A 51086-nucleotide genomic window follows, 5' to 3' on the forward strand; every position below is an offset into this window, starting at 1 on the left:
TTACTCATCTTTGCACTCACTACTTTTATCGTAAGCGATTATCCGGACATGATATAAAGGGTTGTCCCTGTCTGATGGATAGAGCAAACCCATTCCCATCGCTGTAGGTGTAATGAAGGAGTTAGTCAACAGCAGACTCTCGTGAAGAACCTTTTTAGGACCTTTTTTCCAACTAAACAAATCGCCTAACACCGGCACATCACCAAAAATCCCCTTCCACACCGTGCCGATAATAGGTACGTAAGCACGTCCCCCATTTAATGTACTTTGGTTAGAGAATGTTGAAAGAGCGAAAAAATCCACGGGCTTGGTGTAAACATTAGTTGTCACCTCCTGTTTACCGATACGTGATAGTGGCTCTTGTGATCTGTTCTGTTCTGTACCAGTAGCCAATGGATCAACGATAATCAAATCAATGTTGAGTTCAGCAGAATTCATATTTCGTAACACATTAGGAGTTACCGTCAATGAAACCCCAGTTTTCAGCTCACGAAATACAGCGTTTTGCTGTTGGAGGGCAGCAACTAGGCCAATAACCTGCGCCACAGGCAGAGAGCCAACCGATGGCTTAAAATTATTGACCTGCCCTGTGAGCTGTTGAGCATTTGTGAGCAAATCTGAAAGCTTCAACGGTGGAGTCACATCGAAGGCACTAATCGAATCCGAACTCACCTTTGTTTCTATCCCACTCAGACTAGATACATTGGTTCTTCCCACCTGTGCATATTCCACGTCCTTGAATTCACTCACAATATCTTGGATTTTCCTCAAAGTAGGGATAACAAAAAAATCTTCTATATCTTGGTTTAACGCATCAACAGTATCTTGTAAGCGATTATTAAAGACATCGGCTGATTGTTGCAGATCGTAAGGGCTAAACTGATCTGGTTCATCAATAAAATGGGCATACTGTAGCGCAAAATCAAGTAGTGTAGCGCGACTTACCTGGGCGTAGTAGTCTTCAAAATCTGTGTTCCAATAGTCATGATAGGCATTTTTTGTCTCCTTTTCATCTCTGCACATTGGCTTCAGACCACGAGTAGAAAAAAACCTTTCGAGTGGCTGTCTTCTTTGCTTTCTTAAAACTTTTAAATAGTCTTCATAGCGGGGATCATCTTGAACAAACTGCGTAAGTTCATTAGCTATTTCTTTGGTTTTATCGTTATGTTTGGTTTCCGCAGCCACCAAGCGTAGGACTATATCCGTCAGAGATAGAGGGCGATTTTTACTCAGGGCTGATTTATACCCTAGATTATCAATAAGTTTTTTGAACTGAGGATCAAAGTCCTTTTCATCTATTTTCTCTTTTGCGTATTGCTCAACTAGAGCATACGTTTCTCGCACTAACTGTTGAGTTTGATTAATTTCCTGGCGTACTTTCGACATTACTTCAGCTAATTTCTCGGGATTATTGCTGGAAATCTGGATTCCCCACATCTCCATCTTGATACCGGGACGGGGAAGATCAATTCCAGCAATCAATCGGTACGCAGAGTTTCTTGCTTCTTTTGAACCATAGAGAATGATCTCATTATCAGTATTAGCTTCAGTAGATGTACCTATTGTAAGACCCCATTTTTCGTTTTTGTTTACATTATTTAGTAGTTCCTTTAAAGCGTCTACATTATGAACGTAATATAACTTTATACTTTGACTTCCTTTACCTTTTCTATTTTCTGCCATTGGCATTGTTTGATTAGGAAAAGTAGTAGGTTTTTGAGCTTGAGCAGACAAATCACCTCCAAGTACAGCAATAGCACCCAGACTCAGCAAAAAAGAAAGTTGGCGGTTATACATATTTACCCCTTTTCGTCAATACTCTCAATAGATACATCTAATTGTACAGTGCGTAAGTCCTAAGCTTTTGACGTTCTCATCTGACGACAAGACGGCGGTATTTACGTTGATACCAAGCAAAACCAGGTATAGAAAAATAGAGAAGCGAAGCATTTTTGCTCAATTCAGACTCCTGCTCATTTTTTTTAACAGATATTTGTGCAAACAAAGTTAATTACATCTGCAAGTCCAGACTGAGTTTTCAAATTAGTAAAAATAAAAGGTTTCTCGCCGCGCATTTTTTTAGCATCTCGTTCCATCACACTTAAATCTGCACCAACGTAGGGTGCAAGGTCAGTTTTGTTAATTACCAACAAATCAGACTTAGTAATGCCGGGGCCACCTTTGCGGGGAATTTTATCACCAGCCGCAACATCGATGACGTAAATCGTTAAATCCACCAATTCTGGACTAAAAGTAGCAGCTAAATTATCACCGCCACTTTCCAAAAAAACTAAATCCAAATCGAGAAAACGTTCCTCTAACTGTTCAATTGCCGCCAAATTCATCGAAGCATCTTCGCGGATGGCAGTGTGAGGACAACCACCAGTTTCTACACCCAAAATGCGATCGCTTGCCAACGCTTGAGAACGCACTAAAAACTGAGCATCCTCCTGAGTATAAATATCATTTGTCACCACCGCAATCTGATACTGCTCACGTAACCCCTTACACAAAGCATCCACCAAAGCCGTCTTCCCTGAACCCACTGGCCCAGCAACCCCCACTCTAAATGCATTCATAACTTCTCACTCCTGTACAGACGCGATTAATCGCGTCTGTCCTAACTCCTAAACAACCTTGTATACTGCGTTTCATGCTGCATACTCGCTAGCGACAAACCCCAACTACAACAGGCGAGTTGATCGTCCTCTAATGCGAGAATTTCTAATGCCGCAGCACTGAGTAATGGTTGCAAATCTAGCAATAACTGCTGTCCTGCTGTTTGTCCAAGGGGGATAAGTTTCACGCCAGCAGTAATCAAATTACTTGCCCAACTGTGCAGATATCCAAGTAATGCGGCTTTGATACTGATTTGCCAATGGGCAATGGCAATGCCAAAAGCGATCGCATAATTGCAAGGATTACCTACAGTATTGGCAATAGGTATAATCTGCGGTTCTAATTTAGCAAGTAATTGGATGAGCGATCGCCCCATCTGCCAACTAGAGGCGCGTAATTCTTCTGTTTCTCTAGCAGCCGATAACCACAGATTCCAACGGCATAGCGACTCAATATCACCCATTTTTGCAGATTGCTGCGATCGTACCATCACCCCCGCCTCTAACCGAATTGCCCCGTAGAGCAACTCTGCTTTTAGCCAATCTTTGAGATGTAGAGGGTTGACAATGGTACCATTTTCCACCAGCATTTCCAAACCTTCAGAATAACTATATGCTCCCACAGGCAAAGCGGGGCTAGCCAGTTGCAAAATACTCAAAAGATGGCTGTCAGTGAGCATGATGGTGTTGTCCATAAGCTCCTAATTCTGGCTCAAACGGTAAAATTTCCTCTTTAACTTCTAACCCCAGTTGTTCCAACATCGTGTGTAAAACCGAATCTGAAGACAAGCGTAAATAAGTCGGAGTAATTTCTACAGGTACATGGCGATTTCCCAGATGGTATGCCGCCCGTAGTAATAAAAGTGGTGTTTGGGCAAAGGCAGTCAGCACTAGTTCTGGTTTGGCAGTAATTCTGATTGAACTATTGTGGGTTTCTTCTTGCAGAATGTCGCCATCGTGTAAGACAGTTCCTCTAGGTAAATGTAAAAACACAACCTTACCATCTTCCGTTTCAAAGCGATGACGACTGCGGGTACGTTCTTCTGCTGTTAGCGCCAGAGTAAAAGTGACTGCGGTATCGCGATTAGGTGGTTTAAGTTGGTTAAATGTCAGCATAAGAGTTTCGCCTGAACTTCCGCTTTTCATTAGACATCTCCAAAAATTAATTAAATATGCATTATCCAGAACCTTTGTAGAGACGTAGCAGTGCTACGTCTCTACATTCATTTTTACCAGATGTCTATTATGATTCTAGTGTGAACACCAATTAGCAGCTTCCCATTCCCTATCACCTGTAACCCTTTGAGTGATGCTCGTACTCCTGCTCTTAACTATCCACAGGAGAAGCAAGTGGTTAATCTTCTGGTGTACGGTCTGTGGAATCTGGCATCTTCCAAGTTTCGTGCCACAGTTGTTTAATTTTTTGAATGTTCTCTTTTGTTTTTATTGCCTCCCAACCATCTTGAATAGCTTGCTTCTCTCTATCAGTTAACCTCCAGGATAAAGGCGGACGATACCGACCATCTTTATAAAATTCAGATACTGCAAATTCTGGAGGTATTTCAGATTCCGAGGGGAAGAAAATGGGAAAGTATTGTATATGTACCTTGTTCTCCCATTTTTTCACCAGTAAATCTGCTTCCTTTGCATTTCGAGACGCCAAAACCGGATCGCGTACCTTGAACATTGCCAGTAATGACCCTAAAGTCGCCATAAACCAGCCTCCATTCCCCTGCACGTTTTTGGTTGAAGCAGGTTCGGAGGGAAAAGGATTGATTTGCAATATCAGGACTCGTTTTATATTTAAATTATTTTTAGGATCTGACCATTCATTAAGGTGTTCATCCAGCCATTCGGCTACCGTTACAAAGCCAGAGTTATCAAAATAGCCCCCATCAGCAACGTGATAATTCTGCTGATTTGGGATGTCTACACTGCTGCGACAGATAGGAGAGACATAGGGAAAAGTTGCTGATAGTCTTGCAGCCGTTACAACATTCATATCATAGTCTTTAAAAAGAGTATTAAAGTCTCTATACTTTTTCTCAGGATACTTTTTCTCAGGATCCTTCTTGTAAAATGTTACCGGAGTCATCAGAAACCGCCAGCCATTTTCGACTAAAGTGGCATTGAATACAGGAATAGGAATTTCGCCATCAAAAATCTGTTTTCGCCAGGTTCCAAAGGTTTTTATTTTCTTCGTATCTTTATCCTTCATTTCTCCCTGCCAGTCTGTCTCAACTGCTGTACCACGATCACACTCTCGAGGAACAATAAATGGAAGTCCTATGAATCGCCATAAGTCCCAATAAACTAGACCCCAACCAACGGCATCTAAACTATCTTTAGTAGCAGCATAAAAACTAGCTGTTACTTTGGTTTTGGTTTTGTTAGATATTTCCTGTTCGCTCTCTTCTAAAAAGCCATCTTTATTAAAGCGATCTAGATAGTACATTGTTCCTACTGAACCGCCTGAGACAGCACTAATCAAGCCAATTGCTTTGGTAAATGACTTTCCTAATAATTCCTGGAGACCACTTAACACTTGCACTGTCCATCCTGCTGCTTGAATTCCGCCACCACTAGCACAAATAATTACTAAAGTTCGTTTTCCATCTTGATGTTTGAGACGCTTTTCTAGGATTTTTTGGAAGTTATTTGAATCGCTATCAACTTTTTTATTGTCTTCACTATCCTCAAATTTTTTGACTTGAAACGAGTGATTTACATCAAATGCAACATAACTAACTACTGAGAAACTAATAAAGATAACTAGTACAGGAATACGGAAGTAATCAAAATAGAATGTTGCACCTCCATAGAAAAGTGTCACCATCGATATGATAAGTAGCACATATAGGAGTGCAGGTGCTTCAGGTCGCTCTGTTTTTGATTCTGGCTTAAAAAGCAAACCAACCGTAATGTAGATAACTACTGCAATTATCAAATAAGCGATCGCTGTCAGATGCCCAGCACTCAATTCACCATCAGGATTAATATAGCCTAATGTATGATGTTTTGTTACGAAATAAAAGATATCAACAAGTGTCTTTTTTAAGAAAGCATTTGAGCTTAACCATTGCCTGATAAAACTAACAAAAAATAGTAGCCCAATGCCCAATCCTGCACCTACAAATTTTCCCCACTGTATTTCGTAAGGTTTCAGCTTCTCTTGGGACAGTTGAATTGCAATAATGGAAATGTATAAACTTAAGGCAATAGCTATTCCATATTGCCAAAATTCAGGAATTTCTATTGTTAGTGGTACAGAAAAGCGAGATGGTGCGTTATCCAAAATGATAGCTGCAACTGAAATTACTGACGTTCCTGCTCCAACTGCGCTCATAATTATGACTGCTAGTTGCCACTTGGTGCGAAGTACAAATAGATTCTTCAACATGGCTGGCAGCCAATCTTTGGCAAGTTTAGGAAGAAGCAGAAGAAATAAACCCATCAAAATAGGCAGGCGCAGGAAAAAAAGATATTTCCAGACAGCATCGGAACTTAGTAGCCATGTTGATAGAACTGCTAGCACTGGCAAAAACCAGATAAAGTTTTTCATATTTAAACCTCAACTTGTTATTGTCTTGTAACTAAATTCTAAACTTTGTGATTATTTTTCTGTTAAGAAAATATAAATTACTTTTTTTTAATATTCACAGGTAAAGAATTAAGCCTGTTGTTGAACTATATTAATAACCTACTTCCGATTGCCCTGTCGGTGAGAAAAAGTGAGTTTTTTCAGAAAATAATTGTAAATTTTGCGTAATGTTCTCATAAAAACTTAAAACTCATTGATATACTTTTATGCTCTACGCAATATGGGCAAAATCTCAATGATGTCCAATCTGTAGTCTTTTGGAAAAGTTGCTTAGGACACACCTACGCAGTAATTGCGGATAAGTTAAGTTTTGAACACGACTACATAAAACAAATTGGTTCCCAGTTGTAAGCCATCGACATAAACACCTTTCAATTAGATAAAATCAAACAAAGAAAGGCAACGAGCCAAACGGGGACAATCATGAACCAAGCCATTGAGGGAGTACGCTGGACAATTCACGATTTAGAGGTTCTACCCGAAAATGAGTGGACGCGCTATGAAATTATTAATGGAGAACTCTTTGTAACTCGCACTCCTCACCGCCGTCATCAACAAGTTTGTGGCAAAATATTCCGACAACTCGATGTTTGGTCAGATTCGAGTGGTTTAGGGGCAACAATTGTGGCTCCAAGAGTGATTTTTTCGCAAGCAGATAGCGTTATACCGGATGTAGTTTGGGTAAGTCGAGAACGACTGGCATAAATTGAAGATGAAGCGGGACATTTGACAGGCGCACCAGAGTTAGTAATAGAGGTTTTATCGCCTGGTAAACAAAACGAATTTCGAGACAAAGAAGCAAAACTGAAACTTTATTCAGTTCAAGGCGTGCGTGAGTATTGGATTGTTGATCGCTTTACTAAACAAGTTGAAGTTTATCGACGAGAAAAAGCACAGTTGGTTTTAGTTGCTACTTTGTTAGACGATGATGAAATAACATCGCCACTTTTACCCGGATTTTGTTGTTCTATCGGTTTATTTTTTCCTGAATAATCGCAAATTTGAAAATATTTATGGAAACCTAACTGCTAGATTTGGTAGGTCACTCAGGTGCTGCCTCCTAGTCAGCTAATAGGCAATGTAAACCAGAAAGTTGCCCCTGCATCCAATGCACTGTTTACACCGATTTCGCCGCCGTGAGCATGGATGATTTGCTTACACAGATACAATCCTAATCCCAAACTTACAGAATTGCCGATATTAGCACCCCGAAAGTAAAGGTCAAAAAGCCGCTCGCTTTGTTGTTGACTAATTCCCACACCATTATCACTAACAGTACAATAAATCATCTCATCCTTACGGGTAGCATTGATTGTTAAAAGCAATTCCGGGGGATTATGTTTGAGAGCGTTGACGATTAAGTTAGAAAAAACTCGCCATAGTTGCGTGGGATCGGCATTCACTAATGGCAAATCTGCGGATACCAAATTTGTCAGCTTGGCTTGATTTTGTGCTAGTAATGGCTCTAAATCAGCGATCGCAGCTTCGACAACTGTCAGTAATTGTACGGTTTGACGTTGTAAAACAACACCTTGCACCTCGCTGATATGAGTTTCCATTAATGAATTAATTAAGTTCAGTTGGCGATCGCTACTTTGAATCATCCGCTCTAAAATTGAGCGGGAAATCGCAATATTTTCCTCTGAACGGGCAAGCAAATTCTTCAGTACCATTAAAGTACCCAGCACTGGGTTGCGTAAGTCGTGGGAAACGGCATGGAAAAATACTCGTAGTTCTTCTTCAGTTTGCTTGCGCTGGGTAATGTCTTCAATCAAACCTTCGTAGTAAAGCAGTTTTCCCTCTTCGTCACGGACTGCGTAGGCTTTTTCTGAAATCCAGACAATACTCCCGTCTTGGCGATAAATTTGGGACTCGAACTCGGAAACACTGCCATACTTTTCCATCAAGCGCACAAATTCTGCCCGACGGTTCGGATCAACGTACAATTGTTCAATATCAGTGAAATTTGCTGTCACCTCGTCTACTAAGGAGTAGCCATAAATCCTCGCTAAAGCAGGATTTGCCGTAATGTAACGTCCATCGGGACTGCTTTGAAAAATCCCTTCAACGGCGTTTTCAAAAATGCTGCGATATTTAGCTTCAGCAACCTTGAGTTTTTGGTAGGCAGATTCCAGTTCTTGACGGGCGAAAAATTCAGAACGTTGTAGGCGATCGTACAGATAGACACCGATGTCACATATAGTACAAAACCAAAAAATGTATAAAATGAACGTTACATTATATATTCCTGGGTGATCGGGGATTGGTGTTTTTAGCCCAAGTGCTGTATTCACACCAAAATAGTAAATCAGCACACTTACTTGAGTCAGCAAGTGAAGAATCCAGCAAACAGGCATCAACACAGCTTGGCTCAAGAACAACAGCGACCAACCAATGGTATCGGGTAGTGCGAAACCTCTGATGGTTGCAAACAACTGCGACGCTAAACTAATTGACCAAGAAGACCCTAAAAATAATAAATCTGGACGATGACGACCTAATTTAGTTTTATGTAAGGCAAAGCAAATAATTAATGTTGCAAGCATTGCAACATTAATTACAATGCGTTGAGTTCTAAGTACTTCTGGCAGCTGCTGCAACTCTGCAAAAGGAAAAAACAAGCTGTAAATGTCTCGCAAAGTAAAAGACAACAGACAGATCAGCGCCAGCCATAACCATAAACGTAATCTTTGCCACAAAAAACGGTTACGCCAAGCTCTGTAAAGAGTAGTGATTCCATCTGTTGGTGCAGAAAAAGTTTTTCTCCACCAGCTTTGCACTGTTGTAAATGGAGTAGCCATTAGCATCCGAGCAACTTTGCCCATACCTTGAGGGTGTTTCCTTTACTCAACATTGCCATAAATAACACCCTCTCATTTTTTGGTGATTTATGGGCGATTTGTTGCGGATGAAGTCAAAAACTAGGGATGTAAGAGTGTAAGGGTATAGGGGTGTAGGGGAAATAATTAGTATTGGCTCTGAACCCACTACTAATTAAATACCACAAAACAAGTAAATTTGGTGTTGGCTCTGAACCCAAATAGCTCCTATTGTGGGGTGTACAACAAAGAATGATCCTCTGTTTGACCCTACACCCTTACACCCCTATACCCCTACACCCCTTTCTTGGTCAACAGAGGTAGTGTAAACCAGAAAGTTAATCCACGCTTGCGGTTACTCATAACACCGATTTCGCCACCATGCGCCTTAATAACTTTCCGACAAAGATACATTTTTAAGCCAATGCTTGTAGAGCAGCAATCTTGAGGATCGCGGACATGGAGATCGAAAAGGCGATCGCACTCTACTTTACTCATTCCCACACCGTCATCTTGAATCTGAGTGCGAATCATTCCGCCCTCAATGGTGGCACTCACAGTAAAATTTAATCCTGGTGGATTATTCTGCAAGCTATGTGTGATTAAATTTACCAAAACTTTCTGCAATCGAGTCCCATCTGCCATTACTAACGGTAAGTCTGCGGCAACCAAGTTCTTCAAAGTCGCTTGATTTTGTGTCAGCATGGGTTCCAACTGGACTAATGTTCCTCCCAGCAGGGTGCTAAATTGCACAGGTTCGATTTTGATCTCAATACCCTGTTTTTCACAGGAATTAATTTCTAGCAATGAGTTAATCATTGTTAGTTGGCGATCGTTGCCCTGAATCATTCGCTCGATGATTGAGCGAGATACTGGAATAGGAGATTGGGCATGGGGCATGGGGGATTGGGCATGGGAAAGAGGTAATTTTGTATTTTCCCCCTTGCCCCCTGCCCCCTGCTCCCCTACTTCTTCCCCAGTACAGAGGCGATTAATCGCGTCTGTACCCACTCCCTGATTTAACAAATTCTTTAACACCATCAAGTTACCCATCACGGAAGTTCGTAAATCGTGGGCAACTGTGTGCAAAACAACATCTTTGACGCGATGCAGTTTTTCAACTTCTTGCATTTTCTGCTGCAACTGTGCTGTTCGTTCTTGTACTTGGTGTTCTAAATTAGTGTTGAGTTCTGCTAGCTTTTGGCATATCTGACTTTGTTGAATCGCGATCGCTACCTGTTCTGACATTTGCTGTAACAAATCAATTTCTATTGGCTGCCAATGACGCGAACCTGAGCATTGATTGGCAATTAATGCACCAAATAATTCATTACCTAGCATAATTGGTACAGTTAAAGTCGCCCTCGTTTGGAATTTTTGAAAGTGCGCTTTTACTTTGGGAGATACTGTCATTTGCGTTACGTCTTCAACGACACGCACAAGATTATCTTTTAGTAAATTTCGTAATTCTTGTAAATAAGCTTCATCATTAGTAGACCAACCTGAAACTGATGGGTATTTGGGATCTACTGATTCAGCAAGAGTTCTGACTCCTAAATTGGCATTATTTAAACCAATAAAAACTCGATCTGCTTGGAGAAATTGCCTGACTTCCGTGACGGTGGTTTGAAGAATTTGTTCTAAATTAAGCGAAGACCGAATTCGCACTAGGGTTTCTGCCAACAAGCGATCGCGTTGGGCACAAAAGCGTAATTGTGCTTCTACCTGTTTGCGTTCTGTAATGTCGTGATGCACTGCTAAAATGGCAGGAACACCATCCAAATCAATGACTTCGGCTGAAAGCAGCGTTGTAATTATCTCACCAGATTTTTGCCGAAATTCAACTTCTAAGTTACGAGCGACTCCTGTGCTTTGCAACTCTTGCACTAAGTTTAGGCGATCGCGATCGTGTAACCAAAGATTTAACTCAAAAGAAGTTTTACCAATTGCCTCATCTCGCCCATAACCTGAAAAATTCACAAAACTGTCGTTAACTTCAATAAAGCGTCCTTCTTGCAGCGTGCTAATCGTAATTGAATCGGGGCTGCAACTAAAAGCTTTAGCAAATTTTTGAGCAAGATTTTGTAAGGCGACTTCTCCTTGTTTGCGATCTGTGATATCTCGGACAATTGCTAGTACCTCATCTGTACCACTAACTACCAACCGCGCCTCATAATCTCTGATTCCCAAAGATGTTGGTAGCTGATATTCACAAGTTTGCAAAATTCCAGAATCTAAAGTTTTAGCGATCGCTACTTGGCTAATGGCTGCAACATCACTCGGCAATAACTCTTGCAAGTTTTTTCCAACGATTTCTTCTCTCGATAGAGTGATATTTGCGCCCTCACTTTTCAAATCTAGATACTCGCCATCACGGCTAATGCGAAACATCAAATCGGGGATAGCATCTAAAATTGCTTTATACCGTGCCTCACTTTCTTGCAATTTTTCTTGGGCTTGTTTTCTGTCTGTAATATCTATAATCAAGCCATGCCAAAGAAAATCGCCTGCTGCTTGTAATTCGGGTTGTAAAGTACCTTGAATCCATTTAAGTTTGCCACTAGGTGTAACAATCCGACCTTCCCAATGCCAAGGTGTAAAACTAGTACGACAAACAGCAATAGATTCTGTAAAAGCTTTTATATCCTGTGGATGAATCAGTTTGTATAACACTTGAAAGTCTGCCTGTACAGCTTCTGGTTCTAATTCATACAAATATTTACAACCAGAACTAATATAAGGGATAAATATAGAACCATCCTGCCGTTGCAGAATTTGGAAAATCATCCCTGGTAAATTGGCAGCAATTGCTTCCAACAGAGGGATCTTCTCTGGTAGAAAATCTGGTTTATGCAGTGATTTGACAATTTCATCCACTCTTAGACCCTTTGATATATAAGCAATTGGCATAATATTCAAGGTAATCATAGCCATTGTAAAAGTTTTTAGCTGTCAGCGCGATCGCTCACAACAAAAAAAGTGGCTCTACTTTCAGAGTAGTTCTGGATGCTGCGATCGCATTCACCCAATCGGGTGAACCATTTGTCAAAGACCGAATCAGTTCAGGAGGGCTGAGTCACTTTCAGGCAAAGGTTTCATCCTTTTCTGAACACTAATACCGTTTCTCTGTAAAGCTGCGCCAAATTCTAGCTTTTTTTCAACGCAAAGGTGAGGCAGCGCAGTCAACTCCTGCGGGGAGACACCAAGGGCTATGGGGGTTTCCCCCATGAGCAACTGCCGACGCAGAGGTTAGCGCAAAGGTGAGGCAGCGCGGTCTTGGGGGTTTCCCCCATGAGCGACTGCCGACACAGAGGTTTTCTGAAGATAATTCGCTATGCCAGAACACCGCAGGCACCGCACTTCATATCGTTTAGCCTTAGTTGCAGTAAACCAAGCCGACTTTGATCGCAACAATCAGATAGAAAGTAGTTTTTCGATACAGCTAATCTATTCTCATTTAGAACATGAATAGATTTACCAACATGGAGAAATTAACGATGCGTTTTTAGGAGTGGATAGTTTCTGTATTATGGGAAGGCTCGGTCTTTTTTATCAAGAAAGGCAGGAGGACGTTTGGCGAACCCTCAATCGAGCCACAGAGGTTAGGAGGAAAACCCACCATTTTTTGCTGCACTAGCCAGTATTTCATATTCAGGTTGTAAAACGGACATAATAATCAGGGAATTATAACCATTTTCTGATTTTAGACATTCGCGTAGCTTTCCTTCTACAACAAAACCAGCAGCTTTGTAGACAGCCTGAGCACGATGATTTTGCTCTTTAACATCCAGCCACAACCGATGTGCTTTGTGTGTCTCAAACACCAATTTCTTAATCATTTCAACAGTGTCTTTACCGTAACCTTGCCCCTTTTGGGCAATCGCAATGCGACGAAACTCAATACTCTGATTTGAATTAAGTAGCCCAGCCAAAATAACGTAACCAATTTTTATTTCTGTTTGCACAATCAGATGAGCAATATCAGAATCAGCGATCGCTTGAAGATGCTGTTGATATGACCAAGGAATGATGTACTGTCGATTATCGTCATCATACTCGACTTGCAGAACATAATCGAGATCGGCTTCTTGTGTTTTGCGTAGACTTAAATTGTGCATTATCTCACTGAACAACGTATTATCATCACTAATAAAAAATATATTGAAGGAGGCATCAATGCAATTACAACAAACACCAGTCTTAGAAGAAACCTTTTGGCAAGCAGTTCTCAATCGAGATCCAACTTTTGAAGGCAAGTTTTTCTATGGTGTTCGTTCTACAGGTATTTATTGCCGACCTATTTGCCCTAGTCGCAGACCGAATCGCAATCAAGTTTGTTTCTTCCAGTCGGTACAAGATGCTGAAATTGCAGATTTTCGACCTTGTAAGCGCTGTCAGCCACAATTTGAAATAGTTCCAAATACAGCCAAAATTTTAGCAGCGTGTCGATATATTGAAGCACAAGTTGACCACATTCCAACCCTCTCGGAATTATGCTCTCAGGTGGAAATGAGTCCCAGCTACCTGCAAAGAATATTTAAGCAAATAATTGGCGTATCACCTTTTCAATATGCAGATGCGCTGCGTAGCCAGCGATTGAAACAGCGTCTCCAGTCGGGGGAAGAAATTGCTGATGCCGTTTACGACACGGGGTATGGTTCAAGTAGTCAACTTTATGAGAAAGCACCTAAACAACTGGGAATGACACCAAAAACTTACCAACAAGCTGGAAAGACAATCAGCATTGTCTATGCGATCGCTCCATGTCCGCTAGGATATTTGCTTGTGGCAACAACAGAGAAGGGTATCTGTGCCGTAAAATTAGGTGATGAAGCAGACAAGCTTGAATACATTTTGAAGCAGGAATTTCACCAAGCGCAGATCGTGCGTGACGATCGCACACACAAAGACTGGATACAAGCAATCCTCGACTTGATTGCAGGAGGCGAGGCACATCTTGATTTACCACTTGATATCCGTGGGACAGCATTTCAGAAACAAGTTTGGCAAGCATTACAAAAAATTCCCTATGGCGAAACACGCACTTATGCCGATATCGCCCGTCATCTTGCCAAACCCCAAGCAGTCCGCGCGGTGGGTAATGCTTGTGGTGCTAATCAGATCGCGCTGATTGTACCATGTCACCGGGTGCTGCGGAGTGATGGCAGTCTTGGTGGTTATCACTGGGGAATTGAGCGAAAACAAAAACTGCTTACACAAGAGTCGAAATTTTACAAACATGACTCAAACACCTGAATTAGAATCGCTGACTGAAGAAAGTTTAACCCGTGGTTTAATGGTGCTTGCCAATCTTGACAACGATTTGGCTCGAATTTTAGAGACACTGGGGCCTCCACCAATATGGTCAAGAGAACCAGGTTTTGCAACGCTTCTGTGCATCATTCTGGAACAACAAGTTTCCTTAGCGGCTGCAAAGGCTGTATTTACCCGACTATGTGGAGTTGTTGTTACTCTAACACCAGAAAATTTTCTGACATTAGATGATGCTCAATTAAGAGCAATTGGATTCAGTCGGCAAAAGATTCTATACTGTCGTGGATTGGCTCAGGCAGTTGCAACTGGTCAGCTTGACCTAACTAAGCTGGAAACAATGGACGAAACTACTATCAGAACTGAGTTAAAGCGTCTCAAAGGTATCGGAGACTGGACAGTTGATATTTATTTGCTAATGGCGCTGCAACGTCCTGATGTCTTTCCCAAAGGCGATTTAGCGATCGCGATCGCTTTCCAAAAACTCCAAAACTTGGCAACGCGCCCAACACCCGCACAACTAGAAGAAATGACACAGCACTGGCGTCCGTGGCGAGCCGTTGCTGCCAGACTTCTATGGCACTACTACTTGAGTAATGCCACTGTTAAGTCAGTTACAGTTTCCCAGTGAATACCTTTTCAGCCGGGCCTGTCATGTAAACCCGTTGGTCGATTTCTGACCATTCAATTTGCAAGGGGCCACCAGGTAATTCTACAGTCGCGGTGCGATCGCATTTCCCAGTTAACACACCAGCTACTAAAGAAGCACAAGCACCAGTCCCACAAGCTAATGTAATCCCAGCACCCCGTTCCCATACCCGCATTTTCAAATAGTCACGGCGTACCACTTGAATAAATTCGGTATTTATGCGTTGAGGAAAAACTGGGTGATGCTCAAATTTCGGGCCGATGGTTTCTAACTCAATTGCTGCGACATCTTCCACAAAAGTAATGCAGTGGGGATTTCCCATATTTACACAGGTAACATCCCAGGTTTGCCCCGCTACCTCTAACGGCTGAGAAATTACTTTTTCTTGGGCGGGTGCAAGGGTAGTAGGAATTTCACTAGCGAGTAACCTGGGTAAACCCATGTCTACTTTTACTTGACCATCAGATAAGAGTTGGGGAGTCATTACACCACCCAAAGTATGAATGCGATATGAGTCTTGATTGCGGGATTCGCCTTCTAAGTCTGCTAAAAAGCCAGCTAAACAGCGAATGCCATTGCCACACATTTCTGGTTCTGAACCATCGGAATTAAAAATTCGCATGGTATAGTCAGTGCCATTTTCTCCAGGTAGGGCAAAAATTACACCATCAGCACCGATGCCAAAGTGGCGATCGCACAACTTGATGGCTTGCTCTGGAGTCACTACAGGCAAAGATGATGAGCGATTGTCAATCAAAATAAAGTCGTTGCCTAGACCGTGATACTTAGTAAATTCGATTGCCATTTCTTCAAGGATGAATTATCAAGGATTAGTTACTCTTTATTTTGCCTTGTAGGTTCATCTTTACTAAAAATGCTTACCGAATTTGACACCACTTTACCCAGTATTAGACAAGTCCAAAACCTGATTAAACAAACAACGCCAGTAGAGTTAAAGCTGCTGACTGGCAATGTACTCACAGGAAAGGTTTTATGGCAAGATCCACAGTGTATCTGTATTGCGGATGAAAACAGTCAGCACACCGTTTGGAAACAAGCGATCGCCTACATTAAGCCGAAAGTGAGTTAAAAGTGAGGAGCAGGGGGAATACTCCTTCTGTTCTGCCGCAAAACGAAGTGGAGCAAGGGTTTCCATCCCCATCTGAACCTCCCCCTGCTCCCCTGCCTCTTTTTGAACCCCTATTCCTCGTCACTGGACTGAGGTTTTTGCAGCACAAACCCACCTATTGCGTCCTTGTTCTTTAGCTTTATACAAAGCTTTGTCTGCTGCATTAATTAAGTCTTGAGCTGAACTTTTATCTGTTGGTCTTTGAATTGCAACACCTAAACTGACAGTCACAAAATATTGTAAGTTATTCTTTTTTTTATGGGGAATCTTTAATTCTTGAATAGATTTTTGAATCAACTTAGTTACTTTAATCGCACCTGATTCGTTCATATTTGGCAAAATGACAATAAATTCTTCACCACCATAACGAGCTAGTAGATCGGTAGGACGCTTTAATACAGATTGTGCTGCACGAGCAACTTGTATTAAGCATTCATCCCCAGCTAGATGTCCATAAGAATCGTTATAATCCTTGAAATAGTCAATATCAAACATAATTAAAGATAAATAATTTCCATTTAGTCTTAGTTGATTCCATTCCTCCTCTAAAAACTGATCGAAACAATGACGGTTGGCGACTTGGGTTAGAGCATCTAGCTTACTAAGTTTTTCTAGCTGAGAATTTGCTAGTTCTAAAGCATGGTTTGCTTGAGCAAGTTGATTAGCTTGAGAGCGAAATTGCTCTAATAATTCAGAATGTTCTAAAGCTACATTAAACTGAGCGGCTAACTGTTGGATAAATTGAATTTCCGACTTTTTCCACTCGCGTGAACAATGGCACTGATGAACACATAGTAATCCCCATAAAGCTTTTCCTTTCATTAAAGGTGCAACAATTTGTGCCTTGATTTGAAATTGCTCTAACAGGTGAATGTGGCAATCCTTTAGCCCAGCTTGATAAATATCTGATACTACCTGTATACGCCCTTGGTGATAAGCAACTGCATATTGTTCAGCAAAACAATCATCCTTTACCTTGATGGCGATCGTAGAATCGTAGTCAGGCAATACATTCTCAGAGACAAATTTACCAGAGGTATAGTTCAATTCCGGGTCAAATTGAAAAATACTGACGCGATCGCTACGGAGAGCCTTACGAATTTCTCGTACAGTAGTCTTAAACAAGGTGTCTAGATTCAGAGATTCACGAATTTCAGCAACTAAATTAAATAGAATATCCTGCTGTTGATTCGCTTTATACAGTTCTGCTGCTTTTTGTTCTGCTTGAGCTAAAAATTCTGCTTGTTTAACTGCAAATCCTAACTGTATTGCAATCTGAGACAGAAACTGAATTTCTAATTTTTTCCATTCATGTGGCTGTGAGTGCTGATAAGCAGCAAGCACTCCCCATAGTTTTTTTCCAACAAAAATTGATGCAGTTGCATAAGCTCTAATATGGAACTGTTCTAAAATTTCTAAATGGCATTGAGACAAGCCTGCTGCGTAGACATCTGAAACAACTAAAGTTTCATTATTACGATACCGCCCACCTTGATGTTCTTGTAGATAAGAGTCATTCCAAACTGTATTTTTTCCTAATGTCTCTACATCATCCCATCCAGTCTCTGCAAACTCAAAGTCGCTGACAAATTCTCCACCCCAGTTTTCATAGAAACGATAAACAGCAATCCTCTCGACGCGGAGTAACTTGCAAGTTTCTTTAGTGGTTGTACGAAAAATTGTTTCTAACTCAAGAGAAGCTCGGATTTTGCTAATTACTCGGTAAAGCGCCCTTTCTTGCTTTTCGAGCTGCTGAATTTGAACTTGTTGATCGTGGAGTTGAGTTTCTAAATTACTAACACTAGGCTGTCCTAAAAGCTTACAGAGTAGATTAGCAGATACTTTCGTAATAATACGTAAACTTGTGTACAACATTATAAGTATAGTTTCAGTAATACGTTAAGTCTTAAAAAGCTTGCTCACATCACAAAGGATTTTGGATAAAGCACAATATTATACAGTACAGTAATTATCATTATCGCCAAAGTATCTGATAACTGAAAATATGAGATGAAAAAGTATTGTAAAGACAAAATAAATTTGTAAAAAGTAAAGCTAAATTCTTAGATAAATTCAATTATCAAACAAGATAATCAAATTCAGTAGACCGAAAACTTCTGCGATTGACAAAAATCAAGTAGATGACCCCATTAAGTACTTTTCTGCAAAAGAGAATCAAAATTTAGAGTAGTCAAAGCCAAAAGATCGTCAGTTCTCAAGCTTGATTTGTCGCCTTACCCCACAACCACTTTTCAAACATCCTCTTAAGCTCTCACGGATGGACTGTTACCGAAACCGATCTGCATTATCAAAAGCGATATTATCCTAGAAGAATATGAAAAAGCACCTCAAATAGCCAAGTCACTACCACCTCAAAGGCGCGATCGCTATATTGAGCCGCTTACCTTGCAGAGTCTTAAAGCTTAATCAGTCACACTATCCGTAGGTAAAAACTCTTTGAGCGCTTCTGCCTTACCAGCTTTCGCCATTGGGATCGAAAGAGGTACTGAACTAGCGATCGCAAATAACTGTTCTAGTTGACTCAAACCTGTCAAGCCACCACATAATAATACTTGGTCGCTGATTCGCAAGTCCATGCCGCCATCAGGATAGCGAATAAATTTACCATCGCGCCGGATCGCCTGTACCTGTACTCCATACTGCTTACCGATCTCTAAATCTTTAAGGGTTTTACCTAGTGTTGGCGCATCTGCATTAACTGTAACCCACTGGCAAGCACTATTTTCTCCAGGAACAACAGCTTGTCCTTTAGCTAATTCTGCTAAAGCCGCTAGTTCTTCATCTGCTCCCACCACCAGCAAGCGATCGCCTTCTGCCAATTTGGTTTGATTATTGGGATAATCAATTTCATCGCCGTTAACGCGGCGAATTGCCATTAAACTCACTCCTGTTAAATAGCGCATATCCGCCTCTTCTATACTCATGCCAATTAAGGGCGAATTAGATGGTAAAGGATACCAGCGCTGATTTAAATCGCGGGTTTCTTGGCGCAAATCACGAGCAACTTCAATTGCAGAACGCTCTGGGCGCAAATCTAAGTAATGATCGTTGCGGATTTGCTGCATTTCTCGTTGTACCACAGGTGGCGACAACAAGCCTAAGCCAGTTAATAAATAGGTTGCCATTTCTAAGCTGGCTTCAAACTCTGGTTGCACAACTTCTCTGGCTCCCAATTGATACAGCACCTCAATATTTTTATCTTGGGTAGCACGGACAACCAAATCTAATTCTGGGCGCAATTCCAAAGCGCGTTTCAAGCAAAGACGGGTACTCATGGGGTCTGGGAGTGCGATCGCCATTCCTTTGGCGTGATTCACCCCAGCGGTTTCCAGAACATGTAAACTCACGCAATTGCCATAGACATAAGACACCCCAGCCTCACGCAACTGCTGAATTCTACTCTCCGATTGGTCGATTACCACTACAGGTAGATCGTGTTGCTGCAACAACTTCACCAAATTCTTGCCGACTCGCCCATAGCCACAAACTACTACATGGTCTTTAAAGGGCAAATCTTTCGACACATCCCGCACCTCATCTTCTTCTAAGTATGGTTTCAACCAAGGCATTGATTCGGCAAAGTTAAATAAAAATGGCACTAACCGCAGGACAAAGGGAGTCAGCATGAGAGTGACTGCGGTAGTTCCCAAAATTAATAAGTATATTTGTCGGGACACTAGCCCCAAAGATTGCCCTTCGCTAGCGAGAACAAAAGAAAATTCTCCAATTTGCGCCAATCCCAAACCGGCGATTATGGCTGTTTTCAAAGGATAGCGGAACAGTTTCACTAGGGGGGTGATAATCAAAAATTTACCTACGAAAACTATTGCTACCAATTCCAAAATCAATTCCAGGTTGTTCCACAAAAACACTGGGTCAATTAACATCCCAATGGCGGCAAAAAATAAACTGGCAAAGATATCTCGCAGTGGTTCTACATAAGTCAGGGTTTGATCGGCGTACTCCACCTCAGAAATCATCAAACCCGCGACAAATGCGCCCATCTCAATGGACAGCCCCAAATGCTCTGTCAATAGGGCAATACCCAAACACAGGGCTACAACTCCTAATAAAAATAGTTCTTTACTTTCGGTACGGGCTAGCAGTTGCAACAAAGGCGGTATCAGCCAAATCCCCGCAGCTACTGCCCCAGCCGCAAATAAACCAATCGAAGCTAGCGCTGTTAAAACGGCGATACCAATAGTTTCTGCTGGTTGGTTGAGGGCTGGTAAGACTGCTAACATTAGTCCCAGCGCCAAGTCTTGGACTACCAAAATCCCTAGCATTACTTGCCCGTGGGGCGTTTCTGTTTCGTTGCGCTCCATCAAGCACTTAAGGACAACCGCTGTGGAAGACAAGGAGAGAATACACCCCAAAAACATCCCCTTTGCAGGTAAGGCTCCCCAGGCTCCGCTTAACCCGCATATTAAAACCGTGACCAAAATCGTCAAAGCAATCTGGAGTCCACCTCCACCAAGAGCGATCGCTTTTACCTTCTTGAGTTCCGTAAAAGAAAATTCCACACCCAAGGCGAATAACAAAAAGGCGACCCCGAACTGTGCCAGAGTCTCTACTTGAATAAGTTCTTTAATCAATCCCAGTCCCGTTGGCCCAACGACTATCCCGCCAATGAGATACCCCAGCAGCACGGGTTGTTGCAAAAGTGCCGCGAATAGTCCGCCACAAGCTGCAACGCCTAGAACTAAAACTAAATCAACAATTAACCGAAAATCTTCTTGCACCAGTTTTAAAAGAACTATTAAGACCTATTAATTCAGGATACAAAGTTTTATATATCCCAGGATAGTTTGTTTAGATATTGGGCATGGGGCATTGGGCATTAAATTTTAGGCGAACCAAGGGCATTCAATAATAGCAGTGACCACGGCATTTTTATATCGGGTATGAGCCATGAGTACTTTCTCAGTACAGGCAATGCAGCCGGGAGTACAAAACGCAGAGAGCGTAGCGATGCGGGCCGATCGCCATTTTCATCTACAAGATTATGTTTCTTAGCCAGTTCGGCAACAATCTGTACACGTCCTGTACGGCGGATAACATTTGGTTCACTAGCAAGTGCAGCGATCGCTCGTCCAGTTAATAAGGGAGTTTCCCAATTGTAGCGATCGCTCAAGAATGAGTTTTTCCGGTCAGTAGCATTGGTTTGATTCATTTCAGAAGCAAAACGGGAAAAAAGCTCAGTACCAACAATACCTGGCCAAATTGAAACAGAAGCGACGTTATGGGGTTTTAACTCAACAGCCATATTAGCAGCTAGGCGATCGCAAGCTGCTTTGCCAACACCATAAGCTATATCAAAGAGATAAAACATACTACCCCACGAGGAAATGGTGCAAATGAGTCCAGAGTTACGCTTAGTCATCATCCGAGCCGCAAAAACACTCGCAACATAGTGGCTGCGAAGACCAACGTTGTTGCTAGCATCCCAAAGACTTGGTTCAGAATCCCAAAAGGGCTGCCCCTGAGCGTCTTTTACTGCCTGAACTCCTGAGTAAGCATTATTTACCAGTAGATCGAGTTGTCCATTCTGTTCATCTTGAATGCGATCGAAAAGCAAACGCACCTGCTCATCGTCGCTGTGGTCTACTTGGACGGGAATGCATACACCACCGACTTCCTCAATGGCTGATTTCGTATCACTAAGACTACCTGAAACCCCATCACTGGAAGAGTTGTTGAGGCTGCGACCCGTGATGTATACAGTTGCGCCGGCTTCACCAAGACCAATAGCAATTCCCCTACCAATTCCCCGCGTAGCACCTGTTACCAAAGCCACTTTACCTTCAAGGTGTTTCATGAGCGCTCATTTCTAATCTTTTACCGTTAAATATTGATTATTACAATATTCTTTCGTAGCTGTGACTGAAATAACTTCTACTTCTATCGGTTTTTCTTTAGTTCCGTCGATCAGAAACTCACTAGCTCCTTCACGAGGTTTTTTTGGATTTCCCCAATCATAGGTATAACCTAAACCTGTCCAAGGATAATGTTCTTGACTACCAACTGCATAAGAAGTTGTGTATATCTCTTGCAAAATCGGATAACTAGCAGGAATCGGTATATCAAAAACATTACAACTAGAATCATTAATTTCTGGATCGACACATGGTCTACTTAAATCTTCAGCTTTCACCCACATTTCTACAAAATGTGTCTTATTTGAATTTCTATTTAAAATTAAGCCTAAATACTGCTGTAACCTCAGAGAAAGCATGATATTACCGGGAATATTTATGCCGATACCCTTACAATTTTGACAAAATTCTTTAACTTGAGGAACTGCTGTTAACCAAGTCCGTGCTTCTATGCTTTTTTTTGTACCTATTTTCCAATCTTCATTTGGGTTTTTGACATATTTCCAACTCGCCATCAAATATTCAATTTTGCCGTTATTTTCTCTCCACTTTACTTGAGGATTAGTTTTTGACAATGACCAAAGATTTTTTACTACTTTATCTTCACTTGGTCTTTTTGCATCCTCAATCGCTGTATCTAACTGCCTTTTCAGAGCTTTATAACTTTCGGGTTTATTTTTATCCAGATACTCATTGACATTTGCGTTGCTTTCTGATTGCGCTAATAAATATTTTCTGAGGTTTGATGTACTCTGTATGGGAATTTCTGTAGCTAGCAAACTGGAATATCCAACTGCCAAAAATGTACCTGCCAAGCCTAAAAATACTTGAGTCTTTAATTTTTTCATTAAAATAATCCTGTGGATTTCCAACAATAGGGTGAATGTTCCATCCCATATAAATATGGGTTCAACTCAAAGATTGAATCTGATTTTATATTTATGTTTGGCTAAGATAATATTGTGCTTAATATTTTTAATTAACTCTATCTGTATAAAAATGAATATTTTTGAGGTAGTAGTACTCTCTCAAGAGTAAATTGATGGATAAGCAAGTTCGTAGTCAGGACTTTAGTCCTTATTTTTTCAGCACTAAAGTCCTGACTACAAACTTTTCATTACTATAGCAATCGAAGTATAGGTTAGGACGTTAAACGAATAGCTGTATCAACTCTCTCCCGAAAATTTTCGATAGTACCAACTGATTTTCTGACTCGGTTTTTTATCGTAAACCAATAATGTTCAATATCGTTTAAATCAGGAGAGTATGGTGGTAAATACTCAAGTTCACACCCGACAGATTCAATTAATTCACGAATTCTCTGAGATTTGTGGAAAGTGGCATTATCTAAAATAACTGTCTGTCCTGATTTGAGTTCAGGTAAAAGTTTTTCTGCAAGCCATTTCTCAAAAACTAATCGATTACACGAACCTTCACTCGTTCAATGGGGCAATTAACTCTCCTTGGCATAAAGCACTCATAATACTTACTCTCAAGTTTCTTCTTCCTGATTTTAAATCGTAAAACCTTTCTCCTTTGGGGTTCCATCCAAAACCATAGTCTTCTCTATTATCTATTCCTGACTCATCAACGTAAACTAGCTTTGAGCGTTCTTTTTGGCTGATTTTGCCTTGAAATTCCTGCCTTTTTTCTTCATCCCTTTCTCTATACCCGTAAGTTTTTTTTCGGATATAACCAATTTTTTTTAAAGCTTTTCCTATAGTGCGATCGCTAATCTTTTCTGGCCAAGCTTCTGCCATTTCTGCTTGAGTTTTGCTGCCATTTATTTGCACAAACTGCTGAAATTTCTCTAAATCATTAATTTTCGGCTTATATCCTTGTTGATAGCCTACTTTCCCCTGATAATCTCCTGTATCTTCTCTCTTCTTTAAGCAAGTATCTATTGTATTACGGCTAATTTGAAAGATGCGACTGGCTTGAGTTTTTCTCATCCCACCATCAATCGCATTAATCACCCTAGTTCTTAAATCGTAACTATAAGATGCTGGCATTTTTTTCTATTATGTCCTAATCTATGCTTTGACTGCTATAACTTAGCAAAGTAGTAGTCTGCCACAGGCATCACAACAGATTAATAAAGCTAGTAGTCAGTAGGGGCTATTATTTTTTACTCAGCACTTTCTTTTTCAGGCTGACATATCTGCGACAGGAAGCGATCGCAGTTAATCTCAAAAATTTGCGTATAATTACTTAAAAATTTCAGCCATTTTCCGAAAAATCGACTATACTCTACGGATACAGCAATGCTCTTTAGTCTGTCCCTGGAAAATCTTATGAGGCAACCCTAACAATCAATCGCCTGCAGAAAACATTGTTTTATCGTTTATATGAGGGGTCTAACCCTCTATTTATCATCTCTATCCACCACTGGGAAGGGGTTTTGGTCAAGCCATGCTTGTTGGTAATCAGCTTGAGCGTTTATTGACAGGATGACGCTGGCTAAACAAGCGATTAAACTATGGATAATGTCAAGCAATTGTTGCTTTTAACACCACTTACATAAATTTAATCTCATTGTCAAATCTAAAACCTCATCCTGTTATATAAAATACCAGTTATGTCAGCGTATCAAGGAAGTTGTGGGGAGACCACCGATTTGATTATTGGTGTTCACAACCAAGAAAACCTCGAATTACCAGCAAATTCTGCTCCTGTGGGTGCTCTTGCCACAAGACAAGGAACTTTTTCTACGTTTCTTGCTCCCTTGACTCAGGATACTTTTAAACAGGTCGTTAAGGATGTCGAGCAAAAATTACAGATTGTTCATCAAACCCTATCAATGCTTGATTCTCATGGGTTTGAAACTCTTCTGCAAGAAATGTTGCATTCGATTACCTTGAAAACCGGGGAATTACTAGGAGCAGACCGGACAACGATATTTTATATTGGATGAAGAAAAACAAGAACTCTGGTCAATTTTGGCTGAGGGGGAGGGCGGTCGCTCTTTAGAAATCCGCATCCCCGCCAATAAAGGCATTGCTGGGGAAGTCGCCACCTCCAAACAAGTTATCAATATTCCCTTTGATTTTTATAGTGACCTGCGATCGCATTTTGCCCAAGAACAAGAAAAGAGAACTGGCTATCGCACCTACACGATGTTAGCTTTGCCACTCTTAAATGAACATGGGCAATTAGTTGCAGTAGTGCAATTACTGAATAAATTAAAATCTGGGAATAATCACAATGCTCCACTTGCAGAGCGCATTGATAACAAAGGTTTTACTTGTGCTGACGAACAATTATTTCAAGAATTTGCCCCTTCGATTCGCTTGATTTTAGAGTCCTCGCGCTCTTTTTATGTCGCCACCCAAAAACAAAGAGCAGTGGCGGCGCTGATGAAGGCAATCAAGTCCCTCTCTCAAAGCAGTCTCGACTTAGAAGACACCCTCAAACGGGTGATGGATGAAGCCAAAGAATTGATGAATGCCGATCGCAGTACACTATGGTTAATAGACCGCGATCGCCATGAATTATGGACGAAAATTACTCAAGATGATGGTTCAACCAAAGAGTTACGAGTCCCGGTAGGTAAGGGCTTTGCTGGCATAGTAGCGGCTTCTGGCAAAAAACTGAATATTGGCTTTGATTTGTACTACGATCCTGACTCAGAGACAGCCCAAAAACTAGACCAGCAAAATGGCTATCGCACCTGTAGCTTGCTTTGTATGCCAGTATTTAATGCCGATCAACAACTGATTGGCGTTACCCAACTCGTAAATAAAAAGAAATCCGGGGATTTTCCCCCTTATAATCCAGCTGATTGGCCCAAAGCTCCCGACTGCTTCCAAGCTAGCTTTGACCGCAACGATGAAGAGTTCATGGAAGCTTTTAATATTCAAGCGGGAGTAGCGCTGCAAAATGCCCAGTTGTTTGCCACAGTCAAACAACAAGAACAAATGCAACGGGATATTCTGCGTAGTCTTTCCAATGGAGTGGTTTCCACTGACAAAACTGGGTTAATTATCGCCGCCAATGAAAGTGCCAAACGTTTGCTAGGACTGGAGGCAGAAGACCGATTAGAAGGTAAATTAGTTACTGATACGATCGGCATTAAAGAAGGCGACTTTAGTAAGTGGTATCAGGATGCTTTACATGCAGTTGACTTAAAAGGCCGCCAGCAATATTACCCCGATCGCACACTCATAACCACTGATACAGAACAGCACAGTATTAATTTATCGATTAACACAATTGCCGATGCTAGCGACCAAGAGCAAGTCCGTGGGGCGCTGGTAGTCATGGAAGATATTAGTGATGAAAAGCGGCTCAAGAGTACGATGTACCGCTACATGACCCAGGAATTAGCCGAAGAATTGCTGAAATTAGATGACGCTAAACTCGGAGGCGATCGCAAAGAAGTTTCGATATTATTTTCCGATATTCGCGGCTACACCACTTTGACGGAAAACTTGGAAGCAGAAGAAGTGGTGAGTATGCTCAATGAATATTTTGAATCAATGGTGGAGGCAGTCTTTAAACATAAAGGCACCCTTGACAAATATATCGGCGACGCCATCATGGCTGTATTTGGTTCTCCTCTACCATTAGAAGAACACGCTTGGATGGCAGTACAAACATCCTTAGAAATGCGCGATCGCCTACACGAATTTAATCAACGTCGCCATACAGATGATAAGCCCAGAATTAAAATCGGCATTGGCATCAATTCTGATACCGTGATTAGTGGAAATATTGGCTCTAGTAAGCGGATGGAATTTACTGCGATTGGCGATGGCGTTAATCTTGGCTCTCGATTAGAAAGTGTTAGTAAACAGTATGGTTGCGATATTATTATTAGCCATAATACCTTTAAACCATGCCAAGATCATATTTGGGCTAGGGAACTAGATTACATTCGTGTCAAGGGTAGAAACGAACCAGTAGCCATATACGAATTACTGGGTTTGCGTTCCAATCCGATTGAAAGCGAAAAATTGCAAGTGATTGAGCACTATCATAAAGGGCGTGAGTATTACCTCAAGCGGCAGTTTTCTCGTGCCAGGGCTGAGTTTGCTAATGTGTTGGCAGCAGACAGCCAGGACAAAGCTGCTATGTTGCATCTGTTGCGTTGTCAGCATTGGTTACAATCGCCCCCAACAGAATCAGATTGGGATGAAGGAGTTTGGACATTTCAGGAGAAATAAACTAGTACCGCAAGGCGGAATTCAAAATTCAAAATTCAAAATTAATACAGCGTAAGCATTTCATTGGTTTTGAATGGGTGGTTTATTTACACCGTACTGCACTAGTCAAAATTTTTGTTTTCTTTTTAAAAGATTAGATTCTTCTGATTACTTATGTCAATTTTGATTTAATAAAATATAACTAATTAATTTTAACTCACTCAAATAATCTTTTATAACTACAATGATAGTGAACTAGATAATATTCAGCCTTAAATCTTTAAAAGAATAGGCTGTTTAAATCGAGTAATTTTATATATTATGAAATTAAACAATATGTTGAAAAATAACTTTTAGTAAATCTCCTTGTTTAAAAGGCTTAGTTAAATAGCCTGATGCTCTGACCATCTTTGCTTTGGCTCTATCTAGAAATCCTACTTTTTCTGACACCATAATCACAGGTGTATTTTTAAAATATGAGTGTTTACGCAGCAAAGAGCAGAGTTCATATCCATCTAGATTAGGCATTAATATATCCAACAAAATTATGTCAGGTTTTATACGGATAATCTGCATTAAAGCTTTTAAAGAATCAGTGACTCCGATAACAGAAAAAGTTTGCTCATCTAAATAACTTTTAATAGCATTCAATACTGTAGGACTGTCATCAATACACAAGATTGTATAGATTTTTCTGTCAGCAGACGGTTGGATGATTTGCTGACCCCTGTTTTCATCAGTATTAATAGAGTAGGCTGCTGCTTTATAGCCGTTTATTTTAGGCAACTTTGGCGTAGTTTTGACTTTAGGTTGTAGCTCATTTATTTGGAAAAATTGTGAGGTATGCGATTGATAACTTAGCGATGTTTGATGATAAACCGCTTCTCTACGAGAGGCTTCTCTTTCAAAGACGCTAACGCGAACACCAACGTTTCGGGGCGTTAAACATTGTTCAACTAATAAACGGAGATTTAGATGACAAAACTTTGGCATATCATCGAGAAAGCTCTCAGGAATAAATTCATAACTTCCCTCCTCTAAATTCAAAAATGACTCCAGAACTTCTAGCGCCAATTGCTCTATCAGCATTGCGGCTTGAGAGGAACTGATATATTTCTGATTGACTAACCAACAAATAGCCAGATAATCTGGGTTTGGTATTGCCTGATTTTCAATACCAGTTTCAAATATCGCCCGCAACTGGTCTTTGATTCCGTCAGGGAGAGTAGAAATTTGCTGACTCAAGCATTGCAAATTTCTGTAAAGCGGCTCAAACATTTTCTCTGAGTAACAGGCATAAATTAGTTTCCCCTCATCTACATATATTGACCAAGAGCCTGATGTACTAAACACCTGTAAACAACCAGTAACCGACTTACCAGTGATTTTTTTCAACAAAGTTAGGGGCTGGAGCTTTTGGAAAAATCTGTATCTACTAATCGGAAGTGTCTTCATTGGGATAGCTCTGGAATAAAATTAACATTTGCAGGTAAAATTAGTGAATTACCTTTTCGGAATTCACCCTGACTTTGTTGGAAGCACTGTCAGATAAATATAACGGTCATATTTGAGTTAGTACAGAGATTCCACACCCCCCAACTCTTAATTCACCAATCTCGGTTAAGCTATAATCCACGAGTTACAACTAAACCAATTCATGCTACTGACCAATAGCAAAATTGCCTGACTAGTTGCCAGGATATAGTATTTCAAAAATTAGATTGGTTTTCTGTATCTTTAGCTAATCTAGCCAATCTAACAGTAACTCAAGTGGCACACAAAGACCATTGGCTCTCGCCCATCAGTCACAAAAGTATCATTGTTATCCGTATTTTGCAGCTTAAAATTATAGATACTTTAGTTCTCTTGCAAAAGTTTTTTGTCCCTAATCCTAAAGTCTGGAGCGACCAAAATCTACTGTAATGTAAACGTAAATGTTTCTCCATCAAGGCTTATAGGCATTAAGTCCGCGCTGACAAAGTATGTTTTTATATCCGTGACGAAAGTCGTCAGCTACTTTTCAAGAAGTTTATTCTTGAGTATAACTTCACCAGAGAAAAAGTATTATTAAAAACTAAGCATTCCAAAAGTTCAATACCTTACTTAAGTTTGTGATTGTAGAGCAACTCTTAATCTTGGGATTTGGCAAAATTATCACTTGCACAACAATAATGGAAAACCTCCGGTCAAGAATGAGTTTGCTGATAATTGCCGCCATGATGGTGTGTGGTGAGATGCACAGGCGACCAAATCAGCAGAAGGGAATCTCTTCATAAGTACTGGAAACGGGTTCTAATGTTGTGTGGGGCTAAATAGTCATCCTGCACAAATTGGAGTGACAAATTCAAGAACTTACAGGGAAATCCTTGATTAGTAGTAGATACCTGCAAAATAGCTGTTTTCAGCTAGATGGTAGATAACAAGTAACATACTCACTAAAACTTAGATTACTATAATTTTCAAAAAAAGTTACCAGAAATATATAAACTTCATGATAAATCAGTAAAGTAAACATGAAAACTAATTAATATTATCTTCCAGAAAATTGTTATAAATATTTATTTGTTTAGATATCCGGGAAAGCTGAAAATGCATAGTAAAAGATAATTATGTCTGCTTATTGAATTACACTTGTAAAAAACTGAATCATTTTATGGTAGCAATTTATCCGAAAAATCCCAAGTTTGAAAAATCACAAATATAAATACAAAATTGTACGCGTAGGCGTAGCCTGTTGTAAACATCACATTGATTAACCCATAAGATATATGTAGCGAAAAGACGCAAAGAATTTCTTTGCGTCTTTGGCGTGAGATTTATAAGTGGACATTCTCAGCGTTATACTTCTCCATCTACTTAAAATTGCTCCCGCCAGCACCAGCTTAAAAGTGTACCACCAGCTACCAGCTTCACTACTTCCAGTAGCCAATAACTACCGTGTAGTAAATTCATTGTCGATGGAATAGCAGCAGCAGCTTCAAATAGGTTGAGTTGAACTCCTATAGCGCACATCTGCGGAGTTAAGAAATAAGTATCAAGCACAGCGATAGTTAGCAACAGCACAGATAAAACAATACTGCCAATACTCCAGTGATATCGGGTTTTGCTCAAAGCTAGTGCCCCAGTCAGGACTACAGCAGCTGATAATAATTCCATCCGATTGAAGTTCCAAAAAATCGTATAGCCTGCTGTCGTAAAACCAGCTTGGCTCATCATCCCGGAAAGATAAAGGCTAGGCATAATTACCCAGTCTAAAACCAGACTAGCACTGAGCCAAAAGCCCAAGGTCAATACGATCGCGGTTTGCCAAATGGGTCGTTTGAATTCAAGGTTAGAAATAGCAGTCATAAAATAATTGCGTGTGTTGTATTTCTTTAGTTTCTAACTTCACCAGCAATTTGACAACTAATATCAACTAACCTTTACAAAGCGATCGCTCTTACATTCTGAAGTCAATACCAAGATTTTTTAAACTAAGTTAAGAAAGCTTAAGATTTTATAAAAAGTAATTTAAATAGTTTTTGTCTGTTAGAAATACTCAAGGATAACGCTTGAGCAACTCTTTAGAATCCACAACTCAATACGCTTGGGTTAAGAGTTATTGTGTAGATAATTGGTCTTTGAAGACGCGATAAATCGCGTCTCTACATCTGGGTTTTGTTGCTCATTCTGAACTGTATTGATCTATAACTAACCTAGATTATGCACATTTAAGATGGCAAGCTTCATCAAAACTTTAAAAAAATTAAGACACAAATAACTTAAATATCTTTTTGCTGTATAAAATAATCTAGACTTGTTGCTTTTGTTTTATTAACCTTCTCTTAATTTTAGACCCTTGTAAATCAGGTGAACGTTGTCAGTTTTCAACGCAGATATGATATAAAAACAGCGTGTGTTCCATGATGTCTTAGACTACGCCACTTGCGATCGCATATCGTGGCAATATTTTGCTATCTATGTGAATTAGTGTACTGTTGAGTTCATCCGGTAAATCGCGATCTTTTACCCGCGAATCTGCCTGCAAAAGTGAAACATTGTATGTAAATGCATCTAGAACCGACAAAAGCGACGGATTTCGGGCAACGTAATGTAACGCATAATTAAATTCACCAGATGTCTGTTATATCAAGTCCGCTTAATTACTTATGATTACCACATCTGTGCAAAAATCCCAAAAGTCTCTTTTCCCCAGCAAGAACTGCGATCTAAATGATAAGTCTTTAGTCGCACACGATATTATATATAGCTGCTGGCTATAATATCTTGTTGTATAAAGTATCTATCTTGAGACAGATTTTTTTGTAGATGTTTGGTTATATAGTACACTTCGCATGGTGGATTGACTTAAAGATATTTACAGATGTTATGATTTGCATTGTTGTAATGTTATGATTTGTGTTGTACTTTTCAGTTATCAACTAGTAAATTATTTGCTGTTTGAAGCTGAAAAGGCTTACTTTAGGACTAAGAAGGCAATTTAAGCAAACTTAGAAACCTTTAATATACACAAGCATTCCTTAAAAAAGTTAAACTTTTGTTACAAGGAACTCAGATAGATTTAAATTCTGAATTTTCAGGAGTTGCTGAGATTAAATATGTTGATTACTGAGCATTAAATTAACTTAGCAAAAGAGGTATTTTACTGATATTTTGAATAGAATGCAGTGAGTCATCTTTGTTTTTAGCCATTTTATGGTTTGAGACTAATGCAAAAAAATACAGCGAGATGAGAATTAATCATTTCTGTAATATCAAATGTCAGCCTAGAGATAGACAATGATAAACAATATGAGTAGTTTACTAAGATATGAGTTTTGCAAAGTCTAGCGATCGGCAAGTTGCTAGAGACAAATATAGTGGAGTTAATAAAAATTCAGGTAAACTTCCTAAATGTCCACTGTTATTCTGAAGCAAACAGAATGTAGCAAGTTTAGTAATAAAAGGTTTGAAACTAATGCTAATAAACAGCAAACTAACGATTAATCAGGGTTCTAATCTCAAATTGAAGCTTGGAGAGCAACGGTATAATCAGTTGTCTAGGCTAGAATTTTTGCGGAATCGTACAGTTGGAAAGCCACTATATTTAAACGTAGTGGAATAAATCTGAATTCAGATGAATTTCCCAAATTTAAAGTCAACAATCCACAGAAGAAGCAGGCAAGTATGATGCCAATATATTGCTAGTGGGGCTAGTTGACTTGTTTGAGGTTATGCCGAATTAAAGGTTAACCCATCTACAGAATTTACTCAAATGAATGGTGTTGTTTAAAAACATTGCAAGTCAGTAATAAGCGTTAGCTTTTTCTTGAAAGCTAATTTTGTCCTGTCTTTTATCTGAAAGGGTAAAGAACATGGTTGCTTGCTGGCATATATTAGGGTAAATCGCAATTATTACCGACAATCTCACAACTTTTTAATTGGAATCAGGTCAACACACATGAATAAAGTTCAAGCATCATTTGAAGCTACAGAAGCTGCGTTTCACGTGCAAGGTTACGAAAAAATCGATTTTAGTCTTGTCTATGTGAACGGTGCATTTGATATTCAAAACAGAGAAATCGCAGATAGCTATGCAAAATTTGGTCGCTGTCTGACTGTAATTGATGCCAATGTCCATGAACTTTATGGCGATCAGATCAAGTCATATTTTAGACACTATGACATTGAACTGACGTTATTTCCAATCATTATTACAGAGACAGCTAAAACGCTGGCAACTTTTGAAAAAATTATTGACGCTTTTTCAGACTTTGGCTTAGTTCGTAAGGAACCAGTCTTAGTCGTCGGCGGTGGTCTAATCACTGATGTGGCTGGGTTTGCTTGCGCTTCTTACCGTCGCAAGAGTAACTACATTCGCATTCCTACTACGTTGATTGGTTTAATTGATGCAGGTGTAGCAATTAAGGTTGCAGTTAATCATCGTAAGGAAAAAAATCGCTTGGGAGCATATCATGCACCTTTGAAAGTAATCTTAGATTTCTCATTCTTGAAAACCTTGCCAACCGCTCAAGTTCGCAATGGGATGGCAGAGTTAGTGAAAATTGCGGTAGTTTCTAACTCTGAAGTCTTTGAACTGCTATATGAATATGGCGAAGAACTGCTTTCCACTCACTTTGGACATGTGAATGCAACACCAGAAATTAAAGAGATTGCCCATAAAGTCAACTACGAGGGAATAAAAACCATGTTGGAGTTAGAGACTCCTAACTTGCATGAAATAGACCTTGATCGCGTCATTGCCTACGGTCACACTTGGAGTCCTACCCTAGAATTAGCACCTCAAATACCCCTATATCACGGTCATGCAGTCAATATAGATATGGCTTTGTCTGCAACCATTGCAGCACAACGGGGTTATATTTCCACAGGAGAGCGCGATCGCATCCTAGACTTGATGAGTCGTATAGGTTTATCACTCGATCATCCTCTATTAGATGGGGATTTACTCTGGTATGCTACCCGATCTATAAGCTTGACACGAGATGGCAAACAACGCGCAGCTATGCCTCGTCCAATTGGTGAGTGCTTCTTTGTCAACGATCTGACTCGTGAAGAACTTGATGCTGCCTTAGCTGAACACAAACGTCTTTGTGCTAAATATCCTCGTGGCGGAGAAGGGGTTGATGCATACATTGAAAGTCAAGAAGCCAAGCTAGTAGGGGTCTGAAGATATGACCACTGTTGTAGGACGAGAAACAGCTAGACCGATAACGCCACATAGCATCTTAGTAGCCCAGCTACAGCAAACCCTCAAATTGGCAGAAGAGAACAACATTCCTGTAGAGATATTAGATTCTTTGCGGCAGGGAGTTCAATTAGCAGCGGGTTTAGATCCCTACTTAGATGATTACACCACCCCCGAATCGAGCGCATTGACGGCATTAGCGCAAAAAACTAGCATTGAAGACTGGAGCAAACGCTTCAGCGATGGCGAAACAGTGCGTCAACTAGAGCAGGAAATGCTCTCAGGACATCTGGAAGGACAGACATTGAAAATGTTTGTTCATATCACCAAGGCAAAGCGCATTCTAGAAGTAGGAATGTTCACAGGGTATTCAGCCTTAGCAATGGCAGAAGCATTACCAAGTGATGGGCAACTTATAGGTTGCGAAGTAGATCCTTATGTTGCTCAATTTGCTCAAGCTTGCTTTAGTGAGTCTCCCCACGGCAACAAAATCGTTGTAGAAGTAGCACCTGCCCTAGAGACACTCCACAAACTAGCTGGCAGAAAAGAAGTATTCGATCTGATCTTCATTGATGCGGATAAAAGAGAGTATGTAGATTACTTCCAGACCATTTTGGATAGTAACTTACTGACTCCTGACGGGTTCATTTGTGTGGATAACACATTGTTGCAGGCACAAGTTTACCTACCACCCGAACAACGCACCGCCAACGGTGAAGCGATCGCTCAGTTCAACCGCATTGTCGCCGCCGATCCTCGTGTCGAGCAAGTTCTGTTACCCATCCGAGATGGTATAACTTTAATTAGACGCGTAGTGTAATGAAGTTTGTAGAGACGTTGCAATGCAACGTCTCTACAATAAACACAAAGGAAAGATTTATGGCACAATCAATTTCTTTATCTCCGCTTCAATCCCCAACGTCATCAACGGGTGTTAGGGTAAAGGTAATAGCTCTATTCAAGACTCTCGGTACTCTGACATTATTACTAATAGCCTTGCCGTTCAATGCTTTGATAGTGTTGATATCTCTGTTGTGGGGCATTGTGCGTTCGCCGTTTACGAAAAATGTCGTAGCTGCTCATCCTCAGACGATCTTGGTTAGCGGAGCCAAGATGACTAAAGCATTGCAACTTGCCCGCTCCTTCCATGCCGCAGGGCATAGAGTTATTTTAATTGAAGGTCACAAATACTGGTTATCTGGTCATAGATTTTCAAAAGCGGTGAGTCGTTTTTATACAGTTCCGGCTCCGCAATCAGACCCAGAAGGCTATATCCAGGCGCTAGTAGAAATCGTTAAAAAGGAAAAGGTTGACGTTTTTGTACCTGTATCCAGTCCTGTATCTAGCTACTATGAATCTTTAGCAAAGGCTGCATTATCAGAATACTGCGAAGTTTTCCACTTTGAGCCAGATATAACCAAGATGTTGGATGATAAATTTGCCCTTACCGATCGGGCGCGATCGCTTGGTTTATCTGTCCCCAAGTCTTTTAAAATCACAGATCCTCAACAAGTCATCAATTTCGATTTTAGTCAAGAAACCCGCAAATATATTCTTAAAAGTATTGATTACGACTCTGTTCGCCGCTTAAATTTAACCAAACTTCCCTGCGATACCCCAGAAGAAACAGCAGCCTTTGTCAACAGTTTACCCATCAGTCCAGAAAGACCTTGGATTATGCAAGAGTTTATTCCTGGTAAGGAATTATGCACACATAGTACAGTGCGGGATGGGGAATTAAGATTGCATTGCTGTTCAGACTCTTCTGCTTTTCAAATCAACTATGAAAACGTCGAAAATCCCCAAATCCGTGAATGGGTGCAACACTTCGTCAAGAGTTTGGCACTGACTGGGCAAGTTTCTTTCGACTTTATCCAAGCCCAAGACGGTACAGTTTACGCCATTGAATGCAATCCCCGTACCCATTCGGCAATTACAATGTTCTACAATCACCCCGGTGTTGCAGACGCCTATCTTGGTAAAACTCCCCTAGCTGCACCTCTGGAACCCCTAGCAAGTAGCAAGCCCACTTACTTCATATATCACGAAATCTGGCGACTAACTGGTATCCGTTCCTGGAAACAATTGCAAACATCGGTTAATACTCTAGTGCGAGGCACTGATGCCATTTATAGTCTTGATGACCCCATACCATTTTTGACTTTGCATCATTGGCAGATTCCCTTACTTTTGCTGAAGAATCTCCAACAACTCAAAGGATGGGTAAAAATAGACTTTAACATTGGTAAACTGGTGGAATTAGGTGGCGATTAAAATAATTCGTAATTAAAAAAAATTCAGTAGATCATAGTCCCCTCTTCGCTTGCGGGGAGGGGGTTGGGGGTGGGGTTCTTGTAGCTCACTCAAGCTGAGAACCACTATATAAATTTTAACAATATATAAGGAAGATAAATCATGCCAGTACTTCGTATCCTTCATTTAGTTGGGTCTGCATACGATGATTTTTATTGTAATTTGTCACGCCTTTACGCCCAAGACTGTCTAGCAGCAACGGCAGATCGATCGCACTATGACTTTCAGATTGCATACATCACACCCGATCGCCAGTGGCGATTTCCTTCTTCCCTCAGCCCTGAAGATATTGCTGACACCAAACCGATGACTCTGTCTGATGCCATACAGTTTCTAGCAGCACAAAACATTGACATCATGTTACCACAAATGTTTTGTATCCCTGGAATGACTGAATACCGCGCTTTATTCGACTTGCTAAAGATCCCTTACATCGGCAATACTCCAGATATCATGGCAATAACGGCGCACAAAGCCAGAACCAAAGCAATTGTGGAAGCAGCGGGGGTGAAAGTGCCTCGTGGAGAACTGCTTCGTCAAGGAGATACGCCGACAATTACACCTCCAGCGATCGTCAAACCTGTAAGTTCCGATAACTCTTTAGGGATGGCCTTAGTCAAAGAAGCTACTGACTATGACGCTGCTTTGAAGGAAGCATTTGAATATGAAGATGAGGTGATCGTAGAAGAATTCATCGAACTCGGTCGAGAAGTCAGATGCGGTATCATTGTCAAAGACGGTGAGCTAGTGGGTTTACCCCTTGAAGAGTATCTGTTAGACCCCCACTCCAAACCCATCCGTAGGCATGCTGATAAACTCCAACAAACAGACGATGGCAACTTGGGTTTCGCTGCTAAAGATAATAAGAAGTCTTGGATTGTAGACCCGAACGACCCAATCACCCAGAAAGTTCAGCAAGTGGCTAAGAAGTGTCATCAGGCTTTAGGCTGTCGCCACTACAGTTTATTTGACTTTCGGATCGACCCAGAGGGAGAACCTTGGTTCTTGGAAGCCGGCTTATATTGTTCTTTTTCCCCCAAAAGTGTGATTTCTTCTATGGCGAAAGCAGTGGGAATCCCTCTAAATGAGTTATTAATGATGTCTATCAATGAAACTTTGGGCAGTAATAAAAAGGCGTTGCAAAATTGATCGTGAATTTCTTGGTATAGGTTTTTCTGCTTGTAGTGTATAGGTGAGCGATCGCTGATTAAGAGTCGGTTAAGGCAGCGATCGCTTGTTTACGAGAAGCATCTCTACGAGGGCTTACTCATTTCCTCAAAGAGGGATAAGTAACGATGTGCTTGCAGATCGATCGCAAATTCTTGTTCTGCTTTTTCACGAGCGCTCGCGCAAAGTTTTTGATGCCGCTCTTTGTTCTCTATTACCCAAATAATACCATTTGCTAAATCATCACAACTAAAACATTGCGCTCGATATCCATTTTTTTGATGTTCAACTAAATCTTTGAGTCCCGTTGAATCAAAAGAAACCACAGGTGTACCACAGGATAGGGATTCACAAGCAGTCAGTCCAAAAACTTCTTCAATTGATGGCACAATCATCACATCCGCAGATGAATAGAGAAGCGCTAGTTTATTCTCATCATCAACTTTGCCTAAGTAGTGTACCTTAAAACCTAAATCAACTGAATCTTCAGGTTGAGATGAACCAAAAACAATCAGTTCAATTTTATCTTTCCACTCAGACTGGCTCAATTTTTGCAACGCTGATTGCAATAGATGAAATCCTTTTCTGGGATTGCTGGTTGCGTTGATTGCTCCGAATAAAATTAGTTGCTTATTTTGTGGGAGACTCAGTAAGTTTCTAGCTATTTGACGCTCAGTTGGTTTATAGATGCTAAGATTTAACCCGTGAGGAATAACTCTGATGTCACTATTTGAAAATAGTGAACTGGATTTAGCACATTCAGCAAGCCAATTACTAGGACTGACAATAGTAAGCTTGAGATTTTGCCAGGCTTTAGTTTTACGCTGCCAAACCCAGCGAGATAAATCCCAGCTATGCTTGCTACCGAGTTGAGGGCAATTTCCACAAGATTTTGTATAGCGATCGCACCCTAGAGAATAGCAGCATCCACCTGTGAATGCCCACGTATCATGAAATGTCCAAACAATAGGCTTATTGAATTTTGCTAGGGCTTCAATTGGTATAAATCCATCACATATCCAATGCAGGTTAATAATATCTGGTTCAAGTCCAGCAATTTGCGATGCAACTGTATTAGGGAGCCATTGTAGCCGGAAAAATGTAGGCTTACGTTGCCTATTTCTATAAAGTTTTAGTGGTAAATCATTTAAAATCGGACGAGCTTTCCAGGTTATTTGAGCTACTTTATTAGGATAACTGACCACAGTAGAGTCAACTATTCTTTTATCTTGAATTAGCATCTGAGAATCAATTTCTAACCTCAGTAGTTCCTGATGTAGCCGATAAGCAGCACGAGCAGCTCCTGCTCCTCCCTTGGGATCGTAAGCGTTAACCAATAGAGGCTTAATCATTGTTAGTTTAACTGTTTATTTATTATGTACATTATTGATTTCCACGCACAGAGAAATGCCATAATCTTACATTACAGTAAGCTCAAGTATCTAGAAGAGGCGTATATTCAAACTATACTTGGTAATGCACCTCACCTTAAACTAAAAAATGACTGTCAGCGATATGTTGATTGGTCAACTGGAGGCTCTCATTCCAAAATATTGCTAATGGAAGATTTGCCTAATCTGCTTGCATCATCTGTTCATTTTGCTCAGAAATTTGACATAGATATAGATAGCAATATTTTTGATGAACTTGACAAGATTACATCCTAGTAGTCACCTAACATTTTGATAAACTCAGCTCAATAAATCTTAGCTATGGTTGCTACTGAGTTGAGGACAATCACTATAAGATTTTGTATAGCGATCGCATTCTTAACAATAGCAGCAACCACCTTTAAATTCCGGACTAGCGATGCAGTTCAACTCTCGGAAAGATGTCGCAGTCTATTGGCTCCCCAGATTTTTTGGCTTTGAGCGACTCAAATTCTGGGATATCAATTTCCTCAAGAGGTCTGAAAGGCCAAGCATTAGAGCGGCGATCGTAAGTAACATCATCGCCAGTCCAATTAATCACCACTGCGCGTCGTCGTGTGGAGGATGTGTTTCTTACTGAATGATGAATTGTCAGAAAATGATGAATTAAGCAATCTCCAGGCTCCATATCCCAAGATATGACTTCCTGAGGCTCTGGCTCTACAAACCACGAGGGGTCAGATCCTTCACGTAACTCTTTACCCCATAAATGAGAGGCTTTGATGTACTCTAATTTACCATTCTCTTGGTTGACACTATCTAAAGCTAGCCAAATTTTACAACACTGCTCGCCTTGTATGGGCCAGTAAGATTTGTCGTTATGCCAGCCGACACGGCTGTTTGCTTTCGGCTTTTTAACAAAAAAACCGTCACCCAAAAAGTTAAGTTTTTTCGATTTCAAGACTTGAGCCGCGAGTGTCGCCAGGGGAGATTCAAAAGCCAAAGCACGAAAATCAGCGTCAACCAGCCATAAGCTACTGCTATGCTCTACATGACCTTCTGCTTTGTCGGTGTCGTTCACCTCCAGAGGACCAGGGATTAATACATTCTTTTCAACGGCTGTTCGTATCCGTTCTACCCAGATGTCATCCACAGCATTTTTGACGCAAATAACGCCGTCTCGCTCGAAAGCTTCAACTTGTTTGGAACTGATTTTTGATGTGTCTACCTTTAGCATCGTAACTTTTTTCAGATTTTAAAATTTAACTATTTTTGGTCAGACCAAAGAGTTGGGATTGATAATTAGGGACTTTTGGAGCAATAAGAGGCAGGGTTGACTTTATCAGCTTGAACCAATTTGAATTTAGCTCCAATAATATAGATGTGAGTTCGATGAAGCTTTCTTGTAGTCATTCAATGTTTTTTTCATGAACGCATCTGTTATCTGACAATTTATTTCTGCAACCTGCTTTACTGATATAAACTTTATAATTCTCTCACAAAAGTTTTTCAGGATATCAGTATAAAGTAGATATTAAGTTAGTAATTCTTCCCAGAGGTGGAGAAATCCGCAATCAAAGTGCAACACTGTTTGTTAGCCAACCCATTTCACCTAACTACCCAGATCCTTTTTAATAATGAGTGGCACAAGTGACGCTAATCGTAATATACCAGACACAATGAACACTTCCTCTATGCCAAAAGACCCAGCAAATTGAGCGATGAAGCCACCTATAGTTGCTCCTAAAGCACCACTTGCTCCAGCAACAGCTGCTGCTGTGGCAAAATAGAGAGACTGATTTTTCACTGGTGCAATTTCTATCTGGAGATTGTTGCTGCACAAGTCAATTGCTCCCCAATTACCCCCAATGAAAATGTGTAACAGCGGTAACCACAGCCAAAGATCCAGAGGACTAGAACCCATCCTCAGCCACAGCCAGGGTATGACTGCAATTAGAATTCCAGTAGAAATTAGAATTGGACGATTGCCTATTTTATCTGCAAATCTACCCCAGACAATGAGCATCACCATATGTGCCCCTGCTCGTAGGCTGTTGTAGAAAGTTACCCAACTTATATCCAGGTTCAGCGTATCTAGCAAGTAAAGGTTAAAAAACGGGGCACTCAGGCTAATAGCAAATGCCCATGAGCCGAAATAAAGCAAAAACATCAAAAAATTAGAGTTTCTCCAAATGCTGCTATCTATCTGGTTTTGGGGAGTTGGCATTTGCGGCATAGAGATTGCTTGTGATGTCTCACCAGCTTCATTTGGTGCCGAGTCTGACTGAATCTCACTTGTTTGAGATGAGTTAACAAAATAAGTATTTTGTAATTGGGGATTCATATCTACCTGGAAATACTGACACCCCAAGCTGACAATTCCAAAGATAATGCCTAAGAGCAAAATCACGCCATAACCTTGGATAGATCCCCCGTACCAATGTGATACAGCTAGACCGGCTAAAGGCAAACTGACCAACTCGGTTAAATTAGCAACACTATTACGTAGCCCGAAATATCTACCTCGCAATCGCCGTGGGACTAACATTGCTATCCAACTCAACCACGATGCAGTTCCTAATCCTCCTAAAAAATGGCTGCATACAAGAATCAAGAGCGACAATATCACTAATTGGTTTGAATTAAGCCCTCCCAGACTAAAGCTAACAATCCCAATTACTAAAATTAGCCACAGTAGCCGAGCAATCCCATAAATGCGAAGGGAATATTGAAAGCGGCTAGTGCTGCGTTCAGACAAGTAAGCACCTATTGGCTGAAAAAGATTCGCCAACATGGGGATAGAGGCCAACATACCAAACACCAGCGGACTGGCATCCAACTCCACCAAGAAATTACCTAGCAAAACTCCGCCAGTACCAATAGAGAAAATTGCTGCGAAAACACCATCGATAGTGGAAGCCCTCAAACTAGTGCGAATAGCATCTTTAGAGATACGAGGGCTGGGTGTTGAGGTAGGTGAGAGTGTTGCTGATGGTGAAGCAATCTGAGCAATTTCTATAGAAAGAGGTGCACCTGTTTGAATTTGAGAAGAATCCATAAATCTAGTATTTAAGAAAGTAATTAGGATTTACGCATCATACATATGTACTATACTAACTTTGGGCTTTTAAGCTGTGTCTAACACCCAAAAGAATAAATATAAGACTAAATAAGAGTTGTAGTCAGCACCTGAAATGTATACATTAGTAGTCAATGTATATTATGGGAACTTTGTAAAATTCGTAAGTCCTAATATTATCCCTTATGTCTGTCTTCATGTTGAATCCAGTGCAACGCATCTGACCGTGGGCGTGCAATCATAGATATCTTCCGCCTGGAAAATGGAAAGATCGCAGAACATTGGGATGTTATGGAAGATTTGCTAAAAACAAACTCAAATCCGCACGGAATGTTCTAAGCCGTTATCACTATGCAGGCTAATAAAAAAGACGGAGCGGTTTTCATAATGGGGTCGGCAGTTCGCCATCCGTATGACCTAAAACTGGGATACTATTCCGTACACACCTCTGCCGAGGTCTTGCAAACGGGTGAGGCGCGTATTTCTGAAATTGAAACGCGTCTGCGCAAGGCCGGAGATCGTCAAGCAGCTTCTGGTGCAACGCCAGTTTTTCAATCTGACTTTTCCCGTTAAGTCTGTTTTGCAAGTTGCCAACCTTCAGACAGGTCATGCAATTTTAACCAATTTCGCCACAGAACTTGGATACCAATAGGTGTATTATGTCGATGTTCCAAATAACCCCCTAAACGAGCGATGCCTGCGGCGGGCTGCGCCAACGCTTCCACAGCCCAACTAACTTGTTAACACCTTGGGCAGTTGAGGAGATTTAGCTTTCAAAATTTTCAGTTCTAGAGGATTAAGAATTTCAATGGCGAGGGCTGAAGGCTGGGTGCGGTGTAGATAAGTCAGCTGCAACAGTTCTACAGCAATTACACCCAAAAAGCCAACTAAGGTTTTTATACCCTCAGCAGCAAGTCTGTATCTTTCTACCTGACATCGCACGCTCATTCAATCGGCGATCGCCTAGAGATATAGTTGCAAAATTCTTCTCCCACCAGTCCAGCATTGCTTGTTACCTTTAGCACCCGATTGTAATTACTTTACCGTATCTGCTGTGCTGTTTCTTAAATTCATTACCAGTCAGCCTTTCAAGACTTCACGGGAAAAGTCAGGTTTTTCAATGAATGTGAACCTATCCCACTAATAAAATTCTGTTAATCCAAATATGAATTGTGGCTAGAGAAAGAAAAGCATTGTTAAATCAGCAGTAGCTTGGAGGTGGCGCGAGGTGATTAAATTGAGAGCAGTTTTTAATACTTGTTTAGTCAGACGATAGCGATCGCTACCTTCTAATGCCAGTGCCTCAATGGCGACAGAAGCGGCTTTGAGTTCTTGATTACTTGCAGCCGAGCGATCGCTATTAATTAAAGTTCGGGCAATTTCTACTCGCGCTCGTGTATGTAAATTAGAAGTTTGCATTATATTTTCCAAAGCTGCTACAGCACTGTTGCGATTTCCAGTAGTCAAATGCTTTCTATACAGAATTCTGATAGCTGATGACCGCGAAGACAATTGCGATTTATTAAGGCAGTTATTTAATACTATTGGTTTTGAAACTCTGACAGCAGCTAACGGCTAAGAAGCGATCGCATTAACAGGCTACGGGAAAACGATAACCTGGAAAAGGCTGCCCGTGGTGTATTGAAGCATTTGGGGCAGTGGAAGAGAAATTGTTGAGTGTTTTGGAGTCTGAACAATGGGGGAGAGATAACACCCATAAAAATTTTGGCAATTTGGCATCCAATGTCTTTGGGTTGCAGTTTCAATGGAGATATCAACACAACGGGACAGTGAAGAAGTTGTACGAGGGATGTGGCAAAACTTTCCGCTTCTGGTGTCCCGTGCTATGCCAGTTGTCAAATGAGCGCTGTAGAACGGCTCTACATAATTGATACAGCGCTCAACAGAGTTCAGTTCCCGCTCTACAACTGGCTAGAAATGAACAAAACCAAATAAAACCTCAGAAGATGAAAAATGTCGATAGCTGGCATTTCTCTAGGAGCGATCGCTAGATTTAATGATTCGGGCACGGTATCCCCTACTATATGTGATTTCTGTTGAAGAAGAACCTGTAGAAGAAGTGTTGCAGCAAGACAATTGCCCATGAATGGCGCTTACCTTTATTAAGATTAGATTCTGGGCGTTTATTTGGTGGGATTGTCGGCGAAAGCGAAAGCCGCGTGTGTCAAATGATTCAGTTAACTTAAGCAATGGCACCCTATGTTTTGTGGATTGATGAAATTGACAAAGCCTTTGGCAAGGTAATCGTTGATGCCATGCATCAGGCAGTTTCCACAAGAATTAAGGGACAGCGCCGAGACTTTAATACAGAAGATATTTTACAGGCTGTAGCTCAAACAGTACCTTTAGCTGCGATCGCAGCTCATACTCTGGCATTTCTCCATCCTGCGTAGGCGCTAGCCCGTCGTAGACATCGCACACAACATAATTCTGCATCAAATCAAAAAAGGCGATCGCCTTTTTTCTGCCCAAGATTCTATCATCTCGCTGGTTTCTGCTCAACTTGGTAGCTCACCGAGTGGTAACACACAAACAAACTATCCTATGATGAGTAGATTTGGTAATCTGATGTCTGACTATGGCTGCTAACACTACTGACCTAGAGAAACGTTTATGGGAAGCAGCGGATGAGTTACGCGCTAACTCTAGGCTAAAGTCTAGTGAGTATTCCATCCCGGTACTGGGGTTAATCTTCCTCCGCTACGCTGACTGGAAATTTACCCATGCTGAGGAGGAACTGAAAAATGCAGGTAGTAGAAGACGTGGGATTACCAAAGCAGACTACCAAGCAAAGGGAGTAATGTATTTGCCTGATGCTGCTAGATTCTCCACACTGCTGAATTTACCAGGAGGAGCAGATATTGGCAAGGCAATCAATGATGCCATGCGTGCCATTGAAGCAGAGAATGAAGAATTAAAGGATATTCTGCCCAAAACTTACAATCGCCTCGAAAATGATCTGTTATTTGACTTGCTGAAAAACTTTAACAAAGTCGAGTTAGGAACAGATTTATCAGGTGATGCTTTCGGGAAGATTTATGAATACTTCCTGGGTAAATTTGCCATGAGCGAGGGACAGAAAGGGGGAGAATTCTTTACCCCTATTTCTGTAGTAAAACTGATTGTAGAAGTAATTGAACCATATCATGGACGAATTTATGACCCTGCTTGTGGAAGTGGTGGTATGTTTGTTCAAAGTGCATCTTTTGTAGAAAGACACAAGAAGAACCCCAGCACAGAAATTAGTATTTATGGGCAAGAGAAAGTAGGTGAAACTGTCCGCTTATGCAAGATGAACTTAGCTGTACATGGACTTGCAGGGGATATTCGCCAGAGCAATACTTATTATGAAGATGTTCACGAGTCAGTAGATAAATTTGACTTTGTGATGGCTAACCCACCTTTTAATGTCGATAAGGTGGACAAAGAAAAAATCAAGGGAGATCCGCGTGTTAGCAAATTTGGAATGCCCAAGGCAGATAATGCTAATTACTTGTGGATTCATTTTTTCTGGAGTGCATTAAATGAAATAGGTAGGGCAGGATTTGTCATGGCGAATTCTGCCAGTGATGCGCGAGGTACAGAGTTAGAGATTCGGCAGAAACTTATCCAATCTCATGCAGTGGATGTGATGATTGCTGTTGGTTCTAATTTTTTCTACACTGTTACCTTACCCTGTACTCTGTGGTTTTTGGATAAGGGCAAAGCAGATACTATCCGCAGAGATAAGGTATTATTTCTTGATGCTAGGCACATTTACCGTCAAATTGACCGTGCCCATCGGGAGTTTAACCTAGAACAGATTGAATTTTTGGCGAATATTGTCAGATTGTACAGAGGTGAAGCTGTAGAGACTACCGATGGTAGCCAAGCGTTGCTGGCGGAGAAATTCCCCCAAGGACAATATATTGATGTACCTGGACTTTGTAAGGTAGCAACTTTAGAAGAAATCGCCGCGCAGGGATGGAGTTTAAACCCTGGACGTTATGTGGGTGTTGCGGAACGAGTGGTAGAAGATTTTGATTTTACTGAGAAGTTGGAAGAGTTGAATGAGGAATTGGAAGTTTTGAATGTCGAAGCGAGGGAATTAGAAGAGAGAATTGCTGAGAATGTGGCGAAATTGTTAGAACAAAGTTAATGCATCCCTTCTTTTAGCTGAGGTAAAAGTTATGAATATCACACTTAAACCAGAAATCGAGCAATTTATTCAAGCGCAACTTGCAACGGGTAGGTTTGCTAGTGCAGAAGATGTGATAAATGAAGCTTTTAAGTTGCTTCAAGAAAGAGAACGGCGTATTGAAGAATTACGCCAAAAAATTGCTGTGGGAACTGAACAAATCTCTAAAGGACAAGTAACTGATGGCGAAGTTGTTTTTGCTAGGTTGCAAGAAAAAATTCGGAAAATTGCTGAGGAATCTGAAGAATGAGTAGTTATTCATTTTCAGATGAAGCAATTCGAGATTTAGATGAAATTTGTGAATATCTTGCTCGCAGTAACCCAAAAGCAGCTAGTAAGCTTTTTGATGATATTCGTAAAAAGTGTAAGTTAGTAGCAGGTTTTCCTAATATGGGGAAAAGTTACGGAAGACTTGTACCAAATTTACGCGGTTTTGTTGTGGATGATTACATTATATTTTACTATCCCAGCGAGGATGGAATTCTTGTTACTCGTATTGCCAGTGGTTATAGAGATTTAGAATCTTTGTTTGAGGATTAAGAATAAATTTTTGAGTTTGGTTACTAAGTCAGAGTCAATAATTGTAGAGAAGGTGACGAGTTATATCGTGTCCGGTTAAAGACTTATCATTTAGACCGCAGGGGGCAGGGGGCAGGGGGAAAGAGGCTTTTGCGCTTTTTGCACAGATGTGGGAATTATAACTAATTAGGCGGACATGATATTAGAACAAAATGAATACATTCAAGTTTTTTAGCTGAGGTAATAGTTATGAATATCACACTTAAACCAGAAATCGAGCAATTTATTCAAGCGCAAATTGCTACAAATAGATATGCAAATGCTGAGGAAGTGATTAGTAAAGCATTGAAATTGCTGGAAAAACAGGATAAGGAGTATCAGGAATGGGTAGAAGAAACTCGGCAAAAAGTTGATGTTGCAATTGCAGAACTTGAGCGCGGTGAAGGGTTGGATAGTGAGACTGTAGTGATGCAAATACTCGACAGATTCCAAAAATCGCGTGAGGGTCAGGAATGAGTAATTACATTATCTCACCATCTGCAAGTCGAGATTTAAACGAAATTGCTGATTATTTTCTCCCAAGAAATCTGGAAGCAGGAGAAAAGTTATTTAGAGAAGGGTATCGAGATTTATAATCTGTGTTTAAAGATGATGAGTAAAATCTTAATCTTGAGTTTATAAATTAGATGGAATAATCCTATAAAATAGGATTTTTTTATAAAAAAAATAGATGAATAGTCAATATAGAAAAAAATGGATTCCTTATAAGTTAAATGAACTTGGTTCTGTTGGTCGTGGTAGGTCACGCCATAGACCTAGAAATGCTCCTGAACTTTATGGTGGAGACTATCCTTTCATCCAAACTGCTGAGGTTACAGCAAGTGAGTTTTACATAACATCTTACTCCCGAACATACAGTGAATTAGGGTTAGCCCAAAGCAAAATGTGGAATAAAGATACACTATGTATAGTTAATGCAGGAGAAAACACGGCATAAACAGCAATCCTCAAATTTAACGCCTGCTTTCCTGATAGTATTATTGGTTTTATTGCAGATCCACAAAAAGCGGATGTTCGTTTTATTAAGTATTATCTTACTACCATCAAAGAGCAGTTAAGAAGTATTACTAAAGGCGCTACTCAAGACAATTTGAGTGTTGATAAGTTACTTTCGTTTGATATTCTCACTCCCCTCCTTCCCACGCAGAAGAAAATCGCTGGCATACTCTCAGCGTATGATGACCTAATAGAAAACAACACAAGACGCATCAAAATATTAGAAAAAATGGCACAAACCCTCTACCATGAGTGGTTTGTCAAATTCCGCTTCCCTGGTCATGAACATACCAAAATGGTTGATTCTGAATTGGGGTTAATTCCTGAAGGGTGGGAAGTGAAAAAATTAGGAGATGTTATTCAATTTACAAATGGTAAAGCAATTAAAGCTTTAAAAGAAGGTAATTATCCAGTTTATGGCTCAAATGGTATTATTGGCTGGACAGACAAGGCTAAATACAAAAATGGAATTGTTATTGGACGTGTAGGTGCTTACTGTGGTTCTCTTTTCTATTCTAAATTTGGCTTTTGGGCATCTGATAATACAATTGTTGCTGAATCTAGTAATCAGAAATTTGGTATTGAACTATCATTCTTTGTTCTACAAGACCTAAACCTCAGACGTTATGCAGGGGGTTCTGCACAACCACTGTTAACACAAACTGTAATTAAAGAAATACCTGTTATTATTCCTGATATTGCTACACATAAAAAATTTCAACCAATTTTACAAAATATCTGGGCATTCAAAATTAATTTGCTCAACAAAAACTCCAACCTTCGCCAAACCCGCGATTTACTCCTCCCCAAACTTATCTCAGGGGAAATTGACGTAGAACACCTAGAAATCAGCAAAGAGGATATAGCTGCTTAAATTAAAAATAACCAGATAAAAACTAAATTGTGGAAATTCCAGATAATCTCATCATTCCCGAAGAAAAACTTACCCTGTTATCTTTTAGTCCCCCGCATCAAAGATGATAAATCAAAATCTTTAGCTTAAGCAGAATTTACACAAAATAACCCAGAAGATTTATTGACAGCGATTCGACAACTCGCCACCACCAATAAAGCTGTAGAAGATAATACTAATGAATATGGAACTTTTTACACCATTGCGGGAAACCTACAAGGAGTAAATGGTCAAAATTTAGCAGTTATTACAGTTTGGCTAGAATCAAAACATGACGGAAGCTTTCGTTTTATTACCTTGAAACCAAAGAAGGACTAATGATGATGAAATTGGAACTATATCAGTACATTGCTCTGTGTCGAGACTTCCCAGAATACAACCTCAAACAAGGTGATGTCGCCATGCTAATTGATTATGTGACTCATCCAAGCGGTGGTGAAGATGGCTATGTATTAGAAGTATTTAATGCAGCAGGTGACTCTATCGCTGTTTTTACTGTTCCTATGTCAGCAGTAGAAAAAATGCCCAGCGATGCAGTATTAGCCATTCGCCCATTAGCAGAATTAAAGTAATCACTTTATGAAACCACTAAAACCAATTACATTCAACCCAGAAATCATGGGTGGCAAACCTTGCATTCGAGGTATGCGTGTTACTGTAGGAACAATTGTCGGTTTAATGGCAGCAGGATATACCCCAGAAGATATTCTCAAAGCCTACCCATACCTAGAACGCGAAGATATTTATGAGTAGTGATGCGTAAAACCCCCGCCATTCATGCGGGGGATATAAGCGAATCAGCCAAATTTATTTGGCATTTATGCACAATATGTTAGCATAAACATTGTAGTTGGTTGGTCGAGCCAATGATTATTTACGAGTTCAAAGTCAAGGGAAAAGATAAGCAGTACAGAGCAATAGACGATGCCATTCGTACTAGTCAGTTTATCCAAAACAAGTGTCTTAGGCACTGGATGGACAACAAAAAGATTGGCAAATACGACCTTAACAAATACTGCGCTGTACTAGCTGCGGAATATTCTTTTGCTTCGGAACTCAACTCAATGGCTCGACAGTCTGCGGCTGAACGTGCATGGGGCGCGATAGCTCGGTTTTACGACAGATGTAAAAAACAGGTTTTGGGCAGAAAAGGCTTTCCAAAGTTCAAGAAACACTCTCGCTCAGTTGAATATAAAACGAGTGGGTGGTCACTTTCAGATAACAGGAAAGCTGTAACCTTTAAAGATAAAAAGGACATAGGAACCCTCAAGCTAAAGGGGACTTATGACTTAAACTACTACGATATAAAGCAGATTAAGCGTGTTCGCTTAGTGCGTCGTGCTGACGGCTATTATGCCCAATTCGCTATTGACGTTGTAGTGAAAGCTCAAACTGAGCCAACAAATCAAATTGTTGGTATTGACTTAGGATTGAAATATTTCATTGCTGACAGCAAAGGTAATGTAGAACAATCCCCTCAGTTTTACCGCAAGTCTGAAAAACAGCTAAACCGAGCCAATCGTAAAAAGTCTAAAAAGTACGACAAAGATAGGAAGAAAGCCAAAAAACCACAATCAACTAACTACCACAAAGCACGAGAAATATATGCCCGGAAGCATCTAAGAGTAAGTAGGCAGCGAAAAGAGTACTGCATCTTATTAGCGTACTCCGTTATCCAGTCTAACGATCTGGTCGCCTACGAAGACTTAAATGTTAAGGGGATGGTACGTAATCGACATCTAGCTAAATCAATCAGTGATGCTGGCTGGTCAACCTTCCGCTCATGGTTGGAATATTTTGGTCATAAATATCGGAAGGTGACAGTTGCTATCCCTGCCCATAATACAAGCCTTGATTGTTCTAACTGTGGCGAGAAAGTGAAAAAATCTCTATCTACTAGAACCCATGTATGTCCGCATTGTGGATTTGTTGAAGATAGAGACGTTAATGCTAGTATTAATATCCTCAAAAAAGGATTAACTACCGTGGGGCACACGGGAAGCTACGCTTGGGGAGATTTGCCCTCTTGGGCGGTTGGCGCAAGCCTGCTGTCTAATGGCGAGTCGGGGAACCAAGAATCCCCGTGTCTTTAGACCGGGGAGTGTCAAGAAGCTTTAGCTTATGCAGCATGGCGGGTAGAAGAAATTGAAGTACCCCTTGCTTCCGCATAAAAATTTTACTTAATATGAATCTTTCTCCTGACTGGGTTCCAGTCTTAGAAAGTGCGGGTTTTGAAGCTGTCCACTAGTCAATAATTGGTAATCCCAGTGCTACAGATAAAGTAATCATGGCATGGGCACTGACAAACGACTACATTGTTTTTACCCATGACTTAGATTTTGATACACTGCTGGCAATGACTCAAGCTGATGCACCGAGTGTAATTCAAGTGCGATCGCAAATCTTTTGATCTTGATGTCTGAGCGATCTCTTTCAATATTGCGTTAAAAATGACAACCAAAGGCAATTTGGTATAAGCAACAGGTACTTAAAAGTCGTGTTGAGGTACTTAAAAGTCGTGTTGAGGTACTTAAAAGTCGTGTTGAGGTACTTCAACATCGTGTTGAGGTACTTGAAAGTCGTGTTGAGGTACTTCAACATCGTGTTGAGGTACTTAAAAGTCGTGTTGAGGTACTTAAAAGTCGTGTTGAGGTA

At 40.6% G+C, this 51086-nt stretch carries 44 protein-coding genes and 4 pseudogenes; 26 read left to right on the forward strand and 22 right to left on the reverse strand.

Annotated elements, in window-relative coordinates; all coding sequences use genetic code 11:
* From HWQ58_RS35780 to HWQ58_RS35800, 5 genes are all read right to left on the reverse strand, one after another.
* Positions 1-1797: a hypothetical protein gene (locus HWQ58_RS35780; RefSeq protein WP_292873246.1), complete on the reverse strand. Its 1797-nt coding sequence runs from the start codon at positions 1795-1797 to the stop codon at positions 1-3.
* A 185-nt stretch (positions 1798-1982) separates the two neighbouring features.
* Positions 1983-2579, reverse strand: coding sequence for an urease accessory protein UreG (gene ureG / locus HWQ58_RS35785; RefSeq protein ID WP_292873248.1), 597 nt, complete (start codon positions 2577-2579; stop codon positions 1983-1985).
* A 41-nt stretch (positions 2580-2620) separates the two neighbouring features.
* A complete protein-coding gene (locus HWQ58_RS35790; RefSeq protein ID WP_292873250.1) occupies positions 2621-3313 on the reverse strand; it encodes an urease accessory protein UreF in 693 nt (230 codons plus the stop codon).
* Positions 3288-3734 (reverse strand): urease accessory protein UreE, encoded by a 447-nt coding sequence (gene ureE, locus HWQ58_RS35795; protein ID WP_292873252.1) that lies wholly within the window; start codon positions 3732-3734, stop codon positions 3288-3290. Before ureE ends, HWQ58_RS35790 begins: the two co-directional genes overlap by 26 nt.
* 238 nt (positions 3735-3972) lie before the next feature.
* Complete coding sequence (locus HWQ58_RS35800; protein WP_292873254.1) at positions 3973-6180, reverse strand: hypothetical protein; 2208 nt, start codon at positions 6178-6180, stop codon at positions 3973-3975.
* Between the two features lie 462 nt (positions 6181-6642).
* Between HWQ58_RS35800 and HWQ58_RS35805 the strand changes: the two are divergent.
* Positions 6643-7212 (forward strand): annotated as a pseudogene (locus tag HWQ58_RS35805) (Uma2 family endonuclease).
* A gap of 71 nt (positions 7213-7283) precedes the next feature.
* Here the strand turns inward: HWQ58_RS35805 and HWQ58_RS35810 are convergent.
* Both HWQ58_RS35810 and HWQ58_RS35815 read right to left on the reverse strand, forming a co-directional pair.
* Complete coding sequence (locus HWQ58_RS35810) at positions 7284-9044, reverse strand: ATP-binding protein (protein ID WP_292873256.1); 1761 nt, start codon at positions 9042-9044, stop codon at positions 7284-7286.
* Positions 9045-9332: 288 nt separating this feature from the next.
* Positions 9333-11972 (reverse strand): PAS domain S-box protein, encoded by a 2640-nt coding sequence (locus HWQ58_RS35815; RefSeq protein ID WP_292873258.1) that lies wholly within the window; start codon positions 11970-11972, stop codon positions 9333-9335.
* A gap of 400 nt (positions 11973-12372) precedes the next feature.
* Here HWQ58_RS35815 and HWQ58_RS35820 point away from each other — a divergent pair, with 400 nt between their 5' ends.
* Positions 12373-12510 carry a hypothetical protein gene (locus tag HWQ58_RS35820; RefSeq protein ID WP_292873260.1) on the forward strand — a complete coding sequence of 46 codons (138 nt, stop codon included), beginning with the start codon at positions 12373-12375 and terminating at the stop codon, positions 12508-12510.
* Between the two features lie 130 nt (positions 12511-12640).
* On the opposite strand, the gene HWQ58_RS35825 is transcribed toward HWQ58_RS35820, so the two are convergent.
* Positions 12641-13156 carry a GNAT family protein gene (locus HWQ58_RS35825; protein ID WP_292873262.1) on the reverse strand — a complete coding sequence of 172 codons (516 nt, stop codon included), beginning with the start codon at positions 13154-13156 and terminating at the stop codon, positions 12641-12643.
* Positions 13157-13214: 58 nt separating this feature from the next.
* Here HWQ58_RS35825 and ada point away from each other — a divergent pair, with 58 nt between their 5' ends.
* Together ada and HWQ58_RS35835 are read left to right on the forward strand one after the other, a co-directional pair.
* The gene (ada, locus tag HWQ58_RS35830; protein WP_292873264.1) at positions 13215-14294 is read left to right on the forward strand and encodes a bifunctional DNA-binding transcriptional regulator/O6-methylguanine-DNA methyltransferase Ada; all 1080 of its coding nucleotides are present in this window, start codon (positions 13215-13217) and stop codon (positions 14292-14294) included.
* Entirely contained in the window at positions 14278-14940 is a 663-nt protein-coding gene (locus HWQ58_RS35835) for a DNA-3-methyladenine glycosylase (protein ID WP_292873266.1), read from the forward strand. Before ada ends, HWQ58_RS35835 begins: the two co-directional genes overlap by 17 nt.
* On the opposite strand, the gene dapF is transcribed toward HWQ58_RS35835, so the two are convergent.
* On the reverse strand, positions 14924-15763 hold the full coding sequence (gene dapF / locus HWQ58_RS35840) for a diaminopimelate epimerase (RefSeq protein WP_292873268.1): 840 nt from the start codon (positions 15761-15763) through the stop codon (positions 14924-14926). The two genes, HWQ58_RS35835 and dapF, sit on opposite strands and share 17 nt — an antisense overlap.
* 69 nt (positions 15764-15832) lie before the next feature.
* Here dapF and HWQ58_RS35845 point away from each other — a divergent pair, with 69 nt between their 5' ends.
* On the forward strand, positions 15833-16048 hold the full coding sequence (locus HWQ58_RS35845) for an RNA chaperone Hfq (RefSeq protein ID WP_292873270.1): 216 nt from the start codon (positions 15833-15835) through the stop codon (positions 16046-16048).
* A gap of 120 nt (positions 16049-16168) precedes the next feature.
* Here the strand turns inward: HWQ58_RS35845 and HWQ58_RS35850 are convergent, their stop codons facing one another.
* The 6 genes from HWQ58_RS35850 to HWQ58_RS35875 form a co-directional block, all read right to left on the reverse strand.
* Positions 16169-17962, reverse strand: coding sequence for a diguanylate cyclase (locus HWQ58_RS35850; protein ID WP_292873272.1), 1794 nt, complete (start codon positions 17960-17962; stop codon positions 16169-16171).
* A gap of 548 nt (positions 17963-18510) precedes the next feature.
* Positions 18511-20850: a cation:proton antiporter gene (locus HWQ58_RS35855; protein ID WP_292873274.1), complete on the reverse strand. Its 2340-nt coding sequence runs from the start codon at positions 20848-20850 to the stop codon at positions 18511-18513.
* Positions 20851-20948: 98 nt separating this feature from the next.
* A complete protein-coding gene (locus HWQ58_RS35860) occupies positions 20949-21926 on the reverse strand; it encodes an SDR family NAD(P)-dependent oxidoreductase (RefSeq protein ID WP_292873276.1) in 978 nt (325 codons plus the stop codon).
* Positions 21927-21938: 12 nt separating this feature from the next.
* Positions 21939-22832 (reverse strand): hypothetical protein, encoded by an 894-nt coding sequence (locus HWQ58_RS35865; protein ID WP_292873278.1) that lies wholly within the window; start codon positions 22830-22832, stop codon positions 21939-21941.
* Positions 22833-23125: 293 nt separating this feature from the next.
* A protein-coding gene (locus tag HWQ58_RS35870) for an IS630 family transposase (protein WP_292873280.1) occupies positions 23126-23996 on the reverse strand; the annotation gives its coding sequence in 2 pieces (ribosomal slippage) (positions 23126-23425 and positions 23427-23996; 870 coding nt in all).
* 353 nt (positions 23997-24349) lie between these two features.
* The gene (locus HWQ58_RS35875) at positions 24350-24481 is read right to left on the reverse strand and encodes a hypothetical protein (protein WP_292873282.1); all 132 of its coding nucleotides are present in this window, start codon (positions 24479-24481) and stop codon (positions 24350-24352) included.
* Positions 24482-24562: 81 nt separating this feature from the next.
* Here HWQ58_RS35875 and HWQ58_RS35880 point away from each other — a divergent pair.
* A pseudogene (locus HWQ58_RS35880) lies at positions 24563-27149 on the forward strand (adenylate/guanylate cyclase domain-containing protein).
* A 306-nt stretch (positions 27150-27455) separates the two neighbouring features.
* Here HWQ58_RS35880 and HWQ58_RS35885 read toward each other — a convergent pair.
* Positions 27456-28583 (reverse strand): response regulator, encoded by a 1128-nt coding sequence (locus tag HWQ58_RS35885; protein ID WP_292873284.1) that lies wholly within the window; start codon positions 28581-28583, stop codon positions 27456-27458.
* A 1401-nt stretch (positions 28584-29984) separates the two neighbouring features.
* On the reverse strand, positions 29985-30476 hold the full coding sequence (locus HWQ58_RS35890) for a hypothetical protein (protein WP_094352211.1): 492 nt from the start codon (positions 30474-30476) through the stop codon (positions 29985-29987).
* Between the two features lie 2092 nt (positions 30477-32568).
* Here HWQ58_RS35890 and HWQ58_RS35895 point away from each other — a divergent pair.
* The 4 genes from HWQ58_RS35895 to HWQ58_RS35910 all read left to right on the forward strand — a co-directional run bounded on the left by HWQ58_RS35895 (position 32569) and on the right by HWQ58_RS35910 (position 37278).
* Positions 32569-33798, forward strand: a complete 1230-nt coding sequence (locus HWQ58_RS35895) for a sedoheptulose 7-phosphate cyclase (RefSeq protein ID WP_292873287.1) — start codon at positions 32569-32571, stop codon at positions 33796-33798.
* Positions 33799-33802: 4 nt separating this feature from the next.
* The gene (locus HWQ58_RS35900; protein WP_292873289.1) at positions 33803-34636 is read left to right on the forward strand and encodes a class I SAM-dependent methyltransferase; all 834 of its coding nucleotides are present in this window, start codon (positions 33803-33805) and stop codon (positions 34634-34636) included.
* A gap of 59 nt (positions 34637-34695) precedes the next feature.
* Positions 34696-36090, forward strand: a complete 1395-nt coding sequence (locus tag HWQ58_RS35905) for an ATP-grasp domain-containing protein (RefSeq protein ID WP_292873291.1) — start codon at positions 34696-34698, stop codon at positions 36088-36090.
* Between the two features lie 141 nt (positions 36091-36231).
* Positions 36232-37278: a D-alanine--D-alanine ligase gene (locus HWQ58_RS35910; RefSeq protein ID WP_292873293.1), complete on the forward strand. Its 1047-nt coding sequence runs from the start codon at positions 36232-36234 to the stop codon at positions 37276-37278.
* Positions 37279-37382: 104 nt separating this feature from the next.
* Here the strand turns inward: HWQ58_RS35910 and HWQ58_RS35915 are convergent, their stop codons facing one another.
* On the reverse strand, positions 37383-38648 hold the full coding sequence (locus HWQ58_RS35915; RefSeq protein WP_366839246.1) for a glycosyltransferase family 4 protein: 1266 nt from the start codon (positions 38646-38648) through the stop codon (positions 37383-37385).
* Between the two features lie 24 nt (positions 38649-38672).
* Here HWQ58_RS35915 and HWQ58_RS35920 point away from each other — a divergent pair, with 24 nt between their 5' ends.
* Positions 38673-38963: a hypothetical protein gene (locus tag HWQ58_RS35920; RefSeq protein WP_292873295.1), complete on the forward strand. Its 291-nt coding sequence runs from the start codon at positions 38673-38675 to the stop codon at positions 38961-38963.
* A gap of 136 nt (positions 38964-39099) precedes the next feature.
* Here the strand turns inward: HWQ58_RS35920 and HWQ58_RS35925 are convergent, their stop codons facing one another.
* Positions 39100-39903, reverse strand: coding sequence for a phytanoyl-CoA dioxygenase family protein (locus HWQ58_RS35925; protein ID WP_292873297.1), 804 nt, complete (start codon positions 39901-39903; stop codon positions 39100-39102).
* A gap of 375 nt (positions 39904-40278) precedes the next feature.
* Positions 40279-41724 carry an MFS transporter gene (locus tag HWQ58_RS35930; protein WP_292873299.1) on the reverse strand — a complete coding sequence of 482 codons (1446 nt, stop codon included), beginning with the start codon at positions 41722-41724 and terminating at the stop codon, positions 40279-40281.
* A 372-nt stretch (positions 41725-42096) separates the two neighbouring features.
* On the opposite strand from HWQ58_RS35930, the gene HWQ58_RS35935 reads away from it, so the two are divergent.
* A complete protein-coding gene (locus HWQ58_RS35935) occupies positions 42097-42318 on the forward strand; it encodes a hypothetical protein (RefSeq protein WP_292873301.1) in 222 nt (73 codons plus the stop codon).
* Here HWQ58_RS35935 and HWQ58_RS35940 read toward each other — a convergent pair.
* Both HWQ58_RS35940 and HWQ58_RS35945 read right to left on the reverse strand, forming a co-directional pair.
* Positions 42315-42678, reverse strand: a pseudogene (locus tag HWQ58_RS35940) (IS4 family transposase); the annotation flags it as partial. The gene HWQ58_RS35935 and the pseudogene HWQ58_RS35940 sit on opposite strands and share 4 nt — an antisense overlap.
* A 243-nt stretch (positions 42679-42921) precedes the next feature.
* Positions 42922-43257, reverse strand: coding sequence for a tetratricopeptide repeat protein (locus tag HWQ58_RS35945; protein WP_292873303.1), 336 nt, complete (start codon positions 43255-43257; stop codon positions 42922-42924).
* 698 nt (positions 43258-43955) lie between these two features.
* Here HWQ58_RS35945 and HWQ58_RS35950 point away from each other — a divergent pair.
* The 14 genes and pseudogenes from HWQ58_RS35950 (at position 43956) to HWQ58_RS36010 (ending at position 50841) form a co-directional block, all read left to right on the forward strand.
* Complete coding sequence (locus HWQ58_RS35950; protein ID WP_292873305.1) at positions 43956-44159, forward strand: hypothetical protein; 204 nt, start codon at positions 43956-43958, stop codon at positions 44157-44159.
* A 185-nt stretch (positions 44160-44344) separates the two neighbouring features.
* A complete protein-coding gene (locus HWQ58_RS35955) occupies positions 44345-45904 on the forward strand; it encodes a class I SAM-dependent DNA methyltransferase (protein WP_292873307.1) in 1560 nt (519 codons plus the stop codon).
* A 31-nt stretch (positions 45905-45935) separates the two neighbouring features.
* Positions 45936-46193 (forward strand): type II toxin-antitoxin system ParD family antitoxin, encoded by a 258-nt coding sequence (locus HWQ58_RS35960; protein WP_292786437.1) that lies wholly within the window; start codon positions 45936-45938, stop codon positions 46191-46193.
* Positions 46190-46483 (forward strand): type II toxin-antitoxin system RelE/ParE family toxin, encoded by a 294-nt coding sequence (locus HWQ58_RS35965; protein WP_292873309.1) that lies wholly within the window; start codon positions 46190-46192, stop codon positions 46481-46483. The genes HWQ58_RS35960 and HWQ58_RS35965 overlap by 4 nt, the downstream gene beginning before the upstream one ends.
* A 228-nt stretch (positions 46484-46711) precedes the next feature.
* Positions 46712-46978: a type II toxin-antitoxin system ParD family antitoxin gene (locus HWQ58_RS35970; RefSeq protein WP_292873310.1), complete on the forward strand. Its 267-nt coding sequence runs from the start codon at positions 46712-46714 to the stop codon at positions 46976-46978.
* Positions 46975-47097 (forward strand): hypothetical protein, encoded by a 123-nt coding sequence (locus HWQ58_RS35975; protein ID WP_292873311.1) that lies wholly within the window; start codon positions 46975-46977, stop codon positions 47095-47097. Before HWQ58_RS35970 ends, HWQ58_RS35975 begins: the two co-directional genes overlap by 4 nt.
* A gap of 95 nt (positions 47098-47192) precedes the next feature.
* Positions 47193-47459 (forward strand): hypothetical protein, encoded by a 267-nt coding sequence (locus HWQ58_RS35980; protein ID WP_292873312.1) that lies wholly within the window; start codon positions 47193-47195, stop codon positions 47457-47459.
* Positions 47460-47465: 6 nt separating this feature from the next.
* Positions 47466-47732 (forward strand): annotated as a pseudogene (locus tag HWQ58_RS38670) (restriction endonuclease subunit S); the annotation flags it as partial.
* 15 nt (positions 47733-47747) lie between these two features.
* The gene (locus HWQ58_RS35985; protein ID WP_292873313.1) at positions 47748-48392 is read left to right on the forward strand and encodes a restriction endonuclease subunit S; all 645 of its coding nucleotides are present in this window, start codon (positions 47748-47750) and stop codon (positions 48390-48392) included.
* 162 nt (positions 48393-48554) lie between these two features.
* Complete coding sequence (locus HWQ58_RS35990; RefSeq protein WP_292873314.1) at positions 48555-48749, forward strand: DUF6883 domain-containing protein; 195 nt, start codon at positions 48555-48557, stop codon at positions 48747-48749.
* On the forward strand, positions 48749-49003 hold the full coding sequence (locus tag HWQ58_RS35995; protein WP_292873315.1) for a DUF4926 domain-containing protein: 255 nt from the start codon (positions 48749-48751) through the stop codon (positions 49001-49003). The genes HWQ58_RS35990 and HWQ58_RS35995 overlap by 1 nt, the downstream gene beginning before the upstream one ends.
* A gap of 7 nt (positions 49004-49010) precedes the next feature.
* The gene (locus tag HWQ58_RS36000) at positions 49011-49184 is read left to right on the forward strand and encodes a DUF433 domain-containing protein (protein WP_292873317.1); all 174 of its coding nucleotides are present in this window, start codon (positions 49011-49013) and stop codon (positions 49182-49184) included.
* 113 nt (positions 49185-49297) lie between these two features.
* Positions 49298-50524 (forward strand): transposase, encoded by a 1227-nt coding sequence (locus tag HWQ58_RS36005; RefSeq protein WP_292873319.1) that lies wholly within the window; start codon positions 49298-49300, stop codon positions 50522-50524.
* Positions 50525-50685: 161 nt separating this feature from the next.
* On the forward strand, positions 50686-50841 hold the full coding sequence (locus HWQ58_RS36010) for a DUF5615 family PIN-like protein (RefSeq protein WP_292873323.1): 156 nt from the start codon (positions 50686-50688) through the stop codon (positions 50839-50841).
* Positions 50842-51086: the final 245 nt, after the last annotated feature.

Source organism: Nostoc sp. LPT (assembly GCF_017115165.1).
Classification (GTDB): Bacteria; Cyanobacteriota; Cyanobacteriia; order Cyanobacteriales; family Nostocaceae; genus Nostoc.

Coding starts and splice junctions, on each gene's coding strand:
- HWQ58_RS35780 (WP_292873246.1), bottom strand. CDS start 1,797: ATGTATAACCGCCAACTTTCTTTTTTGCTGAGTCTGGGTGCTATTGCT.
- ureG (WP_292873248.1), bottom strand. CDS start 2,579: ATGAATGCATTTAGAGTGGGGGTTGCTGGGCCAGTGGGTTCAGGGAAG.
- HWQ58_RS35790 (WP_292873250.1), bottom strand. CDS start 3,313: ATGGACAACACCATCATGCTCACTGACAGCCATCTTTTGAGTATTTTG.
- ureE (WP_292873252.1), bottom strand. CDS start 3,734: ATGCTGACATTTAACCAACTTAAACCACCTAATCGCGATACCGCAGTC.
- HWQ58_RS35800 (WP_292873254.1), bottom strand. CDS start 6,180: ATGAAAAACTTTATCTGGTTTTTGCCAGTGCTAGCAGTTCTATCAACA.
- HWQ58_RS35810 (WP_292873256.1), bottom strand. CDS start 9,044: ATGGGCAAAGTTGCTCGGATGCTAATGGCTACTCCATTTACAACAGTG.
- HWQ58_RS35815 (WP_292873258.1), bottom strand. CDS start 11,972: ATGGCTATGATTACCTTGAATATTATGCCAATTGCTTATATATCAAAG.
- HWQ58_RS35820 (WP_292873260.1), top strand. CDS start 12,373: ATGCCAGAACACCGCAGGCACCGCACTTCATATCGTTTAGCCTTAGTT.
- HWQ58_RS35825 (WP_292873262.1), bottom strand. CDS start 13,156: ATGCACAATTTAAGTCTACGCAAAACACAAGAAGCCGATCTCGATTAT.
- ada (WP_292873264.1), top strand. CDS start 13,215: ATGCAATTACAACAAACACCAGTCTTAGAAGAAACCTTTTGGCAAGCA.
- HWQ58_RS35835 (WP_292873266.1), top strand. CDS start 14,278: ATGACTCAAACACCTGAATTAGAATCGCTGACTGAAGAAAGTTTAACC.
- dapF (WP_292873268.1), bottom strand. CDS start 15,763: ATGGCAATCGAATTTACTAAGTATCACGGTCTAGGCAACGACTTTATT.
- HWQ58_RS35845 (WP_292873270.1), top strand. CDS start 15,833: ATGCTTACCGAATTTGACACCACTTTACCCAGTATTAGACAAGTCCAA.
- HWQ58_RS35850 (WP_292873272.1), bottom strand. CDS start 17,962: ATGTTGTACACAAGTTTACGTATTATTACGAAAGTATCTGCTAATCTA.
- HWQ58_RS35860 (WP_292873276.1), bottom strand. CDS start 21,926: ATGAAACACCTTGAAGGTAAAGTGGCTTTGGTAACAGGTGCTACGCGG.
- HWQ58_RS35865 (WP_292873278.1), bottom strand. CDS start 22,832: ATGAAAAAATTAAAGACTCAAGTATTTTTAGGCTTGGCAGGTACATTT.
- HWQ58_RS35885 (WP_292873284.1), bottom strand. CDS start 28,583: ATGAAGACACTTCCGATTAGTAGATACAGATTTTTCCAAAAGCTCCAG.
- HWQ58_RS35890 (WP_094352211.1), bottom strand. CDS start 30,476: ATGACTGCTATTTCTAACCTTGAATTCAAACGACCCATTTGGCAAACC.
- HWQ58_RS35895 (WP_292873287.1), top strand. CDS start 32,569: ATGAATAAAGTTCAAGCATCATTTGAAGCTACAGAAGCTGCGTTTCAC.
- HWQ58_RS35900 (WP_292873289.1), top strand. CDS start 33,803: ATGACCACTGTTGTAGGACGAGAAACAGCTAGACCGATAACGCCACAT.
- HWQ58_RS35905 (WP_292873291.1), top strand. CDS start 34,696: ATGGCACAATCAATTTCTTTATCTCCGCTTCAATCCCCAACGTCATCA.
- HWQ58_RS35910 (WP_292873293.1), top strand. CDS start 36,232: ATGCCAGTACTTCGTATCCTTCATTTAGTTGGGTCTGCATACGATGAT.
- HWQ58_RS35915 (WP_366839246.1), bottom strand. CDS start 38,648: ATGATTAAGCCTCTATTGGTTAACGCTTACGATCCCAAGGGAGGAGCA.
- HWQ58_RS35920 (WP_292873295.1), top strand. CDS start 38,673: ATGTACATTATTGATTTCCACGCACAGAGAAATGCCATAATCTTACAT.
- HWQ58_RS35925 (WP_292873297.1), bottom strand. CDS start 39,903: ATGCTAAAGGTAGACACATCAAAAATCAGTTCCAAACAAGTTGAAGCT.
- HWQ58_RS35930 (WP_292873299.1), bottom strand. CDS start 41,724: ATGGATTCTTCTCAAATTCAAACAGGTGCACCTCTTTCTATAGAAATT.
- HWQ58_RS35935 (WP_292873301.1), top strand. CDS start 42,097: ATGCAGGCTAATAAAAAAGACGGAGCGGTTTTCATAATGGGGTCGGCA.
- HWQ58_RS35950 (WP_292873305.1), top strand. CDS start 43,956: ATGGCACCCTATGTTTTGTGGATTGATGAAATTGACAAAGCCTTTGGC.
- HWQ58_RS35955 (WP_292873307.1), top strand. CDS start 44,345: ATGGCTGCTAACACTACTGACCTAGAGAAACGTTTATGGGAAGCAGCG.
- HWQ58_RS35960 (WP_292786437.1), top strand. CDS start 45,936: ATGAATATCACACTTAAACCAGAAATCGAGCAATTTATTCAAGCGCAA.
- HWQ58_RS35965 (WP_292873309.1), top strand. CDS start 46,190: ATGAGTAGTTATTCATTTTCAGATGAAGCAATTCGAGATTTAGATGAA.
- HWQ58_RS35970 (WP_292873310.1), top strand. CDS start 46,712: ATGAATATCACACTTAAACCAGAAATCGAGCAATTTATTCAAGCGCAA.
- HWQ58_RS35975 (WP_292873311.1), top strand. CDS start 46,975: ATGAGTAATTACATTATCTCACCATCTGCAAGTCGAGATTTAAACGAA.
- HWQ58_RS35980 (WP_292873312.1), top strand. CDS start 47,193: ATGAATAGTCAATATAGAAAAAAATGGATTCCTTATAAGTTAAATGAA.
- HWQ58_RS35985 (WP_292873313.1), top strand. CDS start 47,748: ATGGCACAAACCCTCTACCATGAGTGGTTTGTCAAATTCCGCTTCCCT.
- HWQ58_RS35995 (WP_292873315.1), top strand. CDS start 48,749: ATGATGATGAAATTGGAACTATATCAGTACATTGCTCTGTGTCGAGAC.
- HWQ58_RS36000 (WP_292873317.1), top strand. CDS start 49,011: ATGAAACCACTAAAACCAATTACATTCAACCCAGAAATCATGGGTGGC.
- HWQ58_RS36005 (WP_292873319.1), top strand. CDS start 49,298: ATGATTATTTACGAGTTCAAAGTCAAGGGAAAAGATAAGCAGTACAGA.